Here is a 57,671-nt window from a genome sequence, read left to right as displayed (position 1 = left end):
CTTGCCATGAAGTAGCCGGAGAGGACGAAGAATACATCCACCCCGACGAAACCGCCGCGAAAGAGCGAAACATCGGCGTGGAAGAAAAGTACGGGCAGGATAGCGAGCGCCCGCAGCCCGTCGAGGTCGGGGCGATAGTCGAGATGCCTGCCACTCATTGCACGTTCCGATCCGACCGCCGTGGTCATGGTCTTATCATCCGTCCCGGCGCCCGCGCGCTTCCTGCACAGAGCGACGAAAACAAACCGGCTCTGAACGAGCCCATCGTCATTTGGAGCCGCCCCATAGCCGCCCGCGCGCTTTGCTGTCGATCCCTGCTTACAAAAAACAGCATGACATCCTGATCTGTCCGAGGCGCATCCGTGTCCTATGTTGTGCGAGCATGACGGATGCCGATGGACATTCCTGCAGAGGGAAGAGCGGCAAAATGAGACTTTATCGTGGTGCCCTGGAACGGCCCGCGACTTCATGTGTGAGGCGAAGATGGATACGGAAGAGCTGAAGGCACTGAGAGAAACCCATCGCCGCTGGCTTACAAAGCTCGAGATCCTCGACAAACCCTGGCTGGTTCTGGGATCCGCGCCCCATCCGACGCTGCCTCCTGATATCGTCGCACATTGCGCCCGCATGGACGTAAACAATGCCGGCAAAACCGCCAACATGCTCGGGCTCCCTGCGGCAGATGTCACCTTTCGCAAGCGCAAGAAGTCCTGGGAAGAACATCCCGACGTCCGCACGCGCGGACTTTTGTGGCTGCACACGCGCCCGCTCTGGGTCATGCGACTGAAACTGCTGATGAAACCTAGCGTTCGCTATCAAAGCCTGATGCGGGCGACGAAGGAGGAGCGCGAGGCGATCGTTGAGCACATGTGCGGCGGCCTGCCTGGTGATATCGGCGAAACCGGCCATGTCACGAACGGCGTCGCCGCGCTCTGTTACGCGCTCTTCGTGGGCGTTCCCTCGGTAACGCTGGCCGGATTCTCGCTCACGGTCATGGGCCACTCCTATAACGAGAAGGGCAGTACCCGGCGGCAGATCGCCGAAGACACCTATGTGCTGTCGAAACTTCGGAACCGCCCCGATGTCTTCACGACGGAACAGGGCCTGTCGAACTCCATCGGCATCCGGCACGTCTGCGACTTTCAGGACATCCTCGGAATACCAAGTGCTGACCGTTCGCATTCGCTGATTGGAAAGCGTTGATGTCGGAAAGTGCCGTAGGGTTGCGGCTTATGCAAGCCGCTGATATCCAATCCAAACAGCCGAGACTAACCATGCCGCCCGGTAACATCCTAAATGGGGACCGACGGCATGCATGGGAATACGCCGCAGGATCGCCGGCATCGGCCGGACGACACGTCCTGCAGCATGATGGAAACGCACCTGAGGAATGAGAGAGATATGACCGAAATTGCCAATGTCTTCATCGGTTTCGATACCAAGGAAGTTGCCGCATATCACGTTCTTTGCCAGAGCATTCTGGAAAAGAGCTCCATACCTGTCGCGTTCACGCCGATCGTGCTGAGCAATGTCAGCAACATCTTCACCCGCGAGCGCAATGCGCTGCAATCGACCGAGTTCTCGTTCTCGCGTTTTCTCGTGCCTTACCTCAGCAACTTCGAAGGCTGGTCGCTCTTTGCCGATTGCGACATGCTGATGCGCACCGACATTGCCAAGCTTTGGGAACTGAAGGATGACCGTTACGCAGCTATGTGCGTCAAGCACAACTATGTGCCGAAGGTGGAAACAAAGTTCCTTGGTCAGGTGCAGACGAAATACGAGAAGAAGAACTGGTCGAGCGTCATCCTGTTCAACAACGCCAAGTGCCGCAAACTGGATCTCGACTACGTCAATACGGCGACGGGCCTCGAGCTTCACCAGTTCAAGTGGCTGGAATCCGAGGAGCTGATCGGCGAACTGCCGCCGGCCTGGAACTGGCTGGTCAACGAGTACGAGCACAGCGAAGATGCCTCTCTGGTCCACTTCACCGATGGCGGCCCCTACTTCGAGGAATACAAGAACGACGACTACTCGGAAGAGTGGTTCGCCACGCGCGAGCGCATGCTCCACGTTCAGCAGCGTTGATCTTGCCCCATACGGCAGGCAGCCCTCCGCGGCCTGCCGTATCGATGCAGCGGCCACCTGCCGCAATGCATGTGATTTCAGCACCCCACTTAAAGATGCACCGCGATTGCTGTAGGGAGTGGCGCATGAACCGCTCGACGGACGCAAGGTCGTGGCGCTGCAGGGTCCGCAAGGGGTCGAAAGATGACGTCGAAAGTTTTGGAAGCCAGCGGTGGCGTGAAGCAGATCATCTGCATCAATTGGGGCACGAAGTATGGCCCGCCCTTCATCAACAGGCTTTATGCCATGGTGGAGCGCAACATCACGCCGCCCTTCACCTTTACCTGTTTTACCGACAACCGTGAAGGCATCCGCCCCGAGGTTACCTGCGAGGATCTTCCCGAACTCGACGTCGTAATGCCAGTCAACTCGCGTGGAATCTGGCCGAAGGCGCGGCTTTGGAGCAAGACGCTCGGAAAGCTCAAGGGCGCCGTGCTGTTCCTCGATCTCGATCTGGTCATCGTGTCGTCTCTCGACGATTTCTTCACGGTCGGGGGACCCGACGATATCGTCATGGCCAAGAACCAGACCACGCCATTCGAGCGGCTGGGACAAACTTCGCTGTTTCGCTATCCTGTCGGCAAGTTGTTGCCGATTCAGGAGAAGTTCCGCGCCAATCCGCAGGAGGTGGCCGATGAATATCGCTACGAGCAGCGTTTCGTCACCAAGAACGCGCCGGGCGGCGTCAAATTCTTCCCGAGACGGTGGGTCCTACATTTTCGCCAGGACTGCCGGCGACCGTTCCCGCTGAATTACGCCCTGCCTCCGAAACTGCCGAAGTCGGCCCGTGTTGTCATCTTTCCGCGCGGCCTTCTTCCCCAGCACGCCTTCGAAGGCAAGTATGGGGAGAAGCAACCGGTGATGAAGCCGGCGGCCTATTTCAAAGCTGTCGTAACGGGCAAGATACGCCGGCACACGCTCTTCAGTGACCTGCGGCACTACATCAAGCCCGCCGTCTGGGTCGGCGACCATTGGCGGGAATAGGCAATCCCTCGACCGCTTGATTGCTCAGATCTGCCGCTTCACGCTGACGACAGGGCGGCGCGAACCTGGTTTCTGCCGGTCTGATAGAGCCTGGGCGACGATCGCCCCGATGCGCTTCGTCTCATTCAGCGACTCATAGGCGTAGGGTGCCAGCTCTCCCGCGAAGGCCTTGGTCAGCTTCAAGGTCTCGCGCAGGTCGCGATGATAGGTCTCGAATTTCGAGAGCCGCTCGCCGGGAACAGGCGTGAGATCGAGCGTATAGACGGGCTTTCCCGTCACCAGCGCCTCGCAGGGCATGGTAATCGAATCTTTCCCGATCAGAAACGCATCCGCAGCGGCCATGAACGCGAGGTAAGGATTCTCGCCCGTCCGGTCCCAGACGGTGACGTTGGCAGACCGTAGCGTCAAAGCCGCCTGCAGCGTCTCATCGCTCGATCTCCGGGAGACGGAAATCACGATCTTCCATCCCGCAGCTTCCAGACCGCGCACGGCCTCTTTGATGACCAGATGGCAACGGTCGTCATAGAGATAGGCGCCGTTGGAGCCGCCAAGAAAGACGGCGGCCACCCGGTCTCCGGGCGCCGCATACTTCGCCCTGCTGCCGACATGTGCCGCCAGTCTTTCGGGTGTGATCTGATGCGGAACACCGACCATTTTGTGCACATGGGCGATGCCATCAAGCTCCGGCACCCAGTCGTGCCGCGAGACGAAGACGAGATCATAGCCATCGACGCGCGGGCGCTGAAGGTGCACAGCGAAAGGCCGGTGGCCAAAGGCGCTCTTGATGGCGAGCACAGGCTCTTCCGCCCGGAAGCCACAGGACACCATGAAGGCAGGCTCGCTCTCGCGCACCGAGAAGAGGGGCGTACGAAACCATTTGCGCCAGCCTCGCGGCCGCGTCACGATTTTGACGACGGGATCGGGATCGATTTCTTTGGCGATGCCGAGACACTGCGTCAGCGTGCCCGCCTTCTCCTCCGTGACGGCCCAAGCCTTCAGCACGGAGTGCGAGCTTGGGGGGCTCTCACGATGCTTGGTCATGCGTCCGCTCCGACCGGATCGCGGACGACCCGAGATCGATCTTGTTCTGTTCGATGAAGGCAACCATGCTGCGGTCCTCGACCACGTTATGCTCGATATAGTGCGCCGTCTCCGCGACCTTGCGGATGTACTTCTCCGTTGTGTCGTCGAACGACCAGCCCCGCGCCACCTTCTCGGAAAGCTCCTCTTCCGACTTCAGGTAGTAGTGGTTGAGCTGCAGGTACTCGGCCGAGTAGAACGCCTCCGCCTTTCGGTCCCGCACGGAGGAGACCATACCGGCATCGTTGGATGTCCGGTCGCCGAACTCCTTCGTCCGGAAGCGATGCACGCTGACGCCGGTTACGCGCGTGGGATCTACGATACACTTGAAATTGCTGGCATTCGCATCCTGCCGCTCCGGGTGGGCCACCCGTGCGGTATAGCTGAGGCAGACCGGCCCCTTCGGCCGAGCCCGATGCCCGCCATGCCCGAACATGTGCCAAGGCAGGGAAATATTCGGAAATCCCTTGGCATGCCGCAGTGCGTCTTCCAGCGTGCTATCCCGCCGCGGAAGAAGGAATTCATCGACATCGATGAAGGCCATCCAGTCGTAGCGCCCGCCGAAGTTGAGCAAGGCATGTGCGAAGGCAATGGCCTGACCGTTCAGTACCACCGACGTACCCTCGTCGCGCATGCGCATGATCCAGGGAACGATCGTCAGGACCTTCGCAGACAACAGCGAGCGCAGGATGTCCATCGTCCCGTCCGTCGAGCCATCGTCGTAGATATGAAAGTGCCGAACGCCGATCGCCCTGTGAAAGCGGACCCACTCCTCGATATACGGTGCTTCATTCTTGACGCAGGCCATGATGGCGATGCCGTGCCGATCGGCTTGTGACACCGGCGGCACGATGACGAGTTCGCGCGTGAAACTCCGTTTGCTCTTCCATCCGAACATATTGTAAGAACCCGATAACAACAGGACCGGGCCGAGCCCGTTCACAGGGCCTTACTATCATCCTGGGCCGTGATTCAACAGCGTCCGTTCCGATGAACACGGTTTCACCGGATATCATCTGAAAGTGGCCTATCTTATGGATTTTCCCGGGGATAACGAAATACCGCCGGCGGCCGCAACGACATCGGGCCTGACATCCGAACAGGCGTGGCAAGCGTTCTTCTCCCGGTTTCCGCACGTCATCCTTGTCGCCAACAGCGAACAGGTCGATGTCGCCGCGCTCCAGAAAGCCTATCCGGCAGACTCCCTCTTCGTTTTCTTCAACAAGGCCTACAAAGTTCTCCGGCAACCGTTCGCCGGCCCTTGCATGCTCGTGTCACGCGCACAGCCGCGTGGCGCGAACATCGTTTACCGCGGAGAGGTCGAGCAGGTTCTCGGGCTCTTTGCGCCTTCGACGTTCTGCGGCATCGCCAATATTCGCCTCGCCGATACCGAGACGCCGAACACGCAAGCCGATTACGGTGGGGCTGCGACCGGTCATCTGGATCTGACGGAACTTTGCCGGGAGATCTATCCCTCCGACAAGCTCCCGACCTCCGGCTTCGCGCTGGCCTATTGGCTTCTGGAACAGCGCGTGCCGGTCAAGGTCGTGCTTGCGGGCTTCTCCGCCAAAAGAAGCGAGGCATGGCGCGTCGTGGCGGTGCACGACTGGACGTTCGAGCAGGTGTGCCTGAAGGTCTTCGCGCAGGCCGGCAAGCTCTCGCTTCATGAGGCAAACCTCAACAATTCCTATGCGAAGCTCGCCGCGCGTTTTCCGGAAATCCCGCCAGGCGATATTTCCTTCACGGTTGCCGATGTTCTCTCGCAACGCCTCGGAAATACCGATGCGCAGGTGGACAAGCTCATCTCCCTGACCGGCATTTTGAAGTCGGCCGACCTTTTCCTGCGTAATCTCCGCCCCAAGTTCCTGAAGAAGCGGTAGGGCACCTGCCCATGGAAAGCAGCATGAAAGCGCTTCGATGACGAACGTAAGCAAGTGGCTCACCCAGACGCGTCAGCGCCTGCACAGGTCGCTGAAGTACCGGCTGAGCCGCCCTCTGCCGCCGGCCTGCACCCATGTCTTCAAGGGTCCCGTCGTCGTCGTCGGGTCCGCGCCGGTCATCCACAAGCCGGATGGGTGGAACGGGGATTTCAGTGTCATCACGATCAACGGGTCACAATCCGCCATTCGCCCTTGGGGGGTCGATGTGCCCGATGTCACCTTCATGATGTTCAATCAGGTCGAGGGCACCAACACCAATGCCGTGGAGGTTCGCCGCGTGCTGTCCGGGCAGCGAACCCGCAGCCTCTACGTCCTCCTCTGGCGCAAGAACGCGCGGCAGCGGCTGGTAAACGGCCTGAAGGCTTTCAACTACGGCTACGACGACCTCGTCATCGTCGATCGCTATGAGCGCATGGCGCTGCTCGAGCGCATGACCGGGCGCAAGAACACCGAGGTGCGGACTGAGGACAAATGCTCGAACGGACTCAACGCCGTTCTTTTCGCCCTTTACCACGGCGCGCCGCAGGTCATCATCACCGGCATCAACCCGAATTCCACCGGGCACTCCTATAACCAGACCGGTCTTGCCCGCGCGCATGTGCAGATGGACAAGACCATCATCGAGCAGCTGCTCGCGCAAGGACGGCCGCTCTTTACTGCCGATCCGCAGGTGTCGCGCGACCTGAACATCCCGTTGTGGACGGGGGAAACCAGGGCGCTCGCTGTTTCGAAAACCTGATCGGAAAGGGTACGACGATACCTCGCCATACTTGATTGACTTACTCATCTTTATCCTTTAGCAACGTCGCATCGACCATAAACAGCCAATGGGTCGGGGCGTGGCAGGGAGTGCATGCGGGAGGAAGACGGCTCGAGCAACCGTTTTTCGAAGGAATCCATAGCCATGCGCCTCCTCAGATCAGCCGTATTGACTGCGGCCTTTGTCGCATCCGCCTGGACGGTCCTTTCCGTCGGCACGGCCGGCGCCACCGATTATCCCCTTGTCGTCAAAGATCTTTCCGGCCGCGAAATCACGATTCCGTCCGAGCCGAAGCGTATCGTCGTGCAGGACGGCCGCGATCTCTTCGCGCTGGCGCTGCTCGATCGGGCCGACCCATTCGCGCGCGTCGTCGCCTGGAACAATATCCTCGCCCGCTCCGACCCGGCATCCTGGGCAGTCTTCCAGAAGCAATGGCCGGAAAGCTCGGCAAAGCTGATCGACATGAAATTCGGCGACGAGGGTCAGGTCAATCTTGAGCAGGTCGCCGCGACAAGGCCTGATTTGCTTGTGTTTCAGACGCGGGTGCGGCAGGCGCTCGACGATGCGGATCTCTTCAACCGACTGGCCAAGCTCGGCATTCCGATCATCCTGATCGATACTGAACTGGAACCGACCGTCAACGGCCCGAAGACCGTCGATCTTCTCGGCAAGGTGCTGAACCGCGAGTCGGAAGCCAAGGAATTTACCGATTTCTACGCCGAGCGCCTTGCGAAGGTGCAGGCCGGCTTTGCGGGCGCCGAAAAGCCGAAGGTCTTCGTGGAAGCCAAGGCCGGGCAGAAGGGCCTCGACTCCTGCTGCTTCACGCATGGCGACGTCTACTGGGGCAAGATTGTCGCAGATGCCGGCGGCATCAACATCGGTACACAACTGGTCAAGGGCCGCACCGGAGACGTGACGACCGAAACGCTGATCGCCGAGAAGCCCGATGTCTTCTTGATGACCGGCTCGCCGTTCTCAAACGAGGGTTCGGTATCGCCCGCTTTCGGCCTGAATGCCGACAAGGCGGCCATCGAGACATCGCTTCGCACACTGTCCGAGCGCAAGGGCTTCTCCTACATCAAGGCCGTCGAAGAGAACCGCATCGTCGGCCTCTATCACCAGCTTTATGCCAGCGCCTGGAACATCTACGCTGTCGAGTATCTCGCCAAGGCCTTCTATCCCGAACGCTTTGCCGATCTCGACCCGGATGCCGACCTTGCAACGATCATCGGACGCTTCACGGGTCTTCCTAAAGGCCTGACGACGGTCTATGGGGCGAAAGCCGCGCCGGCCAAGTAAGCGGCTGCGGAAGACCAACATTGCCGACCGGCCGCCAAGCGGCCCGTCTTTCACATAGACGATCCCTGCGTCGATAGACGCATGAATCGAAACGTGGCAGAGAACGATTTGGCATTACCCCTGACGGAAACCGCAGCGCCGGAGAGCGCCGAGGCCCATTACGGCGCTTCGGTGACGCGACGTGTGCTGATCATCGCCGCGCTTCTGCTCGTGCTCGCCTGCGCCTTCATCGCAGATATCGCCATCGGCTCGGGAACGCTCTCGCTCGCCGACGTTGCGAACGTGCTGTTGTCACCCTCGACAGCGGATGCCAGCAGTCGGTTCGTCGTTTGGGAACTTCGCATGCCGATGACCCTGATGGCGCTGGTGACGGGGATCTCGCTGTCGCTCTCCGGCCTTCTCATGCAGACGATCCTCGACAATCCGCTGGCCGAACCCTTCACGCTCGGCGTGTCCTCCGCCGCGGGTTTCGGTGCGGCGCTGTCGCTCGGCTTCTCCGTTTCGCTCACATCCGCCATGCCATGGATGCCGCCTGAACTACTGACGGCGGCAAACGCCTTCCTGTTCGGGCTTCTGGCAACTGGCCTCGTTCTTGCGCTCACACGTGGCGGCACGAGCGTCCAGGCGATCACGCTTCTCGGCATTGCCCTCCACTTCGTCTTTTCCTCGCTCCTGTCGCTCGTCCAGTACATGGCGAGCGTCGATCAGCTGCAGAGCATCGTCTTCTGGCTGATGGGCTCCCTGCAGCGCGCAACCTGGCTGAAGGTGTCGATCGCGGGCGGGCTCTGTGCCATCGCGCTGCCCATCGTTCTTCTCAATGCCTGGGCGCTGACGACCATCCGCTCCTTTGGTGAAGAGGCCATCGTCTTCGGCGTGCGCGTCAGGGCGCTGCGGATCCTCATGCTGACCATCTCGGCGCTGCTGGCCGGCGCGGTGACCGCCGTCGTCGGCATCATCGGATTCATCGGTCTTGTCGGCCCGCATGTCGCCAGATTGCTGGTGGGTGAGGATCATCGCTTCACAATCGCCGCGACAGTGGCGGTCGGCGGCGTCTTTGCCGTTCTCGCCTCGCTTGCAACCAAGGTGATCGTGCCGGGCGCGGTGCTGCCGCTCAGCATGGTGACGTCGCTGACCGGCCTGCCCTTCTTCATCTTCCTCGTTCTGCGTCAGTCGCGGAGCCCGAACGCATGAGTTTCTCCGTCGAAAACTACAGCGTCACCATCGGCGCCCGCCGCGTCGTGCAAGGCGTGTCCTTCGACGCCAAGCCCGGTCGGATGCTGGCCGTTCTCGGTCCGAACGGCGCCGGCAAATCGACGTTGCTGAAAGGCTTCTGCAGCATGCGGCGCGGCGAAGGCAGCGTTCGGCTCGATCATGCCGACCTCCTCGCCATGCGCCCGCTCGACCGGGCGCGACAGGTTGGCTATGTCGCGCAGGATCTGGCCCAGCTTGATGTCGCCCTGGATGTGTTCGAGTTGCTGCTTCTCGCCCAGAGCGGGGGACGACGCTCGTGGCGAGCCCCGCCGGAGGCGTTTCGCCGTGCGGAAGAGACGCTGGAGACGCTCGGCCTGTCGCGGTTTGCCCGCTGCCGTCCCGGCCAACTCTCGGGCGGGGAGCGGCAGATGATCGGCCTCGCACTTGCGCTGGTGCGCCGGCCGCGCCTGCTGCTTCTCGATGAGCCGACCTCCGCACTCGATCTCTCCAATCAGTTGCAGATCCTCGATGCGGTCGCCGAGCATACGCGGCGACATGAGGTTGTCACGCTTGCCGTGCTGCACGATCTGAACCTGGCAACACGCTATGCCGATAAGGTTATCCTGCTGAAGAACGGCCGTGTACACACATCGGGTACGACGGAGGCGGTCATGAACCCGTCGACGATCTCGAACGTCTATGGCGTCGATTGTCATCCCCTGCCCGTGCCGGGAACACGGTTCACCGCGCTGTATCCGGTTTCGCGAACACCGCGGATGCGGCCGACAGCAGAATAACGCCAATGAGTTTTTCCTCATAGACACGGATGTCATCTGGCGCTTGCTGATCATCACCTGCTATGCAGCCGGCGATCCGTCGCGTGCCCACGCGCGCGCTATGCCGAAGGATGTGGCCGATGCCGAAGGGAAAGACATTCGATGCCGGTTTCCGCGCGGAGCTGACGCAACTCCTGACCTGGCGCCGCGATGTGCGACAGTTCCGCACCGATCCGCTTCCGGCGGGAACGGTCGAGCGCCTTGTTCAAGCGGCCAGTCTCGCACCCTCCGTCGGCCTCAGCCAGCCCTGGCGTTTCGTCTTCGTGAACGACGCCCGTCGGCGGGCGACCGTGCGCGATGTGTTCGAGACCTGCAACGCCGCAGCACTCGCAGGCTACTCCGGTGAAAAGGCCGAACGCTATGCTCGGCTGAAGCTCGCGGGCCTCGACGCTGCACCAAGCCAGTTCGCGGTATTCTGCGACCCGTCCGTATTGCAAGGCCATGGGCTGGGGCGCAGCACCATGCCGGAAACGCTGGATTACTCGGTGGTGCTCGCGGTCCATACGCTATGGCTTGCCGCCCGCGCCGAAGGGCTCGGGCTCGGCTGGCTGTCGATCCTCGATCCGGCCGACGTCGTAGCCGTGCTCGACGTGCCCAAGAGCTGGCATTTCATCGGCTACTTCTGTCTCGGCTATCCCACGGCCGAGGACGACAGGCCCGCGCTGGAGCGCGCGGGCTGGGAGCAACGCTGCGACCCGGAAAGTGTCATCGTCAGGCGTTAGGCTGCCAAAGCCGAACGGATCATCGCAACGCGCACCCCTTCCGGCCACGCGTTGCGATGTTTATCAGGCAGCCCGGCGTGATGCCGGCTGATAGCGCGCCGCGCTGCTCTCTTCACCCAGATCAAACTGTGCGAGAAGCGCGTTCAACGCGGCCGCTTCGCCGGCAAGGCCGTGGCTTGCCGCCGTCTGCTCCTCGACCATCGCGGCGTTCTGCTGTGTGCCCTGGTCCATGGTGTTGACGGCGGTGTTGATCTCCTGAAGTCCGGTCGATTGCTCGCGGCTTGCCGTAACGATCGCGGCGATATGCGCATTGATCTCCTGCACCTGACCGGCGATCGCCTGAAGCGACTGGCCCGTTTCGCCGACCAGCGACACGCCTGCGCGCACCTGTCCGCTCGAGGTGTTGATTAGCGCCTTGATTTCCTTGGCGGCCTTCGCCGAGCGCTGTGCCAGTTCGCGCACTTCCTGCGCCACCACCGCAAAGCCCTTGCCCGCCTCGCCGGCACGCGCCGCCTCGACGCCTGCGTTGAGGGCAAGCAAGTTCGTCTGAAAGGCGATGTCGTCGATCACGCCGATGATGTTGCCGATCTCGTTGGAGGATCTCTCGATCCCCTGCATGGCGCTGACGGCCTTGCCGACGATCTCGCCGGAGGTCTCAGCGCCCGCACGGGCGTGGGCAACGAGCTGGCCGACTTCCTCGGCGCGGCGAGCGCTGTCGCGCACCGTGGTTGTGATCTGTTCCAACGCTGCCGCCGTTTCCTCGACGGAGGCGGCCTGCTGTTCCGTGCGACGGGCGAGATCGTCCGCGGCATGGCGGATCTCGCTCGCACCGGCATCGATGGCGCGCGCATTGCTGCCCACGGCCCGCATCGCGTCGTGCAGCTTTAAGACGGCATGGTTGAAGTCGGCGCGGAGTCGGTCGAGATGGACGACGAAGGGCGTGGAAATGCGATAACCGAGGTCACCGTCCGCAAGCCGCCCGAGCCCTGTGGCAAGCGCCTCCACGGCATGCTGGATGTCCGCCGTCTCCTGAGCCTTGGCCGCCTCACGCTCGCGCTGCTCGCGCGCCGACAGCGAACGCCCGCTTTCGGCTTCGGTTTCCAGGCGCACCCGGTCGATGGCATTGCTGCGGAAGACGGCGACGGCTGCGGCCATGGAGCCGATCTGGTCGCGGCGCTCCTGCCCCGGAATATCGGTCTTCAGATCGCCCGATGCCAGTTTTTCCATAGCGCGGGTCATCTCGGTGACCGGACGGATGACGAGGCGGCTAAGAAGGCTCGCCAGGAAGACGATCATGGCGCTGACCGCGAGAAGCGTCGCGATGGTCGCGGCAATGCGAAAATGGTCGATGGCGGAATAGACTTGGTCGGCATCGACGGCAAAGCCGACGTACCACTCGACGGTGGGAAGGCCGGCGACAGGCACGAAGCTCACGAGCATCGGCTTGCCTTTTGCTTGCGTCTCCATGATGCCGCTGCCGATCGTGGGTGTCGCAGCCGGAAAGGCATCGGCGAGCGTCTTCGTCACCAGCTTGGCATCGGGATGCACGAGGATCTGGCCCGACTTGTTGACGAGGAAGGCGAAACCGCCGACGCCGGCATCGATCGACTGGATCATCGAGACCAGCGTCTTCAGCGAAAAGTCGCTGCCGGCAACGCCGGTCAGGGCACCGTTCTTCATCACGGGCACGGCCGCGCTGATGATCAGATCGCCGGTGGAGGCGTCGAAATAAGGATCCGTGAGAACGTCGCCCTTCGCCTTCACCGCATCCTGATACCAGGGACGCTGGCGCGGATCGTAACCGGCCGGCAGGTTCGTCACCGGCCATGTGGTAAAGGTGCCGGCCTCGTCTCCGATATAGGTGCTCATGAACTCCTTGACGAGAATGTCGTTTTTTAGGACGGCGAGAAGAGCGTTCTTATCAGTGGCATTGGCGGCGGCATTGGCCACCATCGCCGTCAGGGTGACGCGGCCGTTCAGCCAGTTCGCCACACTTTGTGCGGCTTGTTTTCCGGAGAAGGCGATATTTTCTTCGACGGCATGCGTCGTCGTGCTCCGTTGCAGCGTGTCGATGTAGAAGGAGAAGCCGGCAAAGGCGGCGGCAACGACGACCGAAGCGGCCACCAGAATGCGCGTCATCAGATTGGATGTCTTGGGCACGGAATTTTTCCTAGATCGTCGGGCGCAATCGCGAGGGAGGGTTGTCGGCCAGCCGGGCGTCCACCGTGACCTGCGGCGTGCCGACAGGTATGGGAGCGCATCGCGGTGAATATGGAACATGCCGTTTCCGGCGAACGCAGGCACGCGTCATGCGGCCGGACAAGAGGCGCGATTGCTCCTCGTAGATGGAAACTACCGGCGCTAGATTAAGTGGTCGTTAAAGTTCCATTCCATGTTCAAGGGTATCTCAAGCGCCATCACACCTGATGTCGAAGGTACCTAGGCGCCCACGAGGCTTTGCGGCATACGATCCGATATCCGTCCCGCGCGAGCGCAAAGACCGCAGCCATGCCAATCCCGGATCCGGCTCCCGTGACAAAAGCGACAGGCTTCATGTACCGTCTTCTTCTAAGCCCTCGTCTCGATGTAACCGACGGCGACGACGCACAGCTGGCGCTGCGAACGCGCGGAACCAAGGCCAGTGCGCAGGGTTTGGCCGATATCATCATCCCTGAGGAGACATGCATATGACCTTCCGCCTTATCGGCATCCTTGCCGTTGGCCTGTCGCTCGCAGCCTGCACAACGGCCTCGACCACGCTGGAGCCGATCCCCGGCAGCCTGATCTACAACGGCCAGCCGCGCACGAAGCTGACGAAATCGCCCATCGGCTCCACCTTCACGCACCGCTTCCTCGATCCGCGAGGCGACCGTTATCTGGAGACCTACCAGATTCAGGGAGACCGCAGTGTCAAGCTCATAGCCCGGCGCAAGCTCAATATCTTCGTTGGTCTTGGCAACGACCGGGATTACTGAGGCTTAGGAGGTTCCAAGTCGTCGTCCGAGCGTCGGCATCCGACACTCAGGCTGGGGCATGAGCGGTCGGCACAAATTCGAACACTTCCGGCCAGCTTCAAGCAGCCATCCCAGGCTGCGCCCGGGTGATGACCACGGGCACGGATTTGGCAGCCGGCGTGTTACTGCGCGTATCGCGATGCGACAGGGACAACAGTCCGTTCGTCTCGGGATAATAGGCCGCACAGCAACCCTGCGGGAGGTCGTAGGCCACGACCTTGAAGCCGCCCGCCCGTCGTTCGATGCCATCGGCCGCGACGGCTGCGAAATCGACGACCGTTCCTTCCGACACCCCGAGCGCCGCCATGTCCTTCTCGTTCATGAAGACCACCATCCGGTCTCCGGATATGCCGCGATACCGGTCGTTGTTGGAATAGATCGTTGTATTGAACTGGTCGTGGCTACGCAGCGTCATCAGCTGAAGGTGCGGCCTTTGCGGCGCATCCTCGTTCTGGTCCTTGAGGTCCGGATTGAACAGGAAGTTCGCCTTGCCCGTCGGCGTTGCCCAGCGCCGCTCGCTCGCGCCGTTCGGCAGGCGGAAGCCACCGGGCTTGCCGATGCGGATATTGTAGTCGCGGAACTGTTCGGGAAGCACCTGCTCGATCTTGTCGCGGATGCGGTCGTAGTCGGCAACGAGCCCGTCCCAGTCGATGGATGCGCGATCCGCGACGGTGGCCTTGGCAAGGCTCGCGACGATCCAGGGCTCGGAGCGGCAATGCTCGCTCGCCGGCATCAGGCGCCCCGTAGAGCCATGCACCATCGAGAAGCTGTCCTCGACCGTCACCGTCTGGGCCACGCCTTGCTGCAGATCGAGTTCCGTCCGGCCGAGCGCCGGGAGAATGTAGGCCTGTTTGCCATGGATGAGGTGGCTGCGGTTGAGCTTCGTCGCGATATGCACTGTTAGCCCGATCTCGGGCACCTTCTCCGCAATCCGCTCGATATCCGGGATCGCGCGGAAGAAATTGCCGCCCAGCGCCAGAAACGCGTCGACCTCCCCTCGCAGAATAGCCTCGCAGCACTCGGCCGTATCGTGACCATGCTCGCGCGGGCTGACGAAGCCGAAAGCCGCGTCGAGTTGCGCGAGAAATTCCTCTGTCGGCGTCTTGTTGATCCCGACCGTGCGGTCGCCCTGGACGTTCGAATGTCCACGGATCGGGCATGCCCCTGCGCCGAGACGGCCGATATTTCCGCGCAGGAACAACAGATTGAGGATCTGCTGCAACGCATCGCCGCCGTGCCTGTGCTGGGTGATGCCCATGCCCCAGCAGGCGATGACCCGCTCGGCTTTCATATAGATGTCTGCGGCCTGCTCTAGCTGCTCGCGACGCAGCGCCGTGTAACGCTCGATCTCGTCCCAGCCGAGATTGCGGATGAAGTCGGCAAAGGCCGCAAATCCCGCAGTATGCTCTTCCAGAAACGCGGTATCGAGGATTCGCTTGCCCCCCGACGCGAGCGCCGCATCGTCGGCAGCGATCACCGCTTTGCAGATGCCCTGCATGGCCATGATGTCGCCGCCGGTGCGCAGCTGGAAATAGTTCGAGCTGATCGTCTGCCCCCTGCCCGTCAACATCTCGACCGGACTCTGCGGGTCGGTGAACCGCAAAAGCGCCCGCTCCTTTAGCGGGTTGAAGGTGACGATCGGCACGCCGCGCTTGGCCATGTCGTGCAGATAGGTCATCATCCTCGGGCTGTTCGTGCCGGGGTTCTGGCCGATGATGAAGAGCGCGTCGCAGTGCTCCCAGTCCTCCAGCGTCACCGTGCCCTTGCCGATGCCGATGCTCTCCGGCAGCGCGACCGTCGTCGTCGCGTGGCACATATCCGAGCAATCGGGGAAATTGTTCGTGCCGAGAAGCCGTCCGTGAAGCTGCCAAAGGAAAGCCGCCTCGTTCGAGGCTCGCCCGGATGTGTAGAACTCGACGCGCTTCGGATCGAGGTTGCGCAGCGTGCCCCCGATTTCGGCCAGTGCGACCGACCAGTCCACCGGTTGATAGGTGTCCGTTGCAGCGTCATAGCGCATTGGATGCGTCAGGCGGCCATGCGCCTCCAGCTCATGATCGCTCCAGGCCTTCAGGTCCTCGACCCGGTTCGCCGAAAAGAAATCCGGCCCTGTCCGCTTCTTTGTCGCCTCCCAGGCGACGGCCTTGGCACCGTTTTCGCAATATTCGGCAAAATGCGGCTTTTCGGGATCGGGCCATGCGCAACTGGGGCAATCGAAGCCGCCGGGCTTGTTCATCGATAAAAGCGCACGATTGCCCTTCAGGAGAATCTGCTGCTTGCTTAGATGCTGCTCGACCGCATTCAGTGCTCCCCACCCGCCTGCCGGTGGTTGTTGTGGCGCTGCCTTGCGTCCGTCAGCCATCTCTTTCTCCTCTTTGTCCGCTCGGATAAACGCCGCCGAACCCTCTCCGCCTCACGAAGTTCCCGGGGTGCATAACGGCTTGCGCATATGCAACCTGAAGTCTCGGGCCGCATCTTGCATTCCCCCGCACGTTCGGCAACCACCAATATTCGAAAGGCGAGAGATACCCGTCTTTCAAATTTGTTATACGCCGGCCAAACTTGCAGACGTCCACCTTCAAGGCTGTTTACTGTTTTTTACTATTCCATGAGAGTCGGTTAAGTCGCCCGCTGCATGATCCAGCCAAGATAGAAATGGAGCATGACAATGATCGGCCAGGCTTTCGAACCAAAGACAAACTCATTCCAGGGCTTCGACATGAAGGCGGAGATGCCACGGCAAGGCAACAGCCGGCTGGATCGGGAATCAGTCACCGCACTGCAGCGGATCGACATTTTCGATGCTGTCTGGAGCGGTGCCCTATCGACCTCGTTTGCACCGCAGGGTGCCAGCGGCTCAAGCACAGCCTCGCTTCGACTGGTGAACAGCCTGCAACATCGCGGCCTCGGAACCGTTGCCTCGGACAAACTTCTCGCGGCCATGAACATCGAGCAAGCGCGCACGCTGTTTCTCTGCAACCTCTCGCTGGTTCAGGAAAAGCTGCGCGACATGCCGTCAAAAGATTCTCGCGCGCAGTTTGAAATTCCTGTGGATGCGGCGGCTTTGGCGACCCTGGGCGGGGAACTGCGGATCATCGCACAGCACACGCCGGACCTCTTCAAGCGCGTTCAGGTGACCCATTCGGAAGAAGATCTTGCGGCCCTGTCTTCGGTGAGAGCGGCGGTGCAAAATTAGACCACGGTAGCGGCGGGATTGTCCCGCTTCGGGCGGCGTAAAAGTCGGCCACCTATTTCTCTTCTGCAATGAGCGCAGGAGGGCCTGGGGATCTATACCGTGGAATTATATCTGAAGGTTCGACTGGCTTGCTCGGAAGGCATGAGCCGGCGTCAGGCTGCAAAGCATTTCAACATATCGCGCGACAGCGTTTCCAAGATGCTGTCCTATTCGACGCCACCTGGCTATCAGCGACAATCACCGATCCGGCGGCCCAAGCTGGATGCGTTTGTCTCGACGATCGATCACTGGCTGGACGAAGACAGACAAGTGCCGCGCAAGCAGCGCCATACGGCCAAGCGGGTGTTTGACCGGCTTCGAGACGAATGCGGGTTCACTGGCGGCTATACGATCATCAAGGATTACATGCGCGAGCGGGATCAGCGCCGCCAGGAAGTGTTCGTGCCGCTGTCGCATCCGCCCGGCCATGCGCAGGCCGATTTCGGTGAGGCGATGGTGGTCATCGGCGGTGTCGAGCAGAAGGCGCATTTCTTCGTGCTCGACCTTCCGCACAGCGACGGCTGCTACGTGCGGGCCTATCCGGCGGCAGTGGCCGAGGCCTGGGTCGATGGCCATGTCCATGCGTTCGCTTTCTTCGGCGCCGTGCCGCAATCGATCGTCTACGACAACGACCGTTGCCTGGTGGCGAAGATTTTGCCTGACGGCACCCGCAAGCGCGCGACGTTGTTCAGCGGCTTCCTGTCCCACTACCTTATCCGGGATCGCTATGGCCGTCCCGGCAAGGGCAACGACAAGGGGAACGTCGAGGGTCTCGTCGGCTATGCCCGGCGCAACTTCATGGTACCGATCCCGCAGTTTGCGACATGGGAGGCGTTCAACACCTTTCTGGAGGAGCAGTGCCGGAAGCGCCAGCGCGACAGGCTGCGCGGCGAGAGCGAGACGATCGGCGAGCGCTTGCGGCGCGATCTGGCTGCCATGCGCGCCTTGCCAGCCTCGCCATTTGATGCCTGCGACCAGGCAAGTGCCAAGGTGACGGCGCAGTCGCTGGTGCGCTACAAGACCAACGACTATTCCGTCCCGGTCGCCTATGGCCATCAGGATGTGTGGGTGCGCGGCTATGTCAACGAAGTGGTCATTGGTGGCCGTGGCGAGATCATCGCCCGCCATCCTCGGTGCTGGGAACGGGAAGACGTCGTCTTCGATCCTGTCCATTACCTGCCGCTGATCGAGCAGAAGATCAATTCGCTGGATCAGGCAGCGCCCCTCCAGGGCTGGGACTTGCCGCAAGAGTTCGCTACGCTGCGCCGGTTGATGGAAGGCCGCATGGCCAAACACGGCCGGCGTGAGTACGTGCAGGTCCTCCGCCTGCTGGAGAGCTTCGAACTCGCCGATCTGCATGCGGCGGTGAAGCAGGCGATCCAGCTTGGCGCCATTGGCTTTGACGCCGTCAAGCATCTGATCCTGTGCCGGGTGGAACGCCGGCCGCCCAGACTGGACCTGTCCATCTACCCGTATTTGCCGAGGGCGACGGTCGAGACGACATCGGCGAAGGCGTATATGCGTCTCCTGTCGTCGGATGCGGGAGAAGTCGCATGAACACCCAAGCACCCGAGATCCTTCTCACCCATTATCTCAAAACCCTGAAGCTGCCGAGTTTCCAGCGCGAGTACCAGAAGCTGGCCCGGCTGTGCGCCACCGAAGGCGTCGATCATGTCGGATACCTCACCCGGCTTGCCGAGCGGGAGATGATCGAACGGGACCGTCGCAAGGTCGAGCGTCGCATCAAGGCGGCCAGGTTCCCGGTCGTCAAAAGCCTCGACAGTTTCGACTTCGCCGCCATCCCAAAGCTGAACAGGATGCAGGTGCTGGAACTGGCGCGCTGCGAATGGATCGAGCGCAGGGAGAACGTTATCGCTCTCGGCCCCAGCGGCACGGGCAAGACCCATGTGGCGCTCGGCCTCGGCCTGGCCGCCTGCCAGAAGGGCCTGTCCGTTGGGTTCACGACAGCGGCCGCACTGGTCAGCGAGATGATGGAGGCGCGCGACGAGCGGCGTCTCATCCGGTTCCAGAAGCAGATGGCCGCCTACCAGCTGTTGATCATCGATGAACTGGGCTTCGTGCCGCTGTCAAAGACCGGCGCGGAATTGCTGTTCGAGCTGATCTCGCAACGATACGAGCGAGGCGCGACCCTGATCACCAGCAACCTTCCTTTTGACGAATGGACGGAAACCTTGGGGTCCGAGCGCCTGACCGGCGCTTTGCTCGACCGCATCACCCATCACGTCAGCATCCTCGAGATGAACGGCGACAGCTATCGTCTCGCCCAAAGCCGCGCCCGAAAGGCCGGCTGACGCCCTTCGAAAATCGCAACGCGCGCATGAGACCCCCGCTCGGGCCTAAGCCCTCCCGGCGGTCTCATGCGCGCGCCACAAGTGGCCGACTTTTGCGCCGCCGCGTGGCAGGATTTTACTCCGCCGTTGACACTTCGGTTCAGACCGAACAGCTCAGGGCGCTGGAAGCGCTCGGCCTGCGCCTCAATACACGTCGTTCGGCAGGCGCCAGGGCGAACAGCGACAGCCACATGGATACGCGGCTCCATCCGTCGATGATCTCGTTCTCGACCTTCCGCGCACACGCAACGATGTAGTCGGGCCGCGGTCGCAGCCTGCCTGTCAGCGCTGCGACGCTTCCAGCCGGTAGCCGACCCCGCGCGCCGTCTGAAGATGGAGGGCGCTCTGAGCATCGAGCGCGGAAAGTTTCCGTCGGATGCGTCCGACATAGACATCGAGCGTCTTGTCCGCAGGATTGAACGCACGGAAGAAGGCATGCTTGTAGATGGCCGATTTGCTGCAGGTCCTGCCGGCATTGGCGTGGAGGTAACCGAGAATACGGGCTTCGGCGTCCGTCAGCGATTCGACGGCCGTCCCGAGAATGAGATGCCGGATCTGGAGATCGCATTCGACACGATCGACCAGGAAGGCGCCCGTGAGCCCTTCCGGCTGAGCGGCCTTGCGGACGGTGACCAGTCGCGCCACCCGGGCCTGCAACTCTCGAACGGAGAAGGGCTTCATCAGGTAGTCGTCCGCACCGACATCGAAGACGCCCGCACGCGTATCGGGCGTACCCGTCCCCGAAATCATCACGATCGGCACCGTCGAATGCGCCCGGATCGTGCGAAGGATGCCGAGACCATCGCCGTCCGGGAGATGAATGTCGAGCACCACGGCGTCGAACAGCATCAACTCCGGCCCCGTGATCAGGCTGAGGGATTGCGCGTAGGTCGAGACGACCTGCAGCGTGTCGCCGGCAACCGGCCACGTGCTTTTCATTGTCTTCGCAATGAGAACGTCGTCTTCGATGATCAGAATATCCATGTCAGTTCATGCTGCTTTCTCTCTATGCATATCGTCCTGCAATCGGGCGCTCGTTGAGTGTTCGGCGTCTGCCGGTCATGGCCGGAGCAAGATGTCGAGTTTCTCCGCCAGTGCGGAGCGCTTGTAGGGTTTGGCGAGAAGGCTGCCAGCGAGACGCGCCCGCAAGGCATCGTCGAGCGCATCGGCATAGCCCGATGTCAGCAGGAATTTCAGATGCGGATAGAGACGCCCGGCGTCACGGACCAGTTCGAGCCCGCTCACGCCGCCCGGCATGACGATGTCAGTAAAAACCAGATCGAACGCCGCATCCTGCGCAAGGTAGTCTAGCGCCTCGGAACCATTCGAAACACTGACGACCTGATAGCCGAAGCCGATCAGTTGCTGACGAACGGAGCGGGCGACCAGCGGATCGTCTTCCGCCAGCAGGATTCGCTGGCCCTTGACGCCGTCCCGTGCCTTGGGTCCGCTTTCCACGTTCGCCACCGGTTTCGGAACGCATGGAAGCCAAAGGTGAACATCGGTTCCCGCACCCAGGACGGAGTCGATAGAGATCGCGCCACTCGACTGCTTGATGAAGCCGTAGACGACGCTGAGGCCGAGGCCCGTCCCCTTCCCCATTGCCTTCGTCGTGAAGAACGGTTCACAGGACCGCATCAACGTTGCGGCAGCCATGCCGCTGCCCGTATCGGAGACCGTTAGGACGACATAGTCTCCGGGCGGCAGGTCGGTGGCAGGCGGTTTGTCCTCTGCAAGAATGCTGCGGCTTGCCAGATTGAGCGTGATGGAGCCGCCGTGCGGCATGGCGTCCCGCGCATTGATGCAGAGGTTGATGACGGCGTTTTCGAGCTGGGAGCGATCGGCGCGGACGTGACAGGGACCGTTGAAGGCGGGAACCGTGATCGTAATATGTTCACCGATCGTGCGATGAAGGAGCAGGACGACACCTGCGAGCAGGGCCGACAGGTCGATGGTTTCCGGCACGAGAGCTTGACGTCTTGCAAAAGCCAGCAGGCGATTGGTGAGAGCGGCACCTTTCTCGGACGCGAGAACGATCAGTTCCGCCCAGTCGCGCCGCTGCTCGTCTTCTGCAAGACTGCTGAGAAGGGCCTCGCCGTTCCCCATAATGACCATGAGCAGATTGTTGAAATCATGTGCCACGCCCCCGGTCAGCTGACCCAGCGCATCGAGACGCTGCATCTGCCGGACCTTCTCCTCGTTCGCCTTCTGCTCGGTGATATTGATGTGCATGACGACGGCGCCGCGTTCCGCATCGTCGGCCAGCGACGCGACGACAAGACGGAACCAGGGCTTGGAGGGACGAAGATGCAGGCAATATTCGACGTCGAGCAGCCGGCGTTCGCGGCGGAGAACGGCGGCGACGGACGAGCGGACAGCGTCTACATCAAGGGTACCGAACGCCTCCGGCGTGCTCCAGAAATCGGCGTAGACCGTGCCGACCGCCAGTCCCGGCACGGGCGAGAGCTGATCGGCGAACGCCAGCCACACGGCATTGACGGTCCGAATCTCACCCGTCGCGCTCAAAAGCGCGACATGGGCCGGCAGTGCATCGAGAATGGCGGTACGCTCGGCCGCGAAGGCCTGATACGCCATCGCCTGATCGCGGAAATGGGTCTGTGTTTCCGGCAGAAGCAACAGGTTCCCGGAGGCAGGCATGACGGCATCGACCAGGCCGTCCGTCAGCGTCATGATGCGCTGCTGCGTCTCCTGCAACAGTTCGATGAGCAGCGTGAGTTCGTCCGTTCCGCTTTCGGTGAGCGCCTGTCGCGCGCTCACGTCGCTCCACCTTCGACGAAGTCCAGCAACATGGACGTTTCGCTGAGATCGCCGACGATCCGCCGGATCGTACCCGAGTTGTCGACGACGAGCGTCGGCGTCAGGAGAACTTTGTCTGTCAGGGCGCGGAGGGGATCGCCGAAGAGATCGATGACCTCGATTTCATGTCGATCGCCGAGATGCGCTGCGCAGAACGCGCGCAGGTTGGCTGCGGCCCGCTGCGAATGCGGGGCCGTGCCTGCCACATAGAGACGAAAATGCACGGGCGCGGATATCACGGTTCGCCTTGCGATACGGTGTCGATGACGTCCCCCCGGCGCAACTGGCGCAACGTGACCAGACTATCGACCGCGGCAGCGCCGCTTTTCATCATGCCGGAGTTCAGCCGATCGACATCTTCGTGCTTGTCGGCCAACTCCTGCTGCAAGGCGTCGATGCGGCCCTGAAGGGCGGCGGCCTCCGCTGAAAGCTCTATCCGCCGACGCTTCATCTGCGTCTCGCGCTCGGCTTCCTCCTGCTGTGCGGCACGCTCCTTCTCCCAGCGCATGGCGCCCATGAGAACTTCGCCACCCGCGGTGAAGACGTCGGCAAGCGAGATGCCCGAGCCACTAAGGATAAGCTCGCGGACCTGATTGGAATGATTGCTGCCGCGCGATTTGATGATCGACAGCGCGCGGTTGCGTTCGCCGGCATGGACGAGGTAGTTGAGATGGATCCACGTATCGGCCAACGTCGAAATCTGGACAGCAGTGCTCTCGGCGAGCGGATTGTCCCCTTCTAGAAGACTCGTGCAGAGCAGCGTGATCTCCTCCGCCTTCGACCAGTCGATCAACCGCTCGACGACGTTCCGTGCGGTGCCGAGGTTGCCGGACTTCGACAAGGCAGAGATGGGGTCAATGACCAGGCACCGTGCACCATGAGACCGCGCGATATCCCGGATCCGCATCAGGTGAATTTCGGCACTCGCCGTCGTCGATCGTATCGTCTTGAAGAGCAGCATACCGGACGCAACTTGCGGCTCAAGATCGACGCCGACCACCGAGAGATTGCGTAAAATCTCTTCTTCCGGCGAATCCAGCGTCACGAACAGCGTCTTGTCGCCGCGCTCACAGGACGCGACCGCAAAGGCACCGGCAAGGGTGGTCTTGGCCGTGCCGGGCGAGCCGGTCAGCAGGATGCCGGCACCTCGATAGTAGCCGCCGTCGAGCATGGTATCCAGCCGTTTGACGCCGCTCGACAGACGCTCGGTAGACGCCCTGCGCTTGGAATCTTCGGCGTTGCGGCCATAGGCCACCTCGATGCCTCTCGGCCCGATCCCGAAAGGCGTCGCATTTTCCTCGAAGGACGAGCCCCGGAACTTGCCGACGCGGATATTCCTCTGCGATGTCCCTTCCACCATGTCGTGGCGCAGGAAGATAGAGCAATCGACCATGAATTGCAGAAACTCCAGCGCCTCCGACGTACCGCCATTGCGCAAAGGGCTCGCCTTCGCCGTAATCACCGCCGTCAGCCCGCGATCGTTCAGCCATTGATGAAGCCGGTAGGTTTCGTTCCGGGCGGCCTGTCGATGATCGAAAAGATCGAGAACCATGTCGATCGCATCGAAGACGACGCGCTTGGCCCCCATCTCCTTCACCTTCACGTCGAGGGCGGCGAGCATGCCGCCGAGATCGAACGGGCCGGACTGGAGCAGATCGTAGCTCGGCTGGGCATCGATGAAGAACAGGTTGTCGCGTTGCAGGCTTTCGAGGTCCCAGCCGAATGTGCCTGCATTCTGGGCGATCCGCTGCGAGCTTTCCTCAAATGCGACGAAGATGCCGGGCTCTCCGGACAGATTGGCGCCGTTGACCAGCATCTGCAAGGCAAGAACCGTCTTCCCGCAGCCCGGCCCCCCCTCGATCAGGGTCGTCCGTCCTTTGGGCAGGCCGCCTTGCATCACCTCGTCGAGGCCTATGATGCCCGTCGTCGCCTTGCCGGAGGCGCCGTTGAATACATTGGTCATGCCGTTCTCGCTTCTGTTCGATCGCCGCCGGGGTGAACGCCACCGGAACGATAAGAGGTATGCCGCCCTGATGTGCTGAATTGCGGGGTGTTTCCGAGATCAGCGAGACAAGATATTTCATGTATTCTAATTTAGATTAAAGTTCGAAAGAGGCCTATTTTCCGGATTTGGGGATAGGTCATGAAGCGAGTTTCCAGCGCGTGACGATGGATGCCGTCAGCGCCGCATAGTCCTGCGCGCCCCGCCCGGATGGCATATAGTCGAAGATCGGCTGATGGGCTCCGAAGGCTTCGGCCAGCCGGATATCCGACCGGATGGGGTCGAGGATACGGTCGTTGCCGAATTCCTGACGCAGCGACTCGATCATCCGCCGGTGCACGAGAACGTGCGGACTGGCCATGATAGGTAGCAGAGCGACATGCCGGAGACGCGGCTTTGCACCCAGCCGCACGGAGAAGAAGACACGGCTGAACTGCCGCACGCCCTCGATGGACAGCGGGTGCGGCACGAACGGCACGATCGCCGCATTGGCCGCCGTCAGGGCGGTCACCATCAGCGCATCGAGCGAGGGCGGCGTATCGATCACCACCACGTCGTAGTTCTCGCGGATGCGCGGCACGTCGAGCGCGCGCACCAGCAGGTCCGGTGTCACGACCCCGCCGGGATGCGGCGACCTCGTGTCTGCAAGTACCAGATCCGGCCATCCCGTCTTTCCCGCGGTCGCGATGATGGCGCGTTCCAGCGCCTCCGGACCGTTCGAGAAAACCCCGTGCGCTGTTGGCTCGTTTCGCCCTGCAACGGCGCCGAACGCCAGCCCGGCATGACCCTGGCTGTCGAAATCGATCAGCAGGGTGCGCAGGCCACGGCGAACGAGACCGGCTGCCAGATTGACCGCCGTCGTCGTCTTTCCCGTGCCGCCCTTCCTGTTGGCAACGGCAATCACGAAGGGCGAAGCCGCGTCCTCGTTCCCGTCCTTAGCCTCGTCCATGGGCCCGCTCATCTGCCGCGTCCGCACTTTATGACGGTTTTCATCAGGCACGCCCGAGACGTTGCAGCGCCTGCGTGTAGAATGGATCGTCCGGCAGTACCGAAATACGGTTGCCAGTTGCCGCGATCGCCTGCAGGGACGCAGTATGCAGATGCGTCACCTCGCGCATATTCAACTCTCCCTTCGGATTGTTGATAAGCCATTGCACGATGTCTTCGGCTTCCTCCACCGTGCAATGCCTCGATAGAACGGCCTTCGTCTTCAGAAATCGGATTGTCATCAGAGGAGTTCCTTCAGGTTGAGCACGAGCAGAACGCTGCCATCGCCGAGCAGGGCACTGCCGCTGAAGCCGGAGATGCAGGCAAGCGGCCCCTCGAGCGGCTTGAGGATGACGTCGATCGTCTGGGCGAAGCCATCGACGATGATGCCGACGGTCTGCCCGCCGACGCGTACGACGAGAACGGCATATTCCCCGTCCTCGTTCGGCTGGGGAATGCTGTCGCGGGAGAGCAGCTTATTGGCATCGTAGAGCGGCACGATCCGGCCGCGCAGGACGGCAGTTCGCTGCTCCTTGAAGACGTGAATGTCCTTGCCGGCGACGCGCACCGTTTCCATCACGTTTTCCATGGGCACGCCGTATTGCTGGCCGGCGATGTGTACCATCATCACGTTGGACACGCTCATCGACAAAGGCAGCGACAGGAGAATGCGCGTTCCCTTGCCCTTGATGCTGGTCAGCTGCACTTGGCCGCCAACCTTTTCGAGGCTTGACTTGACGACATCCATGCCGACGCCGCGGCCGGACAGGTTGGAGATCTGGTCGGCGGTCGAGAAGCCGGCGGCGAAGACGAGCTGCACCGCTTCGGCATCGGTCAACGTGTCCAGCCGCTGTTCATCGATCAGGCCCTTTTCAAAAGCCTTTCGCTTGATGACCTCGGGATCGATGCCCTTGCCGTCGTCCTCGATCTCGATGAGAACGCGGTCGCCTTCTTGGCTGGCGCGCACCGTCAGACGCCCCTCTTCCGGCTTGTTCTGAGCCTGGCGCACCTCCGGCGTTTCCAGCCCGTGATCGAGGCTGTTGCGAAGGATGTGGATCATCGGATCGGCAAGAGATTCCACGATGTTCTTGTCGGCTTCGGTTTCCTCGCCTTCGACCACCAGCCGCACCAGCTTGCCGAGCTGGCGCGAAACGTCGCGCACCAGCCGCGGAAAACGCTGAAATACGGCGCCGACCGGCAGCATGCGCACCTGCATGATGCCGTCCTGCATTTCCTCGGCGATCCGGTTGATGATCGCATATTGCGATTTGATCTCCCGGCTGAGATCCCGGGAGCCGAAATGATCCTCGGCACGGGCGGCAAGATAGGGCAGCGCGTTCTTGGCGACGACCATCTCGCCGATGAGATCCATAAGGCGATCGACCTTTTCCTGCGGCACTTTGAGAACCCGGACACCGCGGTCGGGGCCAGGCGCATCGCCCGTCCGCCTGGCCGGATCGCCGGCGTCGAGCATCGCGGCGCGCGGAGCCGGCTGTGAAGGGGCATTGGCAGCCGAATTCGATGCCCCTTCGAGAACGGTTTCACGAGGCGCGGTCTCCCTGAGCGCCAGCGGCGGCTCAAGGGTCGGAGCCTCGATAAATTCACGGGCCGTCTCACCGGAAAAGGCGACGCCGTCGAGGAAGGCGATCAGCGGGGCCGCGTCGGCACCGTCGAGCGCAATGCGAGTGGCTTCGTCGAGCGACACAGGGACGCCGGTTTCACCCATGGCACTCAGCAGGTTGGCCATGACGTTTCGAACTGAGCGAATACGTCCGGCAAGCTCGACCGGGCGGCTTGGCTGCTGGAGCATGATGATCTGGGTTTTGACCAGATCATCCGCGACGCGTGCCTGTCTCGGATCGGCGAGCGTCCGCGTTGAGACCTGTTCTTCGACGGGCGCCTGCCGGGATGGGATGGTCGCTTGGGCCTGCGGACCATCCACGCGACGGGCATAGGACTGCCAGTCCGGCAAGGCGTTGCGAGAAAGTGCGTCGATCAAGAATGCGACGGGGCCAACGCCTGCGCCTGCCTCCACCAGCCGTTTCACCCAGCGAAGCGCGGACGCGGCATGGAGTGCGGGATTGATCATGTCGAGCGCGGTGCTCGTGACGGCGAGCAGGCCGTCCAGATCTCCGGTCTCCAGACTGTCCCGCGCCTGTTCCAGATAGATTGGGGCGATCATGCCAACCTCCGCCGCGCCATCCGTCTTTGCCCCACCTTCGCCGGACGGAAGAGCGAGGGCTACCGCCGGGACCGTATAGAACGCCGTCTGATCCCGCACATAGCGGAAATGGTGCTCGACCTCCTCGCGGCTCCCGGAACTGACAAGATCGAATTGCAGGTTGCAACGGTAAACGTCGAGCGACGCGGCATCGGGCCATGGCTCCAGCGTGGTGATGTCAAAGAGGAAGATGCCGGGTGCCGTTCGCACGAGAAGAACCGGATCTTCACCCTTGAAAAAGCATTCCGGCTCCGGCCTGTAGCGAACGACGAAGACGGAGGCTGGTGTCGAAAGGGCCTCGAACGCGGCAAGCCGCTCTGTATCCGGGATACGACCGAGCCAGGACCAGTCGGCTGGGGGCTCCACGGAGGACGGTTCCTCCTCGAACAGGCCGACGGCCTGTGGCTCGCGGGCCGGCAGGAGGTTGCGCAGCCGCATGGCGATATCGGCAGATTGTGCGGAATATTCCGGGCGGATCGCGCCATGATTCTCGACGTCCTCGAAAAGGCGATTGACGAAGTCCATGGCTTCGAGAAGCGCATCCGTCAGCTCCGGAGTCATCTCCATCGTGCGGTCGCGCACACGGTCCAGAAGATCCTCGGCAGCATGAACGACGCTCGTCAGGCTCGGCATGTCGAAAAGCCCGGAATTGCCCTTCAGCGTGTGGACGGCCCGGAAGATCTCGCCGATGATGTCTTCATTGCCGGGATCTTCCTCGAGAGAGAGGAGCTTCTGGCCGATCTGCTCGAGAAAATCGCGACCTTCGATCAGGAATTGTTCGAGAAGAGGACTCATTGGGCTTCTCCCGTCAGAAGGTGGGCGACGCGCGTCAGCGCACCCGGTTTGGTCGGCTTCGTCATGTAGTAGTTGGCCCCGGCAGCCCAGGCGGCATCGCGATCCTTGGCCTCGGCCTCGGTCGATACCATCACGGCGGGCGCCTGATGGACGTCCGCATTCGAACGCAGTTCGCGCAGAAACCGGTAGCCGTCCATCTTCGGCATATTGACGTCCACGACGAACAGGTCGTAGCGCTTGGTCAGCGCCTTTTCGAGCGCTTCGACCCCGTTGATGCTCTCGTCAACCGCGAAACCGGCCTCTGAGAGGATCTGGCGATGGTACATGCGCACCGTCGTCGCATCGTCGATGATCAGGACATGTTTCATGCGGAGGCTTCTCCCGGCAACGGCTTTTGGTAGACGATGGTGCTGCCGAAGCGGCGCACCTTGAACAGGCTGGAAATTCGGCTCATCGATTCCGAGTGACCGAGGCAGATGAAGGCGCCCGGGCTCATCGTTTCATAGAAAGCTTCGGCCGCCGCGCGTCGCGACATGTCATCGAAGTAGATGAGGAGGTTGCGGCAGAAGATGACGTCGACCCTGCTGAACCGCGCGAGATCGGCAGGTTCGTTCAGATTGGTCCGCACGAATTCGACCGAGTTCCTGAGGTCCTGGCAGATCTGCCAGTTCCCGTCCCGGAGCTTGGTGAAATACTTCTTCATCTGGTTCGGCGGCACGCCCTGCACGGATCGCGGCGAATAGATGCCCGTCTGCGCATTGGCGAGGATGGTCGTATCGATATCCGAGCCGAAGATCTCGACGTCGTACCGGTCGATATGTGCCCATTTCTCCATCAGATGGATGGCGATGGAATAAGGTTCCTCGCCCGAGGAGCACGGCATGGACCAGATGCGGATCGGGTCGCCTGCCCGCTTGTAACGAACGACTTCCGCGAGAATGAAGTCCGTCAGACACTCGAACTGATAGGCTTCCCGGAAGAAGTAGGTCTCGTTGACCGTCATCAGATTGGTCAGGACCTGCGTTTCGCTGCCCGAGGGATTGAGCCGAAGCAGGCGGAAATAAGTGTTGAAGTCCTGGCTGTCGGTTGCGGAGATCCGGTCGGTCAGCCGGCGATCGACGAAGTAGCGCTTGCTGTCGTCGAAGTGGATGCCGGTCTTGCGATAGAAATATTCCGAGAAGCGCGCGAAATCATCCGGGGTAATGGCCTTGACCGCACTCATGCAGCGCTCCCGATCCGACGAAGCGCATTTTCAGCGGAGAAGGTCACGAAGGGCTCATCAGGGAACCGGGCAATGGCTGCGCGGAGGGCGGGGACGGAGGCCGTGGACCCGACCTCGTTGAGGAGATCGAGCGCCGTGCCGACCACGTTGACATTGGTGTCCATGGTGATGACGGCGACGAGCCAGTCCTCGACCGCCGGGTGACGCAGGGCTTCCAGCACGTTGACAAGGAAGATGCGGACATCCGGGTCGGGGTCGTCGAGCAGCGCTTCCATCCGCGGAGCGACATCCGTCGGCAACTCCTTCAGAATGTCGATGGCGATGTTGCGCAATGCCGCGTCATCGGACCGAAGAAGCGGCATCAGACCTTCAACGACCGCCTCACCCCCAAGCCGGGCGAGTTCGACCGCGATGACGTCCCGTGTCGAGCGATCGCTGTCGATGACGAGATGCTGGCAGAGAACGTCGATGGCCGGTGTGCCGCCCTGAATACCGAGGCTTCGGACGGCGCCAAGGCGCACGGCGTGGTCCCCGCTCGTGAGACCTTTGACGAGTTCTGCAAACGATAGCTGCCTGTTCGCAACGTCACCGGCCTCGGAAGGCCCACGCGTTTTCGGTTTCATGATCGGCATGGCGATCTATCCTCTCCGGTTCATGATGCTCGGCCGATCCACTGCCGAATCTGTTGCGCGATCTTCCCGCTGGGAAGCACGCATTCGGCGCCGCCGCGCTTGATCAGTTCCGCCGGCATCCCGAAGATAACGGCCGTCTCGTCGCTTTCGGCGATCGTCCGTCCGCCGGCTTTCCTCAGGTCCGTCATCGCCTGAGCACCGTCGTGTCCCATTCCCGTCAACTGGACGGCGATGATCTTTTCAGCCGGAACCAGTTCGGCCGCCGATTGCACCAGGAGTTCCACGGAGGGATGCCAGGTGTGGCCCGGAGACTCTGGCCGGTTGACGATGACGAGCTTGCTGCCGCGCTGTGCGACGACCATGTCGGTGCCGCCGCGCGCTATGTAGATATTCCCAGGTCGCAGTTCCTCCATGCTGACCCCTTCGCGGACCTCCAGCGGACAGAGCCCGTTCAGGCGGGACGCCAGCGACGCGGTGAACGATGGCGGCATGTGCTGGGCGACCAGCACAGGCCATGGCAGATTGGCCGGCAAGAAAGGCAAAACCTCCTCGAGCGTGCGTGGACCGCCTGTGGAAACGCCGATCAGCACAAGGCCGAACGGGCTGCCGCTGGCCGGATAGCTCCGCTTGCGAGGTGTCGCGTCCTTCACGAGAGAGGCCCGCGCGGAAGCCGCCGCCGATGCCGAAGCAGATATCGGCGCCGGGGCCGGTGCCGCCGCCCTGTAGCGATCGCCGCGCCCGGAACGTCCCCGAATGCGTGCCTCGGAGGCGGCCCTCACCTTCTGGACGATACTGCTGGAGATCGCGTCGATTGACAGCGAGATCGTTCCGCCCGGTTTGGCGATGTAGTCCACGGCCCCGAGCGCCAGAGCCTCCAGCGTTGCCAGGGCTCCCCGTTCCGTCAGGGACGACACCATGACGGTCGGCGTTGGCCGCTCCGTCATGATGTGCGCCAGCGCCGTCAGCCCGTCCATTTCGGGCATGTTGATATCGAGCGTCACGACATCGGGCTTGAAGAAGGACAGCTCCGTCAAGGCCTCCCGCCCCGTGCGGGCGATCTGCACCTCGAAACCTTCCGCTTTCAGCAGAGTCGTCAGATGCTTTCGCATCAGCGCGGAATCATCCACGACAAGAACCTTCAGTGGCATCTGCTCGACTACGCCTCCAGATCCGCGAGTTCCGTCTCCGAGAGGAGAGCATCGGGATCCATCAACATGATCATGCGCTTCTGCTTCTCGAGGTTCGCGACGCGTCCGAGGATGCGGTGCTGGTCCGACGAGAGCCGGGGCGAGCGTTCGATTGCGTTCCGCGGAATTTTCAGAACCTCCGTCACGCTATCCACGATGAAGCCGGTCCGCCGGCCGTTCAGCGCGTAGACCATGATGCGCTGGCGGTCGTTCCGCTCGATGTCCTCGAGGTTCAGTCGCCGACGCTGGTCGATGACCGGGAGAACGGCGCCGCGAAGGTTGATGACGCCTTCCACGAAGGACGGTGCCGTGGGAACCCGCGTCAGGCTTTCCGGGATCCGCACGATCTCGTGCACCGCGGCGATCGGCACGCCGAACTCCTCGCTGCCCAGGCGGAAAACGACGACCTGTTCCTCGTCCTCCGCGATATCGTGATCGTCCATGTCGCTGTCGGCGTCGGTCATGTGCGTCTCCATCGCGCTTGCCTTGGCCAACGCGGTTTTCATGGCGGCATTGGCGAACATCCGGTCGGTATCGAGGATCGAAACGAGCCGCTTGCCACCGTCCAGACGGCAGACAGCCGATATCTCCTCGAGCCCACCACGGCTCGCGAGGATGGCCGGGAGCGTTTCGACCTGACCGCGCGGTACCCGCAGGACCTCGTCCACACTGTCGGCAACGACGCCGACGGCCTGGCCTTCGCCGAGCCCGAGAACGATGATGCGCTGGTCCTCGTTCTCCTGTTTTTCAGGAAGACCAAGGAGAACCCGCAGCGACACAAGCGGCAAAAGCCTTTCCCGCAGGGTCATGAGGCCGAGCACGTGCAGAGGCGCGTTGGGGATCGCCACCACCCGTTCCGGCATCTGGACGATTTCCTGAACGGCGGCGATATCCGCCGCATATTCCTGGCCTTCGACGGTGAAGGAGACGAGTTGGATCTCGTCAGCATCGATCTCTTCCTCGTCGTCGCCCGCCGCAGACGAAATATCGCCCGCGATAGCGACGTCGGAGATACGGCCATCCATAGGCGTTCCCACGAATTCCCGGGCGATCAGCTGGGCGAAGTCGAGGATCATGATGATCTCGCCATTCGGCATCTTGACGACACCGGTCAGGAGACGGGCATCGACGGTCGCGCCGATTGCCGCTGCCGGCTCGATATCGGCCTCATCGACAGCGATCACACTTGCGACCCGATCGACCACGAAACCGAGCGGCGTCCCGAGATTGATGACGAGCGCGCGTGTGGCATCCGTGTCTTCGATGTCCGCCAGCCCGAAGATCCGTCGGAGATTGACGATCGGGAGGATACGGCCGCGCAGGTTTGCGAGGCCGAGGAGTGAGGGAGGCGCAAGGGGGACCTGCGCCAGGTTGGGCACGCGGATGATTTCCTGAACCGGCGCCATGGGCGCTGCGAAAATCTCTCCCTCTACCGAGAACGTGACGAACTGATTGCTGTTCGTCTCGATCTCGGGCGTGTCTTCCATGTCCGAAATGACCTGATCGAATGACATCGTGCGATCCGATCAGGCTGCGGTCTGAAGTTCGTCGGCGAGCGAGGCGATTTCCTCTACAGCCCGAACGAGTTCCTCCGCACCCTGCGACTGCTGGCGTGCGGCAGTCGATGCTTCGTCGGCCGCCCGTTCAGACTGCTGGGCCGCTGCCGAAATCTGATCGATTCCCAGTTTGGTCTGTGCGATGGCGGCCGCGATCTCGTTGGCGCTGGCGAGGATTTCACTCGCGCCGTTCTGGACGTCGGCAACTTCGACTTCGATGGACAAGAGGTTCGCCGTCGTGGTCTTGGCTTTTTCGACCTCGCTAAGAGCGGCTTCGACCATCTCGTCCAGATCGCGGCTCACGGCATGGATCTGATCCTGCACCGCCTTGACGAGGTCCTTGATCCGGTCGGCATTCTCGGCGGAATCTCGAGCGAGATTACGGATGTCGGTGGCAACGACGGCAAAGCCCTTGCCGAACTCGCCGGCACGCGCGGCTTCGATCGAGCCGTTGACGGCCAACATGTTCGTCTGGACCGAGACGGTGGCAATCGCTTCGACGATCTTGTCGATGCGGCGGGAGACGACGGCGAGATCCTTCACCTGACCGATGCTGATGCGGATCGAGGTGGCGGAGTTCTGGATGCCGCCGATGAGCGCATCGACCGAGGTCTTGTTACGTTCCAGCAGGTTCTTCATAGCCGTGAGTCGATCGACGCTTTCGGTCGCGCGGCCTTGCGCGATTTCCAGCCCGCGCTCGATCTGGCCCATGGCAGCCGCTGACTCGGCGGTCGCCGAAGCCGAGGCCTGAGAGCCACGGCGGATTTCGTCGAGTGCGGTCTGCACCTGGCTCGAGGAGCGGTTGATTTCCTGGATTGCAGACGACAGTTCCTCGGACGACGAGGCCATTTCCTCGGAGCTTTTGGAGATATCGGTCGAGTTCTTCAGGTCTTCGGCCAGTTCGGTCAAGATCTGCGCAGTCTGCTCGCACTGTGCCAGCGCCTGCGACTGTTCCTGCACGGACTTTGCCGACTCCTCGGCGGCGGCCGACTGTTCTTCGGCTGCGGCCGCGATCTCTTCGGAACCTTTAAGAGCCTGAAGGGCCGCTGCGTTCGACTGGACGGCGCCGGAAGCGATCTCGCGGATGCCGGTGACCACCTGGATCGCGTCGAGCCGGATCTGCTCCAGTTGCTCGGTCACGAGCTTGCTTTTCTCGATTTCGTCGTTGATCGCCTCTGCGGAAGCGTTGATGCCGGTGGTAATGCTCTTCACATCGACCTGGATCTGGCCGACGAGATCGGCGATCTGTTTGGCCGACTTCTCGGATGTCTCGGCGAGCGTGCGAACTTCGTCTGCGACGACCGCGAAGCCCTTGCCGTGCTTGCCGGCACGGGCGGCCTCGATGGCAGCGTTGAGAGCGAGAAGGTTGGTCTGGTCGGCGATGCGGCCGACGGCCTTGACAATATCGCCGATGTTGGCCGCCTGCTTTTCAAGTTCGGCGATCAGCTCGACGGAGGCCTTCTGGCGCGAAGCAGCGACGCCGACGTTCGCGATCAGCGCACCAACTTCGTTGCTCGTCCGCAGGACGGTCGCCTGCGTGCTTTCCATCTTTGTCTGGCCGACTTCGGAGGCGCGCAGCTGGCGGGTAATCGAGTCACCCATCTGGCGGCAGGCGATGAGCGACTCTTGGGCCGCATTGGAAGCCTCCGTGGCGCCCGCTGCGATCTGGTCGGAAGCGCGCTTCAGTTCTTCTGCAGCCGACGCGGCTTCATTGATGCCCGCTGCGATCTCGGCCGTGGCCGCTGCGATGCGCTCTGCAGCCTGCTGCTGCTTGGCGAGGGTGCGGGCGCGCTTGCGCTGATGGTCGGCATCGCGGGAGGTGGACGCGCTGCCGGCACGCGTCGGCACCGGGCCGGCCATCGCGTCGCTGATCTGCTTCTGGTATTTCTTAACGAGGGTCATCAATGTCTCCGCCGGGGGTAAACCTATGAAAGGCAGGCGAAGGTTTTCCATTAGAGCTTGTGCGAGATTGGATTTCTGTCCTTTGACTGATTGAGTGGGCTCTTATATTGCGCTCCGGCAATAGATGTTCACCTGAGCAATACAGCGCAACCCTTTCCCAGGCTCGTGCGCCCTCTAGACGGATGCGGGAACGACCCAGAAAAACGGCGTTCTGACATCAGAAAAGCTCGATGCTGACGACGGCGGCAGCGGCTGACCCGCCATGTCCAAGCACCGCGCTGTGGATATCGCGCTGCTCGCGCATGACATAGGACGAGGAAAGCCTGTCGAGCCTTTCGGTCAGCATCTCGATCTGCTGGATGGTGGACGGTGTTGCCAGACCGTCACGCATTTCGCCGACATGCGTCTCGACCTCCTGAGCCATCGACGTAATCTGCTCGATCTGCTGGCGCACGATATCCTGAAACTGGATGCTGCCCATCATCGCCATGATCGGCTGGGCGATGTCCTCGTTCTCGGCCTTCACACGGCCAAGGACTTCGCGCTGATGCTGCAGAAGCAGGACCAGATTGGTGGTTAGGAGACCCAGCGCGTCCGTGACCTTGCCCATGGCGAGCGTCTCGGTATCCTGCCGCTTCTGCGACTGCTCCCTCAGATCTGCACCGACGGACGATATCAGCCCGGAGACCCGCTCATGGACGTTGTCGGCGAGATGCTGAACCTCGCCTGCGAGCGAACGGATTTCATGGGCGATGACCGCAAAGCCCTTGCCCAGATCGCCGACACGCGCAGCCTCGATCGAGACGTTGAGGGACAACATCGTCGTCTGTCGCGCAATCTGCTGCACGCCGTCGAGGACCTGGAGAACGCTATCGGTTTCTGCCGCCAGCTTGGACTGGAAAGCGACGGCATCCAGTGAGGACTGTTTCTGTTCGTCTCCCAGGTTGACGAGATGCTGCCGACAGCCGGACAGCTGATCCTCGATACGTCCAAGAATGCGCTCCGAACTATCGCTTGAACCAGCACTCTGCAGGAAACCCATGAGCGTGGTGACGCGCTGATCGACGTCGAGGAGGCTTTTCAGGAGGCTTTCCGCGGCATCCTGACTCACGGTCGTGACGGAATGAAGCTGACGCTTCAGGAGATCGACATAAGCAGGATATTCACCGAGTTGTGCGACGATCCGATCCATGTCGTCCGCCAACGGTTCCGCGATGCCGCTTCTTTCTGCGACCACGGTTTGGAAATCGATCACATTGCCGGCGCGATCGTCCTGCTCCAGCGCGAGACGCATCGTCGCCTCCACGCTTTCGGCGCTGCTGTCCTGATCGATTGCGAAAGCAGCATCGGCGCTCCGGTTCGCCCGGGCCGTGCGGCCTCCGACGATCTGCCCTGTACGGAACGCCGCCACGAGAAGGGCTCCGATGGTGAAGACCAGCAGCGGAAGAGGCGTCTGCGGAAACAGCATCCCGCAAGCCGCAAATATCCCTGCAAGCGCTGCGAGAGCCACCGTTCTGCGTTTTGATCGTAAAAGCTTCATTCTGGAGACTTCCGGCTGGCGTGGACGCGGCGACGGGACAATGTGCTGCCTCAGGTAACCATGACCTGGCGAACAACCTGCAGCAGCGCTGCCGGATCGACCGGTTTCACAAGCCAGCCGGTCGCGCCCGCTGCCTTTGCAGCCGCGCGTTTGTCCTGTTGCGAGTCCGTCGTCAGAACGAGCATGGGCGTGAACCGGGTCGTGGGAAGCTTCCGCAGCCGGGAGATGAGCTCGACGCCATGCATGCCCGGCATGTGGTAATCGGTGATGACCAGCGAAGGTGCCAGCCCGCGCGTGACGCTGTCGATCGCCTCCTGACCATGCGCCGCTGTTTTAAAGGCAAGGCCTGCCTTTGTCAGAATGCTGGAAAGGCTTGCAAGCATCGTGGTTGAATCGTCCACAAGCAGAATAGGCTTCATCGTCGTTTCCTCATCGGTCTCGTCTTCGAGCACGGGACCGTGGCTCTGCTGCATGTACAGAGATGCAAGGCGGCACCGTGCCAACCGGCACAACCGCCGGCGAATGGAGTCAGTGATGCGTTTCAATGATTGATGATTGCTTATATTTGCAGGATGCGGAATGGTTTCCTGCACTTGCGATGTATTGTTGCGCATGGGCAAGGGACGGATGCACTTCCCGCGCGCAACCGTCGGTTCGGCAAGGCACAGGCGCACCGCCTTGAGCGAAGAATGCGCTATCGCTTGCCTTCGGGAAGGATCGTACCCGAAGCCGATTGTTCGCGGGGAGAAACCTTCCCGCTATGCTCCCGGGCGCGGCGCGCCTCGGCAGGAGAAAGGCCGAATGCCTTCTTGAAGCTCTGGCCGAAGGCTGCATAAGATCCGAAACCCCAGATGTCAGCAACCGCCTTCAGGGGAATCTCGACCTGTGAAATGACCATCTCATGAGCCCGGCCTAGGCGAAGAAGCCGCTGGTAGTCCGTGATGGTCTGTCCGGTGACGGACTGGAATGCGTATTGGAGCGTGCGTTTGCTGACGGAGCTGAGGTCTGCGAGCACTTGCGGCGCGATATGGCGGTGGGGGTTTCCATGAATGTGGCTCAGCGCCCGCTTGACGTGCCGCGGCGCGACCGTCGGCAGGTCGTCGCTCAACACGGCCAGGTAATTGTTGGGAAAAAGCTGGAGAAAACAATCGACAAGCAAGTTTCTCAGGCTCTCGTTGCGCGAGGCGAGAAGCGTTTTCGTCCTCAGGATCGGCTGGGCCGGCAGAACCTGCAACTGGTCTCGCAGAATATCCAGGCTCTCGAGATCCCCGTCCGGAAAGCTTACGAATTCGAGGCTGCGCTCGACCGGTCTGTCCAGCAGGACGGAGAGGCGCTTCTGAAAGAGGGCGGTGGGAATGCTGACCGACACATATTCGCAATGATCGCCGAGCCACAGCGTCTCCGGCTGCCCTGCCGGTAGCGCAACCATGCTATGGGCCTCCGCCGCGCCACTCGGCAACTGCCGCACGAAGCCGTCGGTGTAACAGAAGAGGAATATCTTTCTCTCGGATTGCGGATGGGCCGTGATCTCGAGCCGGCCCCGGAGGCTGTGACTTTCTATCAGGATGTCATCGATATCCAGTCGATATCCCGACACGGACACTGCGCCTCCCGAAAAGGTGAGCGAGGGAAGCTTCTGGGAATTTCCTTCGGGCGAACTTGGGCCATGGTCCTGTTCGTTGAATATGCCTATGTTCCTATACACTTCCATCTCGAAATGTTGGCGCCGAATGCTTCTGACGCTCGGCTTTTTCCCGCATGATCGGCTTGTCGTCAAAATGACGTTCTGTTCGGCGAACCGGGCTCGTTGTGTCGCGTAAGATGAGCAGACGTGTACGTCACGCGGGCGTAAGACCAGCTCGGCGGTTCTTCGGGCGAGCCGCGCCTCAGATCTGTCACTTCCCTCCGACAACGTATCGGCAACGAGATAACCGGAATGAGATGCCTCCAGTTGCAGAATTAGAATATCGTATATTGTTTACCTATTGTGAAGACATGATTCATAAAAAAATACCAAATTTAGGGATTTATCCGCTCATCCCGCACGGGCGACACGATCCCGGTCTGCTAGACGGCAGAGTATCGCATACGAGGCGCGAGATCATCCGCCGAAAGAGGTCGCCACCGATCGACCGACCCCCCTTGGTTCGTGCAGAGTATTGCGAAAGAACGACCACCAGCCTCGCCCGCCAGAGCGGACGAGGCTCAAGGCGACGGCGACAACCACTATGTGCGGTATCGGGCGGCGGCATTCGAAAAGGAGCGTGGGCCACGGACAACGCTGATCTGTGCGCTCCTGATCGCGCCGGCGGCCCGTCATTCACCGGAAGGGTGATCTCTTCATTGACTAGGCGTGTGGCGCATCATGTTGAGAACTTTACGGCGTCGCTTCCTACCAGAGAACATGCTCGAAATGTCAGCTTCTCTGCATATAAGGTGCAATGCAGCAAGCTCGAGTGCAACGCACACCTTTTAGGGGTTACCACATCGGCGCGTGCGATATTGCGAGATTACCTCGCGTCGGTCCATGCCGCCGGTCGTTACGGCCGACGAGGTGATGGGCTTTGGCTCCTGGGCATGCAAGGCGTGCGGAAAGGATGCGGAGACTGACGAGCTTCGCTCGCCGTCGTTCGGTAGAAACCTCGAACGTCAGCGGGCGCAGGCACCGATGTTCGAGCGGCAGACTCGAGGGCGATAAAGCCGTTCGTAGCCGCCTTCCCGGGCACGGATCGCCTGCTTGCGCTGGTGGTCCAGCAGAGCCTGCGACGAGCTTGCCGGTCGTGGCGAAACTTCGGTCGGGGGTTGCGGTGTCGAGCACCCCCAAAGCAGGGTAGCCGTCCCCAAGAGGATCACCGCCTTCGGTGCGAGAGACCGTCGCCTCATTGCATTTCCTTCCTTATCGTCGTCTCCCCCGTAAGCTGGTGCTTCCGGCACGGCGCGCGACGACAGCCACGATGCTGCCATTAAATGGCGCGGTTTCGACCGCGTTTTATTAAAGCTCTCTTAATCACGCCGCTCTACTTCTAGCGCCTTCCGATGTGAATTGCAGCCGAACGGATTGCTCAGCCACGGTTCATATTGGCACACCTATTTTCCTGCCAGGGCTTGATGCTCACCTACCAAACGAGGAAGTTCAATGAAGAGATTTGGTCTCCTGCTGGCGTCGCTGTTCATCTCGTCCGCGGCCTATGCCGACGACATTTCCCTCGGCGTACCCGGCTATGGCGGTAGCGGGTGCCCGTCGGACAGCGTCTCCGCCACGATCAGTCCGGACGGCAAGGCGCTGAGCCTGCTGTTCGACAACTACATCGTCCAGGCCGGCGGTGATACGGGCAAGAACATGGATCGCAAGACCTGCAACGTGGCCATCCCGGTTCACGTGCCCCAGGGCCGCAGCGTGTCGGTTCTCGCGGTCGATTATCGCGGCTTCAACCAGCTGCCGCGTGGCGCCCGCTCTCAGTTCAACGTCGAATACTTCTTCGCGGGAACGCGCGGACCGACCTTCGTCAAGACTTTCTCCGGCCCAAGTGAACAGGATTACCTGATCTCCAACAAGATCGTGGCGGATTCCATGATCTGGTCGGCCTGCGGCGAAGACGTCAACCTGCGGACCAACTCGAGCATCCGCGTCAACACGACGCGTGGGCAGGAAGCCATGTCGACTGTCGATACGCAGGACGTGAAGGCCGCCATCGTCTATCAGCTGCAGTGGAAGACCTGCCGCTAACATGATCCGGCGCGGATTGCATGAAAGTGCCGCCCGCGCCGATTGCTTCACTGCCTGTCCTGTCGTCCTGCCCGTGAGAACCGTCCATGCGCCACAGCACATCGTTCGCCCTCTGTCTCATGAGCATTGCGGCCACTTCGCCCGGCCGGGCCGATGCCGCAGACGGATGCGCGGATGGGACGTTCTCCAGCGTCACCTCGCCTGACGGCAATGCGACCAGTGTGCTCTTCGACGACTTTTCGGCCACCGCCGGCAGCGGTGCCGGCACATCACGCGCGACCAGCACCTGCCAGCTGAATATCCCCGTGACCCGAGCCGATGGCTTCACCGTCTATGGCGTCGATTATCGCGGCTTCGTCACGACGGAAGACGGGCAGGCCGCGCAGATCGTCACCCTGCAGGACGGCCGTCAGGTTCTGAAGTACCGGGTAGCAGAACCGCTGCAGGACGATGTCGCGACCGGCGGCAAGGTCGGCACGTCGGGCTCCGACACGCTCGGCCTGACGGTCGTCGTGGAAACGACGGCACCGATCGATCCCGACAATCCTGATGCCAGCCTGCTTCTCGACACGGTCGATATCACGCGCCTCGGCTTTACCACGCTGTCATCGGTCACGGCCTCGACGGACCAGCTGGCGCGCCAGCGACAGGCGATTGCTGCAGAACTCATCGGCACGGCACAAGGACTGCTCGGCGAGGGCGAACGCTTCGATGCGGGCAGCGCGATCAGCCTCTTCGGATCGTCCAGCGCGGCGGCAGGCTTCAAGGGCCGCTGGGAAGCCGGAAGCGGCATCACCGTTCTCGGCGGCGCAGCGATCGTCAATCCCGACGACGACGACGTCTCGGTCGATACGCTGGCGTTGCTTGCGGGCGCGGTCCGTTACACGACGCCGCAGGCAACCTGGCGCGCCTTCGGCGAAGTCGGCCTCTGGGGCTCGCCGAACGTCACGACGGATCTGTCGCGCAGCTATCTCAACGTCGACAATATTGTTTCCGCTGGCGGTACGACCGATGGCTCGCTTTTCAGCTCCTACGGACGGATCGGTGCGGTATTCGCACCCGACCAAGCAAACGAGATCGTACTTTCGGCACGCTTCACCAAGGCATGGCTCGATCTCGACGGCTACAGCGAGACGGCAACGGACAGAAACCTCTTCGCGGCCACCGTCCACGGGGGAACGTCGAGCGAGAACATCGTCAGCGCCGAACTTGCCTGGAGCCACCAGACCGAAGGCCGGCTGGACTATACGCTCTCTGGTGCCGTCGGCCGCATCTTCGCCGACGACAAGGCCGTTCGTGCCTCCGTCGATTGGGTCGGCGATGTCTCGGGCCGCGCCCGCGACCAGACGTTCGCCTCCGCAGGCGGCCGCATCGGCGTTCGGCTGGACGACGTCTGGCGCCTGGACACCTCGGTCGCTGCCACCTTCCGCCAGTACGACGATCCCGAATGGAACGTCGGCGCGCAACTGAAGGCTGCGTTCTAGTCGGAACCTGCCCGGCGTTCATGGTCGCCGCGCGATCCGCCCGACAACGGTATGTGCCTGCTGCTTGCGGCCTTCAATTTTTGCGCGAAAGAGTTTGTCGCGGTTTCCGAGCGTTCAATTCCCGCCTTCAGGCACCAAAAGGGACGCTCTCTCGGGTTGAGCGCTTCCATTCGAAGAAAGCAACCAGTCGAACCCCTACTTCTTCTATCGTATTATTTACGCATTCTTATACTATTTTCGTCATTTAGAATACTCGATGCCAGCGGCAGGCTCAGTTCTCCCTTTGGCTGGTGTTGTTCTCCCGTGCGTTGCTCAGTCGTCTGTCTCACACCGTCCTCGGCAAGACATAAAATCAGCGAGCCCATGATGTCCTTCTTCAACAACCTCCAGATTCTTACAAAGATCGCCGCAACCCTCGGCATGCTGATCCTGATCAGCATGGGGGTCAGCTACTCCAGCTATGCGTCCCTCTCCAAGCTTGAGCAGACGGCGGCAATGACGGACCACACGTATAAGGTCATCAACGCCCTGAACGGCATCACCGCGAGCATGGTCGATCAGGAGACCGGCATACGCGGATATCTCGTGTCGGCCGATGAGGCATTCCTGGCGCCACAGAAGGCCGGTGTTGCTGCCTATGACGCGGCTCTAAAAAACGTCCGAACCTTGACATCGGACAACCCTGCGCAACGGAAGCGCCTGGACACGCTGGAAGCCTTCGTCGCAGACTGGCATGAGAAAGTCTCCAAGCCGGAACTTGCCCTCATGGCGAACGCCGCAACACGCGACCAGGCCCGGGCCATCGTCACGAGTGGCGTTGGCAAAGCCGCGATGGATGGCATCCGTGCAACCGTTAGCGAGATGATCAAGGTCGAAACCGGTCTGCTGGAGGTTCGCGCCGAGGCGGCCGCGGCTGCAGCCGCGTCCGGCCGCTTCAACAATATCGCCGGCGGTGCTGGCACGCTGCTGGTCTCCGTTCTCGCTTTGATCGTTCTGAACGTCGGTCTCGTTCGACCCGTGCGCGGCATGAACGATGCCATGCGCTATCTTGCGGCGGGACGAACCGACATCACGATTCCGGGCAGCGGACGCGCCGACGAAGTCGGCGAGATGTCCGGCGCCGTCGAGGTTTTCCGTCAGGCGGCCATCGTCAACCGTCAGCTGGAGCAGGACGCCGAAGCCGTCCGACGGCAGGCCGAAGCCGACCGCATTCGCCTGACGGCAGAAGCCGAGGCCGCTGCCCAGCAGCGTCTGAACGAGGCCACGTCGGGCCTCGCCAGCGGCCTGAAGCGCTTGGCTGCAGGCGACCTCACCTTCCAACTGAACGAGCCGTTTTCGCCCGATTTCGAGGCCCTGCGCCACGACCTTAACAATGCCGTGAGCCAGCTGGGTGAGACGCTTCGTTCCGTGGCGCAGGCTGCCGGTTCGATCGATGGCGGCTCGCAGGAGATCAGCCGCGGTGCCGACGACCTGTCCAAGCGCACGGAACAACAGGCCGCGTCGCTCGAAGAGACCGCAGCCGCCCTCGACCAGATCACGGCCAACGTCTCAAATTCCTCCAAGCGGGCCGACGAAGCACGCGCGGTCGCCGTGCAGGCCAATTCCAGCGCCAGCCAATCGGGCAAGGTGGTCGCCCAGGCGGTCGAAGCCATGGGCAAGATCGAAGCGTCCTCGAACGAAGTCTCCAACATCATCGGCGTCATCGATGAGATTGCCTTCCAGACCAACCTGTTGGCGCTCAACGCCGGTGTCGAGGCGGCGCGTGCCGGCGATGCGGGCAAGGGCTTTGCCGTTGTTGCCCAGGAGGTGCGGGAATTGGCGCAGCGCTCCGCCAAAGCGGCAAAGGAAATCAAGGAGCTCATTCGCAATTCATCCGTCGAAGTCCAGAACGGCGTTCAGCTGGTCAGCGAAACCGGCCTGGCCCTGCAGACGATCGAAGGCTACATCATCACGATCAATCAGCACATGGACTCGATCGCCACGTCCGCCCGGGAGCAGTCCGTCGGACTGAGCGAAGTCAACATCGCCGTCAACCAGATGGACCAGGTGACGCAGCAGAACGCTGCCATGGTCGAGGAAACCAGTGCCGCCGGCGTCACCCTGGCAAGTGAAAGCAGCAATCTCCGCCACCTCATCGGGCAGTTTGTTCTCGGTAACACCGGCGCACAATCGTCGGCACTGCGTCACGCGGCGGCGACCATGAAGGCGGCAAACACGCCGCGCTACGCCAACGCACAGCCGGCTGCGCGTCCCCGCAAGGCTGCCGGGGCATCGGCCGGAAACACAGCAGTCAACGATGGATGGAGGGAATTCTGATGCTACATGCGGCGAACTCGGCAATGCTGGAAATCATAGCCTTCCGGCTCCACGATCAGGAGTTCTGCGTCCGGACCGTCACCATCCGCGAGATTCGCGGATGGGCACCCGTGACGCCCATTCCCCAGGCTCCCTCGGAAGTCCTGGGTGTCATGAACCTTCGTGGCACGGTCATTCCCGTGATCAACCTCGCGCTCAAGCTCGGTATGTCCGGTGCCGAACCGACCGAGCGCAGTGCCATCGTCGTTACGGAAGTGCACGGCATGGTGATGGGGCTTCTCGTGGACCAGGTCTCGGATATCCTCATGGTCTCCGCGGACCTGCTTCAGCCGGTTCCCGACATCACGTCGTCCGGTGCGACGGCCTTCTCCGATGGCATCATCGTCCAGCCAAGCGGCATGATCTGCTTCCTGAACCTCGATCGTATGTTCAACAGAAGTGAAGCGGAATTGTTGCTCGCAGCGTAAGCGGCTTCACCAAAATATCGACCGACCATCTCACGGCCGGTCGATATCTTTTGGTTTCAGCCAACACAGTTCGATGATGGCCAGGCACCCGGCTGAAACACGGCTCCAACTGTCGAAAGTCTGCAACACCCGCAGCGTAAAGCCGAACTTCCGGAACGCTGTTGCCCGGTGGCCTAGCTGTGCCTTTTTTTTAGTGTTATCAGCATCTTGGTATAGTCGGCCATTCTAAAGTCCGTCTCGGCTATTCGAAAACTGACTACCATCGCGTAAATCACTGAATTCATTGCAGCCTCGGAATCCCTCGCTTGCCATTCCAGATCGCCTCGAAAACGCCGGCAGCTGAAAGTTCCGTTATCGATGCCCGCAATCTCGTCAAGCGGTTCGACGGGATGACGGCGGTCGACAGGATGTCGCTGCGGCTGGCGCGCGGCGAGATGGTTGGGCTGATCGGGCCGAACGGGGCTGGCAAGACGACACTCTTCAACCTCATTGCGGGCACGCTGAAACCGACATCGGGCGAGATCCGGATCGGCGGGCGCGACGCATCGCAGGATCGGCCGGAACAGCGGATCGGCCTCGGTATCGGGCGGACGTTCCAGATCCCGAGACCTTTCCTCGAAATGACCGTGCTCGAAAACGTGCTCGCGGGCGCGCAGCGCCAGGACGGGGAGCGGCTGCTCGCCAATTTTCTGCGCGTCGCCCATGTGCGACGACAGGAGAAGGCGGCGGTCGAGAAGGCACGCGCGCTTCTCGCCTTCGTCACCCTGTCGGATCTCGAACACCAGCCGGCACGGGTTCTCTCCGGCGGACAGCGCAAGCTCTTGGAACTGGCGCGCATCCTGATGGCGGATCCGACCGCTATCCTGCTCGACGAGCCCGCGGCCGGCGTCAACCCGGCCCTGCTGGAGACCATCATCGAGCGCGTGCGGCGGCTGAACGCGGAGGGCACGTCCATCCTCCTGATCGAGCACAATATGGACATGGTCTCCCGTCTCTGCTCGCGGGTCGTCGCCATGGCGCTGGGCAGGCCGCTTGCCGAGGGTAGCCCGGCAGAGGTCGCGCGCGATCCCGCTGTCATCGAGGCCTATCTCGGAGCCATGGCATGAGCGCCGTCTCGGCTCCGCCGATGGGTCCGGCACTCGATATTCACGCGCTCGTCGCTGGATACGCGCCGCATCCTTGCAGATCGTCGCAATCGGCGTCGGCCTTTGCGCCATCCTTCTTCTTCGGCCCCGCGGCATTCTGGGCGAGCGCAGCGCGCTCGGCCGCCGCGAAAAACGCGGGCGCAGGCCCGGGAGACGTCCTGATGACCGAGCGCCCTGACCGCATTCGCCTCACACCCGATCTGGAGATCAGCCGCCTCGTCTGCGGCCTCTGGCAGGTCGCCGACATCGAAAAGAACGGCACGACGATCGATCCGGACATGGGTGCAGACGCCTTGCAGGCCTATGCTCGAAACGGTTTCGACACGTTCGATATGGCCGATCACTATGGTTCGGCCGAGGTGATCACCGGCCGTCTCCTGTCGCGTTACCCGAATGCACCGCGACCGGTCGCCTTCACGAAGTGGTGTCCCGAGCCCGGCCCGATGACGCGCGATATCGTGCGGCGCGGCGTCGAGGAACGTCTGACCCGGCTCGGGGTCGAGCGGATCGACCTTTTGCAGTTTCATTGGTGGACCTTCCAGCACCCCGCCTGGCTGGATGCCCTCAACGAGATGCAGCGGCTGAAGCAAGAAGGCCTCATCGGCGCGCTGGGCCTGACGAATTTCGACGCGGGGCATCTGGCGCTGGCGCTGTCCGACGGCATCGAGATCACGACCAATCAGGTCTCGTTCTCGCTGGTCGACCGCCGTGCCGCAGGCGCCTTGTCGGATCTCTGCCAGAAGCGCGGCGTCAAGCTGTTGGCCTATGGCTCGCTCTGCGGGGGCTTTCTCTCCGAAAAATGGCTGGGTGCGCCGGAACCGGAAACGATACCCGACTGGAGCCGCTCGAAATACAAGCGCTTCATCGACACGGCCGGCGGCTGGGCCGCGTTTCAGGGCATCCTCGAAGCCGCATCGCGGATCGCCCGGCGACATCATGTCTCTCTGTCGAACGTCGCCAGCCGCTGGGTTCTAGAACATCCAGCCGTTGCCGCCACGATCATCGGCGCGCGGCTTGGAGAAAACGAGCATCGCGGCGACAATCTGAACGTTTTCGGCTTCTCGCTCGACGCGCAGGACCATGCGGATCTTAACGAGGCTTTCGCCGCCACCCAGCCCATCCCCGGCGATTGCGGCGATGAATATCGCAAGCCGCCGTTCCTTACCGCCTCCGGCGATCTCAGCCATCATCTGAGTGCCATTCCCTCGATCTACACCGCCGAGCCGGTTCCGGGCCGGCCGGGACGCAGCCGTGTCTCCTCCGGCAGCATCTGGGAGCCGATCGCCGGCTACAGCCGCGCCGTCCGCGTGGGCAACCGCATCCACGTCTCCGGCACGACGGCCACGCATGCAGCCGACCGCTGCGTCGCGCCGGGGGATGCGGGAGCGCAGGCAACCTACATCCTCGACAAGATCGCCGCATCGATCGCCGCGCTCGGCGGATCGATGGAAGATGTGGTGCGGACCCGCGTCTATCTGCGCGACGCCAGCCAATGGGAGCCGGTTTCCCGCGCCCACGGCCGCGTCTTCGGCACCGTCCTGCCCGCCAACACGATGATGGAGGCGGGCAATCTGATCGGCGATTACGCGGTCGAGATTGAGGCGGAAGCCATCTGCGACGGAGCCGCAGGCGGTAGCATCAGTCTGTAGCCTCAGGCGCGCTTTCGACCGGGCAGCTTCGGCAGCAGGACAGTGAGCAGGCCAAGCAGCGGCAGGTAGGAGCAGAGCCGGTAGACGAACTCGATGCCGTAGCGATCGGCAAACAGGCCGAGGACGGCTGCGCCGATGCCTCCGAACCCGAAGGCGAAGCCGAAGAACATGCCGGCGATCAGCCCTACACGGCCCGGCACCAGTTCTTGCGCGAAGACCACGATGGCGGAAAACGCGGAGGAGAAGATGAAGCCGATGACGATGACAAGCGCCGAGGTCCAGAAGAGATTGGCGTAAGGCAGCATCAGCGCGAAGGGGATGACGCCGAGGATCGAGAACCAGATGACGACGCGGGCGCCAAACCGGTCGCCGATCGGTCCGCCGAAGAACACGCCGGCCGCGGACGCTCCGAGAAACAGGAACAACATGACCTGCGCATCCTGCACGCCGACGCCGAACTTCTCGATGGCAAAGAATGTGAAGTAGCTTGAAAGACTGGCGAGATAGGCGTTCTTCGTTGCCGTCAGCACGGTGAGGACGGCCAGGGTCCACAGCACCTGATTGCGCGGCAGCGGCAGGGCGCGGTCGAGCGTTGGACGGCCAGCCGTCGCGCGGCGATGGCGTAGATACCATGTGCTGACGAAGGATAGCACGATGAAGCCGACGACGGCGATGATCGAGAACCAGCCAAGCGTCTCCTGCCCGCGCGGGATGACGACGAACGCCGCGAGCAGCGGCCCAATGGCCGTGCCGGCATTGCCGCCGACCTGAAAGAAAGATTGCGCAAGACCGTGCCGCCCACCCGAGGCGAGGCGAGCCACGCGCGAGGCTTCCGGGTGGAAGACGGCGGAACCAACGCCGATGAGGCAGGCACCGATGACCAGCACCTCGAAACTATGGGCGAAGGCCAGCGTAAACAGCCCAGCGCAGGTGGCAAGCATCGCCGCCGGCAGGGAGAACGGCATCGGCCAACGGTCCGTCACCACGCCCACCAACGGCTGCAACAGCGATGCCGTCACCTGAAACGCGAAGGTCAGAAGGCCGATCTGGACGAAATCGAGCGCATAGTTCGCCTTGATCAGCGGGTAGAGGGAGGTCAGCAGCGACTGCATGATATCGTTGAGCATGTGGCAGAAGCTGGCTGCCGCTATGATCGAAAAGGCCATGGTGTCTGCCCGGACCCCACTTGGTGTGGTTACGCTCGCCATGATGGGTCTCCTCCCGGTTTGGGCCGTCCGTTTCGGCGCATAACGCGCCGTTCGCTTTTCCTACAGACCTTGACGCTGGCCTACCTTTGCGCTCTGGTCCACTTCTTTCGTGAGTGGGCCAAATGCGGTTTGTGGATTTTCCGACGATCGGTGTCGATCTCGATGAGCATCGGCAGAGCCTGAAGCGGATCGATGCGGCGCAGGAGCCGCTCTATGCGATCGGCCGGAACTACAAGGCCGGCATGCGCAGCCCCCTGCACTCGCACCGCAAGACGCAGCTCTGGCACGCGCGCCGCGGTGTGGTCGTGGTCGGCACCAGCGACCGGCGCTGGATGATCCCGCCCGGCCATGGCCTGATCATTCCCGCCGGCCTAGAGCATGCATCGGAAACCATAAGCCCGGTCGAAATGCTGTCGATCTACGTCGATACGCAACTGGCCTTCGTCGAGCGGCCGAAGGTGGTCAACGTCACCACACTCGCAGCAAACCTGATGGACGAACTGGTGCGCGATACGCCGCCCTTTCCAAAGCCGCGACGGCGGGAGCTGATCATGGATCTGCTGCTAGACGAGATGCAGCAACTGCCTGAAGTCCCGCTCGGCCTGCCCTTTCCGAACGACCCGCGGCTTGCCGCTGCCTGCCGGGCCTTTCTGGAGGCGCCGCGCGCGGTTGCGAGCATTGATGACTGGGCCGCAACGCTTGCCATGAGCCGCCGCAGTTTTACGCGCTTCTTTCGCACCCAGACCGGCGTCAGCTTCGTAACGTGGCGCCAGCAGGCCTGCCTTTTCGCCTCGCTGCCGCGGCTCGCCGCCGGGCACTCGATCACCAGCGTCGCGCTCGATGCCGGCTATGAGAACATCGCGGCCTTCACCACCATGTTCCGCCGGATGATGGGCAGCCCGCCGCGGCAATATCTCCTCTCGCGCTGATCGAGCAATTTGCACAATCCGGCTGGCACTCTGCTTGGTTCAGCAAGGAATATGACAATCATCTGCCGTTTCAGTGAGCATCTGCGGTTGCTACCATCGACCTCTGAAACGAGGAAACACCCATGTCTGCCCTGCCTTCCGAAAAGGCCCTGATCCCCTTCGTCAGCGTCGAGAACATGATGCGCCTCGTCCATCATCTGGGCATCGAACGCGTCCTACGCGAACTGACCGACACGATTGAGGACGACTTCCGGCGCTGGGAGGTCTTCGACAAAACGTCACGGATCGCCTCGCATTCTCGGGATGGCGTGATCGAGCTGATGCCGACCTCCGACGGCGAGATCTATGGCTTCAAATATGTGAACGGTCACCCGAAGAACATGGCCGCCGGCCTCCAGACGGTGACCGCCTTCGGGCTGCTGGCCGATGTTGCCACAGGCTATCCCCTCCTGCTGACGGAAATGACGCTGCTGACAGCGCTGCGCACGGCCGCAACCTCCGCCATGGCCGCACGGCATCTCGCCCCGAAGGGCACGCGGGTGATGGCCATGATCGGCAACGGCGCGCAGGCCGAGTTTCAGGCGCTGGCGATGAAGGCCGTTCTCGGCATCACGGAGATCCGGCTTTACGATATCGATATCAGGGCGACCGAGAAGACCATCCGCAACCTCACCGGTTCGGGCCTCGCATTGCACGCGTGCGAAAGCGCCGAACAGGCGATCGAGGGTGCCGGCATCATCACCACCTGCACGGCGGACAAACAGTATGCGACGATCCTCACCGACAACATGATCGGCAGCGGAGTCCATATCAACGCGATCGGCGGGGACTGCCCGGGAAAGACCGAGCTGCACCGGGATATCCTGCTGCGTGCCGACACTTTCGTTGAATATCCGCCGCAGACCCGTGTCGAAGGCGAGATTCAGCAGATGGCGCCGGATTACCCGGTGACGGAGCTCTGGAAGGTCGTGCGAGGCGAAGCGCCCGGCCGGCGCGATGCGCGGCAGATCACGCTGTTCGACAGCGTCGGCTTCGCAGTGGAGGATTTCTCTGCACTTCGCTATGTGCGTTCCGCCTTGGTCGGGACGGATTTCTTCCAGCAGATCGACATCATCGCCGATCCCGACGACCCACGCGACCTCTTCGGCATGCTCCAGCGCGCGGCGGCCTGAGCCGCCCGCGCGCGACGAGATCAAAAGAAGAAGTCGCCCTTGTCGAAATGGGCGAGCTTCACCCCCTTGAGCAGGATGCTGTCGCCACCGGTGGCATCGATCATCACATCGCTACCCATCTGCCGGGCATGGTTTTTCATCAGGTCGGTGAAGCTGGTGATCGCCTTCACACCGGTCAGGTCGAGAATGTCATGCGCCTTGCCGCTGGCGGCGAAATCGGTGATGACATCGCGCCCGTCGCCGCTGGCAAAGACGAACTGGTCGATGCCGGCACCGCCCGTCAGAATATCCGCGCCGCCATGGCCCAGATCATATCGTTGCCGACCTTGCCGTCGATCCGGTTGTCGGCACCATTGCCGTGGATCTGGTTCGCCAGCGCATTGCCGGTCGCGTTCACCGCCGCCGTCCCACCCAGCGTCAGGAACTCGAAATTATCGGCCAGCGCGTAGCTGACGCTGGAGATGACGAGATCGTTTCCGGCATTCTTGGCTTCGACCAACAACGTACGGGCGTTGTCGATGACATACGTGTCGTGGCCGGCACCACCCGCGACCTTGCCCATGACGGTGCCACCGCGGCCATCGAAATAGTCGCTGCCGCCGCCCAGAAGCACATCGCCTTTGATCGTGCCGCCGTTCGTCAGCGACTGCTGGCCATCGCCGCCCTTGAACGCAAGACCGGACGCCGAGGACAACACGCCGCTATTGTTGAAGCTGGCGTGATCCGCCTTGGTGAAATCGACAGCGCTGCCCTTGGAGGCGGAAATCGTGCCGCTGTTGGCGCCTCGCGCGGCGTCACCCACGACGGCGATGCCGATGGCACCGCTTATCGTGCCCAGATTGTTGACGATCGCACCATTGGCGGTAACGCTGACGGCCGTGCCACCGACCGCAATCATCTTGCTGTTCGTCACCGTGCCGTTCGCGCCGGAAAGCGCGATGCCATCGACGCTCGCCTGCAGAGCACCGGAGTTCGTGATGACGGCGTTCTTGCCCTTCGCCACGATCGCACTGGCACCGCTGCCGACCGTGCCATTATTGGTGATGATCTCCGCGACGCCGGTTGCCACGATGCCATTGCCGCGCGCGCCGATCGACCCGTTATTGGTCACGGTCGAGCCCAATCCATCAATGACAATGCCAGCGGCCGTGGCAGACGAGATGTCCTTGTTGTTCGTCATGGCCATGCGGTCGCCGGAAAGCTTCACGGCATCCGTCTGTCCAGCCATCCGGCCGTTGTTGACGACCATGGCCGCGGCACCCACCACCGAGACAGCACTGCCGGCTGCCGACGAAATGGTGCCCTCGTTGGCGACATTCGCTTTGCTGCCGACCACGCTGACGCCGGCCTGTTTGCCTAAAATACCACCGCGATTGACGATATCCATGCCGACGGCCGTCGCCGATATGCCGAAGGCGCCCGCGACGATCGATCCGGTCTCCGAGACGACGACGGACCCTTTCAGGTCGCCGGCATTGGCCGCGCCGAACGTGACGCCGGACACACCGGCCGAAATCGTACCATCAACCACGACGGCGCGCGCCTTTGCAAGACCGGACGCAACGATGCCACTGTTGGTGACCGAAAGGATCACGTCTTTGACGAGCACCAGCGTGGTGTCGGCTTCGGTGAAGCTGACACTGGTCTTCGTGTTGTTCGTAAGGAACGTCATGGCCATAGGCGGCACGCTATCACTGCTGTGGGTTGATTGCCTCTTACACGATAAGGATGCGGAAATCGACCGGCGATACACCCGGAGGGCCTCCGATGCCGTCGGTTCTGCGATAAATGCGCAACATGCTTAACGCGCGAAGGCTCCTCTCTTAGCCAAACGCTGACGTCGAGGGGAACTTACGACTCGCGGACGGCTTTACGCGGCATGAGAGTTCGCACTGGAAACCAATCTGTCATCGTGGTCGTCCTCATGTCGGTCATCTGCATCCTGTTCGTCTATGCCGCTTCGACGCGTGTCGAGGACGCGTCGGGCCGGGTCGATCCGAAGGCGAGCATGCTGGCACCCGGCAAAAGCTGAAAGAGGCAGAGATAACATGGCGTTGAACCGAACGGCCCTGAGCATCGCCATCCTTCTCGTGATCATGATCGCGATCGGCTGGCTGATCATGAGCCCATCGCAGAACGACCCGGCGGGAAGGACAGCCGGAACGCCACCCGCACAGAGCCCGATGGCACCGAACAATCCCGGGCCGACCACGGGCGCGCAGTAGCGCATCGTCAGTCCCACGGGCGACATTTCTCAAGCCGAGCGGCTCAAAAGGCAGTGTTCGTAACCCATGATGCAGACCCAGTGAACCGTCGTCATTCTTCCATAAATCGCGACAGTGATTCGCTGCAGAGGATGATCACGCAGGTGCTTTTGCAGACGTCAGACGGCATAAAACGTCTCGTCTAAACCACGTAAACATCATAAATCGTCCCCTGCAGCGCGCAAATAGGAAAGTGTTAGCGAATATTAACTGTACGTTAACCATGCGAGCGAGAAATGAGGTGGAAGAACCCTGATTCCATCACTGGATGCACGTCGCCCATGTTTCATACAGCTCTCGCAATTGCAGGAAGAACCGTCACGCAGGGCGCGTTTCTGGCTTTGGGCGCCTCGGCACTTTCCGGTTGCATGCAGACGGGGGGCCTGAAAATGACCTCGGCGCCAACCGAAGTTGCAGCCGAAAAGGCGCTGGCGTTTCCGCCGCCCGGCGGCCCCGCGATCGTCAGCGTGATCGAGCGCAACTTCTCCAACGCCGTCCGGCAGGACATCATCCTGAGCACCGATGCCCGCAGTCGCGGCCAGAACTACATTCAGGTGCGCTATTTCGGCCCCGCGTCCACGCCGTTCGCCGGCGCGTCTCGCCTGTCGACCGGGCTGATGACGACGGCGCAGGCTGTGGGCGAGATGCGGTCGGAGTTCCCGACCATCCGCATGAGCATTTCCCCGAGCTTCGTTCAGAACAATTACGGCGCTTTCGCTTATGCTTACGGGACCAATCCGGGCTCCGGCGATGCATGCCTTTACGGTTGGCAACAAATCAAGGCGCCGGATAATGACGTACGCACGTTCCACTATCTTGGCAGAATCCAGACCCGCGTCCGTTTCTGCCAGACCGGTGCGTCTCGCGACGAGCTTCTATCGATGATGTACCATTATACGCTGACGGGCGCCTTCGACAGCGTCGGCTGGAACCCCTATGGCAACGTTCCGCCTCTCGACCCCACGGTCGGGCAGCTCGGCCGGCCGATCTATGCCGCAGGTGCCGGCGCCCGGCTTCAGCCACCAGCGCCGGCACCGGTCGCAACACCTGCCGCTCCGGTTCGCCCGGCGATTCGGAGCCTCGAGAGCCAGAACACGCGACCCGCGGCGTCGCGCATCGAAACCGTCAGGCCGATCGTTCCCGCCGTCGCCATCCCCGCGCCGAACATGGTCACGCGCTCGCCTCTGGCAAGGACGGGCCAGCCCACCGCGGATGATATCGAACCACAGACGCTGCCGGGGACCGCGCGCCTGCCGGATCCGACCACGACACCCGCGACGTCGCCTGCAACCGGATCGCAAACGCCGCAGGCACCGAGACCAACGAGCCAGTTGCAGCAGCAGGGCCTGACCCGCCTGTCGAGCGCTTCCCCGCTGCAGGCCCAGCCTATCATTCCGGCCGTTCCCTGCACGATCTCGCCCACCAGTTCCTGTGCGGGAGAAATGTAAACCATGAGCCATATCCAGCGATATTCGGAACAAGGAAACTAGGATCATGGTCAAGGCGCTCATCGTCATTGCATGGATCTGCATGTCGATCGTCATCGTGGCGATCACGACGCTGCCGGTCAGCCTCCAGACGCATCTGGTTGCCGCCTTCCTCTGCATGGCACTGCTTGCCGTGTTGAAGGTGCTGAAGGCGGAAGGCAACTGGCGCCTGATCGGGCTTGGTTTCGGCACGGCCATCGTTCTGCGCTATGTTTACTGGCGTACCACCAGCACGCTGCCGCCGGTCAACCAGCTCGAGAACTTCATTCCGGGCTTCCTGCTGTATCTCGCCGAAATGTACAGTGTGTCGATGCTGGCGCTCAGCCTTTTCATCGTTTCCATGCCGCTTCCGCCGAACCGGCCCCGCCCCGGCTCGGCCGACTACGCGCCATCGGTCGACGTCTTCATCCCGACCTATAACGAAGACGCGGATATGCTGGCCAACACGCTCGCCGCCGCCAAGAACATGGACTATCCGCCCGAGAAGCTGACGGTCTGGCTTCTTGACGATGGCGGCACCCTGCAGAAGCGGAACGCGGCCAGCATCCCGGATGCGCAGGCCGCCCAGAACCGACACGATGAGCTCCAGGAGCTCTGCCGAAACCTCGACGCCAACTATCTCACGCGTGACCGCAACGAGCACGCCAAGGCCGGCAACCTGAACAACGGCATGCGCCAGTCGCATGGCGATCTGATCACCGTCTTCGACGCCGACCATGCCCGGCCCGCGACTTCCTGCGCGAAACGGTCGGATATTTCGAAGAGGATCCGCGCCTCTTCCTCGTGCAGACGCCGCACTTCTTCCTTAATCCCGACCCGATCGAGCGCAACCTGAAAACCTTCAACAAGATGCCGAGCGAGAACGAAATGTTCTACGGCATCATCCAGCGCGGTCTCGACAAGTGGAACGCCGCGTTCTTCTGCGGTTCCGCCGCCGTGCTAAACCGGCGCGCACTGGAAGACACCAACGGCTTCAGCGGCGTCAGCATCACCGAGGACTGCGAAACGGCCCTCGCGCTCCACGCGCGCGGCTGGAACAGCGTCTATGTGGACAAACCGCTGATCGCCGGGCTCCAGCCCGCGACCTTCGCAAGTTTCATCGGCCAGCGCAGCCGCTGGGCGCAGGGCATGATGCAGATCCTCATGTTCCGCATGCCGCTCTTCAAGCGCGGTCTGAGCATGCCGCAGCGGCTTTGCTATATGTCCTCGACGCTCTTCTGGCTCTTCCCGTTTCCCCGCACGGTCTTCCTGTTCGCGCCGCTCTTCTACATCTTTTTCGATCTGGAGATCTTCGTCGGGTCCGGCGGCGAGTTCCTCGCCTATACGACCACCTACATGCTCGTGAACCTGCTCATGCAGAACTATCTCTACGGCCGCTTCCGCTGGCCCTGGATTTCAGAACTCTATGAATATGTGCAGACGGTCCACCTTCTGCCGGCCGTCATCTCCGTCATTTTCAATCCGTCGAAGCCCACGTTCAAGGTCACGGCGAAGGACGAGTCGATCAGCGACAACAGGCTTTCGGAGATCAGCCGGCCTTTCTTCGTCATCTTCGGCGTGCTGCTCATCGCCACCGTCATGTCGTTCTACAAGATCTATGCCGAGCCTTACAAATCCGACGTGACGCTGGTCGTCGCCGGCTGGAACCTGCTCAACCTCGTCTTCGCCGGCTGCGCGCTGGGCGTGGTGTCGGAACGGCGCGAAAAGTCGTCGTCCCGGCGTGTCAACGTCAAACGGCGGTGCGAATTCCGCGTGGGCGACCAGTGGTTCCCAGGCGTCATCGAAAACGTCTCGGTCAACGGTCTTCTCGTCCACGTCTACGATCGCTCCATGCAGCCGCTGACGGTGGGGGCTATGGAGGAGATCCGCGTCGAGACGTTCAGCCCGGGCGCGCCGTCCTCCATGCCGGTCAAGATCGTGCGTAGCGGCCGGGGCGAGGGCTTCGTGCTCGTCGGCTGCACGTTCGCGCCGCGCGAACCGCAGGAACGGCGGCTGCTTGCTGATATCATCTTTGCGAACTCCGCACAGTGGACGGAATTCCAGATGGGTCGGCGGCGCAATCCCGGCCTTATCCGTGGCACGATCAGCTTCTTCGTCATCGCGCTCTACCAGACCAATCGCGGCCTCTTCTACTTCTTCCGCAGCCTTGGTGGCGCGAAGGAAGCAGCGGCCCCCGTCAAGAAGGAGGCAGCGAGACCATGAAGCCCTTCGTCATCGCCTGCACGCTCGCCCTCCTTGCGCCGTCGCAGCTCCTCGCTCAGACCACCCCTTTCGACATGTCCCGAGAGCGGCCGGCAACCCCGGCTCAGCCGGCACCGTCGTCCTCTCCGGGCCAGCCGGAGGCGCAATCACAGCCGCCAGCAGCGGCACCCGAGGCACGCCCACAGCAACCAGCAACGCAGCCGGCGCCCTTCCAGGTCTCGCCCGGCGCGCCCGTGCGCCCGGCACCCCAGCCAACACAGCCAGCGCCGGCCAAACCAACGGCTCCCCCGCAGGCCGAAGCAAGACCGCGTATCCAGACAGCTTCCGAAACGGACGCAGGCCGCCGCTACATCCTGCCGTTCGGCAAGCTGAGCCTCTCCGGGGAGGCCGACCGGCGGACATGGACGATCTACGTGACACCTGAACAGGCGAGCGCCGCCACGGCCATCACCATCGGCTACCAGAACTCCATCGTCGTCGCGCCGGAAGCCTCCACCTTCTCCGTGGAGCTCAACGGCAGCGTCATCGGACAGGTGCCGGTCGCCTCGGCCGATGCGGTCAGCGATCTCGTGCTGCCGCTTCCGGCCGGCGCGCTGCAGGCGGGTGCGAACGTCGTGCGCCTTGCCACGCAGCAGCGGCACCGCACCGATTGCAGCATCCAGTCGACCTATGATCTCTGGACCAATATCGACCCGAGCCGGACATATCTGACCTTCAACGCACCGGTCGGCAATCGCTTCTCCAGCATCGACGATATCCCGGCCGTCGGCCTCGACGCCACGGGTGCGACGACGATCGACATCGTCGCGCCGGCCCTGACGAACCCGAGCCGGTCGAACATGCTGCTGCGTCTCGCACAGGCTCTGGCCCTGCGCGTGCAGATGCCGAACCAGACGGTTGTCTTCCATGCGACCATGCCCACGGCACCGGTCGCCGGCACCCTGACTGTGCTGGTCGGCACGCAGCTTGAGATCGAGGGCCTGATCCCGGCGCTGCCGGCAGGCTCTGCTGTCGGTCCGACCGTGACGTTTGCGCCTGCCGCGACGCCCGGCTTGAGCACCCTCGTCGTCACCGGGCCAACGGCGGAAGCTCTCCGTCAGGCGGTAGAAACCCTGGCGAGCCCGCTTGACGCAGCGCCGGGCACCTCGCGCACCACCTTCTCCACCAAGGCGTGGAATACACCGGATGCGCCTATCCTCGTCGGAGAGACGCGCATTCCGCTCTCGC

General features: G+C 62.1%; 49 protein-coding genes and 2 pseudogenes (1 of these 51 running past the window's edge). 27 read left to right on the top strand and 24 right to left on the bottom strand.

Going from position 1 to position 57,671, the window contains the following annotated elements:
* A protein-coding gene (locus tag GA0004734_RS17635; protein WP_245292534.1) for an acyltransferase family protein crosses the window boundary here: on the bottom strand, window positions 1–158 show its 5' portion. The gene continues 1,873 nt to the left of window position 1, outside the view; the window shows 158 of its 2,031 coding nt (coding positions 1–158); its start codon is at window positions 156–158; the stop codon falls past the left edge of the window.
* 325 nt (window positions 159–483) lie between these two features.
* Between GA0004734_RS17635 and GA0004734_RS17630 the strand changes: the two genes are divergently transcribed.
* From GA0004734_RS17630 to GA0004734_RS17620, 3 genes are all read left to right on the top strand, one after another.
* Window positions 484–1,203 carry a hypothetical protein gene (locus GA0004734_RS17630; protein WP_245292533.1) on the top strand — a complete coding sequence of 240 codons (720 nt, stop codon included), beginning with the start codon at window positions 484–486 and terminating at the stop codon, window positions 1,201–1,203.
* Window positions 1,204–1,401: 198 nt separating this feature from the next.
* Window positions 1,402–2,085, top strand: a complete 684-nt coding sequence (locus tag GA0004734_RS17625) for a glycosyltransferase (RefSeq protein ID WP_092938116.1) — start codon at window positions 1,402–1,404, stop codon at window positions 2,083–2,085.
* Between the two features lie 183 nt (window positions 2,086–2,268).
* Complete coding sequence (locus tag GA0004734_RS17620; protein WP_092936485.1) at window positions 2,269–3,108, top strand: glycosyl transferase; 840 nt, start codon at window positions 2,269–2,271, stop codon at window positions 3,106–3,108.
* A gap of 24 nt (window positions 3,109–3,132) precedes the next feature.
* Here GA0004734_RS17620 and GA0004734_RS17615 read toward each other — a convergent pair whose 3' ends face one another.
* Together GA0004734_RS17615 and GA0004734_RS17610 are read right to left on the bottom strand one after the other, a co-directional pair.
* A complete protein-coding gene (locus GA0004734_RS17615) occupies window positions 3,133–4,149 on the bottom strand; it encodes a mitochondrial fission ELM1 family protein (RefSeq protein ID WP_092936483.1) in 1,017 nt (338 codons plus the stop codon).
* Window positions 4,133–5,086 (bottom strand): glycosyltransferase family 92 protein, encoded by a 954-nt coding sequence (locus GA0004734_RS17610; protein WP_092938114.1) that lies wholly within the window; start codon window positions 5,084–5,086, stop codon window positions 4,133–4,135. Before GA0004734_RS17610 ends, GA0004734_RS17615 begins: the two co-directional genes overlap by 17 nt.
* A 136-nt stretch (window positions 5,087–5,222) precedes the next feature.
* On the opposite strand from GA0004734_RS17610, the gene GA0004734_RS17605 reads away from it, so the two are divergent.
* The 6 genes from GA0004734_RS17605 (at window position 5,223) to bluB (ending at window position 10,936) form a co-directional block, all read left to right on the top strand.
* A complete protein-coding gene (locus GA0004734_RS17605) occupies window positions 5,223–6,068 on the top strand; it encodes a 3-deoxy-manno-octulosonate cytidylyltransferase (protein WP_092936481.1) in 846 nt (281 codons plus the stop codon).
* Between the two features lie 37 nt (window positions 6,069–6,105).
* Window positions 6,106–6,867, top strand: coding sequence for a membrane-anchored protein (locus GA0004734_RS17600; protein ID WP_092936479.1), 762 nt, complete (start codon window positions 6,106–6,108; stop codon window positions 6,865–6,867).
* Between the two features lie 165 nt (window positions 6,868–7,032).
* Window positions 7,033–8,187 carry an ABC transporter substrate-binding protein gene (locus GA0004734_RS17595; protein WP_175386540.1) on the top strand — a complete coding sequence of 385 codons (1,155 nt, stop codon included), beginning with the start codon at window positions 7,033–7,035 and terminating at the stop codon, window positions 8,185–8,187.
* A 93-nt stretch (window positions 8,188–8,280) separates the two neighbouring features.
* Entirely contained in the window at window positions 8,281–9,378 is a 1,098-nt protein-coding gene (locus GA0004734_RS17590; protein WP_245292531.1) for a FecCD family ABC transporter permease, read from the top strand.
* Window positions 9,375–10,175 (top strand): ABC transporter ATP-binding protein, encoded by an 801-nt coding sequence (locus GA0004734_RS17585; RefSeq protein ID WP_092936473.1) that lies wholly within the window; start codon window positions 9,375–9,377, stop codon window positions 10,173–10,175. Before GA0004734_RS17590 ends, GA0004734_RS17585 begins: the two co-directional genes overlap by 4 nt.
* A 119-nt stretch (window positions 10,176–10,294) precedes the next feature.
* Window positions 10,295–10,936, top strand: a complete 642-nt coding sequence (bluB, locus tag GA0004734_RS17580) for a 5,6-dimethylbenzimidazole synthase (RefSeq protein WP_092936471.1) — start codon at window positions 10,295–10,297, stop codon at window positions 10,934–10,936.
* 63 nt (window positions 10,937–10,999) lie between these two features.
* Here the strand turns inward: bluB and GA0004734_RS17575 are convergent, their stop codons facing one another.
* Window positions 11,000–13,075 (bottom strand): methyl-accepting chemotaxis protein McpU, encoded by a 2,076-nt coding sequence (locus GA0004734_RS17575; RefSeq protein ID WP_245292591.1) that lies wholly within the window; start codon window positions 13,073–13,075, stop codon window positions 11,000–11,002.
* Window positions 13,076–13,623: 548 nt separating this feature from the next.
* On the opposite strand from GA0004734_RS17575, the gene GA0004734_RS17570 reads away from it, so the two are divergent.
* Entirely contained in the window at window positions 13,624–13,911 is a 288-nt protein-coding gene (locus GA0004734_RS17570; protein WP_092936465.1) for a hypothetical protein, read from the top strand.
* Between the two features lie 97 nt (window positions 13,912–14,008).
* Here GA0004734_RS17570 and GA0004734_RS17565 read toward each other — a convergent pair whose 3' ends face one another.
* On the bottom strand, window positions 14,009–16,309 hold the full coding sequence (locus tag GA0004734_RS17565) for an FdhF/YdeP family oxidoreductase (RefSeq protein WP_092936463.1): 2,301 nt from the start codon (window positions 16,307–16,309) through the stop codon (window positions 14,009–14,011).
* A gap of 300 nt (window positions 16,310–16,609) precedes the next feature.
* On the opposite strand from GA0004734_RS17565, the gene GA0004734_RS17560 reads away from it, so the two are divergent.
* The 3 genes from GA0004734_RS17560 (at window position 16,610) to istB (ending at window position 19,494) form a co-directional block, all read left to right on the top strand.
* Window positions 16,610–17,143 carry a hypothetical protein gene (locus tag GA0004734_RS17560; protein ID WP_139056299.1) on the top strand — a complete coding sequence of 178 codons (534 nt, stop codon included), beginning with the start codon at window positions 16,610–16,612 and terminating at the stop codon, window positions 17,141–17,143.
* A gap of 99 nt (window positions 17,144–17,242) precedes the next feature.
* Window positions 17,243–18,739 (top strand): IS21 family transposase, encoded by a 1,497-nt coding sequence (istA, locus tag GA0004734_RS17555; RefSeq protein ID WP_139056207.1) that lies wholly within the window; start codon window positions 17,243–17,245, stop codon window positions 18,737–18,739.
* Window positions 18,736–19,494 carry an IS21-like element helper ATPase IstB gene (istB, locus tag GA0004734_RS17550; RefSeq protein WP_092930036.1) on the top strand — a complete coding sequence of 253 codons (759 nt, stop codon included), beginning with the start codon at window positions 18,736–18,738 and terminating at the stop codon, window positions 19,492–19,494. Before istA ends, istB begins: the two co-directional genes overlap by 4 nt.
* 321 nt (window positions 19,495–19,815) lie before the next feature.
* Here istB and GA0004734_RS17545 read toward each other — a convergent pair whose 3' ends face one another.
* From GA0004734_RS17545 to GA0004734_RS17470, 16 genes are all read right to left on the bottom strand, one after another.
* Window positions 19,816–20,517 carry a response regulator transcription factor gene (locus tag GA0004734_RS17545; protein ID WP_092936459.1) on the bottom strand — a complete coding sequence of 234 codons (702 nt, stop codon included), beginning with the start codon at window positions 20,515–20,517 and terminating at the stop codon, window positions 19,816–19,818.
* Between the two features lie 75 nt (window positions 20,518–20,592).
* A complete protein-coding gene (locus GA0004734_RS17540) occupies window positions 20,593–22,311 on the bottom strand; it encodes an ATP-binding protein (protein ID WP_092936457.1) in 1,719 nt (572 codons plus the stop codon).
* Complete coding sequence (locus tag GA0004734_RS17535) at window positions 22,308–22,574, bottom strand: circadian clock KaiB family protein (protein ID WP_175386538.1); 267 nt, start codon at window positions 22,572–22,574, stop codon at window positions 22,308–22,310. Before GA0004734_RS17535 ends, GA0004734_RS17540 begins: the two co-directional genes overlap by 4 nt.
* A gap of 11 nt (window positions 22,575–22,585) precedes the next feature.
* A complete protein-coding gene (kaiC, locus tag GA0004734_RS17530) occupies window positions 22,586–24,313 on the bottom strand; it encodes a circadian clock protein KaiC (RefSeq protein ID WP_092936453.1) in 1,728 nt (575 codons plus the stop codon).
* A gap of 178 nt (window positions 24,314–24,491) precedes the next feature.
* Complete coding sequence (locus tag GA0004734_RS17525; RefSeq protein WP_210173759.1) at window positions 24,492–25,313, bottom strand: ParA family protein; 822 nt, start codon at window positions 25,311–25,313, stop codon at window positions 24,492–24,494.
* A 31-nt stretch (window positions 25,314–25,344) separates the two neighbouring features.
* Entirely contained in the window at window positions 25,345–25,581 is a 237-nt protein-coding gene (locus GA0004734_RS17520; protein ID WP_092936451.1) for a hypothetical protein, read from the bottom strand.
* Window positions 25,581–28,355 carry a chemotaxis protein CheA gene (locus GA0004734_RS17515; RefSeq protein WP_092936449.1) on the bottom strand — a complete coding sequence of 925 codons (2,775 nt, stop codon included), beginning with the start codon at window positions 28,353–28,355 and terminating at the stop codon, window positions 25,581–25,583. The genes GA0004734_RS17520 and GA0004734_RS17515 overlap by 1 nt, the downstream gene beginning before the upstream one ends.
* Complete coding sequence (locus GA0004734_RS17510) at window positions 28,352–28,723, bottom strand: response regulator (RefSeq protein WP_092936447.1); 372 nt, start codon at window positions 28,721–28,723, stop codon at window positions 28,352–28,354. Before GA0004734_RS17510 ends, GA0004734_RS17515 begins: the two co-directional genes overlap by 4 nt.
* Window positions 28,720–29,577, bottom strand: coding sequence for a CheR family methyltransferase (locus GA0004734_RS17505; RefSeq protein WP_092936444.1), 858 nt, complete (start codon window positions 29,575–29,577; stop codon window positions 28,720–28,722). Before GA0004734_RS17505 ends, GA0004734_RS17510 begins: the two co-directional genes overlap by 4 nt.
* Complete coding sequence (locus GA0004734_RS17500; protein WP_210173758.1) at window positions 29,574–30,209, bottom strand: HEAT repeat domain-containing protein; 636 nt, start codon at window positions 30,207–30,209, stop codon at window positions 29,574–29,576. The genes GA0004734_RS17505 and GA0004734_RS17500 overlap by 4 nt, the downstream gene beginning before the upstream one ends.
* Before the next feature lie 20 nt (window positions 30,210–30,229).
* Complete coding sequence (cheB, locus tag GA0004734_RS17495; RefSeq protein WP_092936442.1) at window positions 30,230–31,357, bottom strand: chemotaxis-specific protein-glutamate methyltransferase CheB; 1,128 nt, start codon at window positions 31,355–31,357, stop codon at window positions 30,230–30,232.
* A gap of 8 nt (window positions 31,358–31,365) precedes the next feature.
* The gene (locus GA0004734_RS17490) at window positions 31,366–32,910 is read right to left on the bottom strand and encodes a chemotaxis protein CheW (RefSeq protein WP_092936440.1); all 1,545 of its coding nucleotides are present in this window, start codon (window positions 32,908–32,910) and stop codon (window positions 31,366–31,368) included.
* A gap of 12 nt (window positions 32,911–32,922) precedes the next feature.
* A complete protein-coding gene (locus GA0004734_RS17485) occupies window positions 32,923–34,854 on the bottom strand; it encodes a methyl-accepting chemotaxis protein (RefSeq protein WP_092936438.1) in 1,932 nt (643 codons plus the stop codon).
* 217 nt (window positions 34,855–35,071) lie between these two features.
* Window positions 35,072–36,322 (bottom strand): methyl-accepting chemotaxis protein, encoded by a 1,251-nt coding sequence (locus GA0004734_RS17480; RefSeq protein ID WP_175386536.1) that lies wholly within the window; start codon window positions 36,320–36,322, stop codon window positions 35,072–35,074.
* A gap of 122 nt (window positions 36,323–36,444) precedes the next feature.
* The gene (locus GA0004734_RS17475; protein WP_092938108.1) at window positions 36,445–36,813 is read right to left on the bottom strand and encodes a response regulator; all 369 of its coding nucleotides are present in this window, start codon (window positions 36,811–36,813) and stop codon (window positions 36,445–36,447) included.
* A 275-nt stretch (window positions 36,814–37,088) separates the two neighbouring features.
* Entirely contained in the window at window positions 37,089–38,306 is a 1,218-nt protein-coding gene (locus tag GA0004734_RS17470) for an AraC family transcriptional regulator (protein ID WP_139056298.1), read from the bottom strand.
* A gap of 1,224 nt (window positions 38,307–39,530) precedes the next feature.
* Between GA0004734_RS17470 and GA0004734_RS17465 the strand changes: the two genes are divergently transcribed.
* From GA0004734_RS17465 to GA0004734_RS17435, 7 genes and pseudogenes are all read left to right on the top strand, one after another.
* On the top strand, window positions 39,531–40,121 hold the full coding sequence (locus GA0004734_RS17465) for a DUF4360 domain-containing protein (RefSeq protein ID WP_092936432.1): 591 nt from the start codon (window positions 39,531–39,533) through the stop codon (window positions 40,119–40,121).
* Between the two features lie 86 nt (window positions 40,122–40,207).
* The gene (locus GA0004734_RS17460; RefSeq protein ID WP_092936430.1) at window positions 40,208–41,605 is read left to right on the top strand and encodes a DUF4360 domain-containing protein; all 1,398 of its coding nucleotides are present in this window, start codon (window positions 40,208–40,210) and stop codon (window positions 41,603–41,605) included.
* A gap of 366 nt (window positions 41,606–41,971) precedes the next feature.
* Window positions 41,972–43,921: a methyl-accepting chemotaxis protein gene (locus GA0004734_RS17455; RefSeq protein ID WP_092938106.1), complete on the top strand. Its 1,950-nt coding sequence runs from the start codon at window positions 41,972–41,974 to the stop codon at window positions 43,919–43,921.
* A 23-nt stretch (window positions 43,922–43,944) separates the two neighbouring features.
* On the top strand, window positions 43,945–44,388 hold the full coding sequence (locus tag GA0004734_RS17450) for a chemotaxis protein CheW (protein WP_245292530.1): 444 nt from the start codon (window positions 43,945–43,947) through the stop codon (window positions 44,386–44,388).
* Window positions 44,389–44,693: 305 nt separating this feature from the next.
* On the top strand, window positions 44,694–45,494 hold the full coding sequence (locus GA0004734_RS17445; RefSeq protein WP_245292529.1) for an ABC transporter ATP-binding protein: 801 nt from the start codon (window positions 44,694–44,696) through the stop codon (window positions 45,492–45,494).
* Window positions 45,495–45,555: 61 nt separating this feature from the next.
* Window positions 45,556–45,711, top strand: a pseudogene (locus GA0004734_RS26455) (branched-chain amino acid ABC transporter permease); the annotation flags it as partial.
* The gene (locus tag GA0004734_RS17435) at window positions 45,695–47,182 is read left to right on the top strand and encodes an aldo/keto reductase (RefSeq protein ID WP_092936424.1); all 1,488 of its coding nucleotides are present in this window, start codon (window positions 45,695–45,697) and stop codon (window positions 47,180–47,182) included. The pseudogene GA0004734_RS26455 and the gene GA0004734_RS17435, both read left to right, overlap by 17 nt.
* Before the next feature lie 2 nt (window positions 47,183–47,184).
* On the opposite strand, the gene GA0004734_RS17430 is transcribed toward GA0004734_RS17435, so the two are convergent.
* Window positions 47,185–48,390, bottom strand: a complete 1,206-nt coding sequence (locus GA0004734_RS17430) for an MFS transporter (protein WP_175386531.1) — start codon at window positions 48,388–48,390, stop codon at window positions 47,185–47,187.
* Window positions 48,391–48,512: 122 nt separating this feature from the next.
* Between GA0004734_RS17430 and GA0004734_RS17425 the strand changes: the two genes are divergently transcribed.
* Both GA0004734_RS17425 and GA0004734_RS17420 read left to right on the top strand, forming a co-directional pair.
* Window positions 48,513–49,319, top strand: coding sequence for an AraC family transcriptional regulator (locus GA0004734_RS17425; protein ID WP_092936420.1), 807 nt, complete (start codon window positions 48,513–48,515; stop codon window positions 49,317–49,319).
* Window positions 49,320–49,441: 122 nt separating this feature from the next.
* Entirely contained in the window at window positions 49,442–50,491 is a 1,050-nt protein-coding gene (locus GA0004734_RS17420; protein WP_092936418.1) for an ornithine cyclodeaminase, read from the top strand.
* Between the two features lie 20 nt (window positions 50,492–50,511).
* Here GA0004734_RS17420 and GA0004734_RS26090 read toward each other — a convergent pair whose 3' ends face one another.
* Together GA0004734_RS26090 and GA0004734_RS17415 are read right to left on the bottom strand one after the other, a co-directional pair.
* Entirely contained in the window at window positions 50,512–50,661 is a 150-nt protein-coding gene (locus tag GA0004734_RS26090) for a hypothetical protein (RefSeq protein ID WP_175386529.1), read from the bottom strand.
* Between the two features lie 110 nt (window positions 50,662–50,771).
* On the bottom strand, window positions 50,772–52,163 hold the full coding sequence (locus GA0004734_RS17415; protein ID WP_139056297.1) for a hypothetical protein: 1,392 nt from the start codon (window positions 52,161–52,163) through the stop codon (window positions 50,772–50,774).
* Between the two features lie 207 nt (window positions 52,164–52,370).
* Here GA0004734_RS17415 and GA0004734_RS26085 point away from each other — a divergent pair, with 207 nt between their 5' ends.
* The 5 genes and pseudogenes from GA0004734_RS26085 to GA0004734_RS17400 all read left to right on the top strand — a co-directional run.
* Window positions 52,371–52,523, top strand: a complete 153-nt coding sequence (locus GA0004734_RS26085; RefSeq protein WP_175386527.1) for a hypothetical protein — start codon at window positions 52,371–52,373, stop codon at window positions 52,521–52,523.
* A gap of 16 nt (window positions 52,524–52,539) precedes the next feature.
* The gene (locus GA0004734_RS26080) at window positions 52,540–52,716 is read left to right on the top strand and encodes a hypothetical protein (RefSeq protein WP_175386525.1); all 177 of its coding nucleotides are present in this window, start codon (window positions 52,540–52,542) and stop codon (window positions 52,714–52,716) included.
* A gap of 320 nt (window positions 52,717–53,036) precedes the next feature.
* Window positions 53,037–54,203: a cellulose biosynthesis protein BcsN gene (bcsN, locus tag GA0004734_RS17410; RefSeq protein ID WP_175386523.1), complete on the top strand. Its 1,167-nt coding sequence runs from the start codon at window positions 53,037–53,039 to the stop codon at window positions 54,201–54,203.
* Window positions 54,204–54,249: 46 nt separating this feature from the next.
* Window positions 54,250–56,444 (top strand): annotated as a pseudogene (gene bcsA / locus GA0004734_RS17405) (UDP-forming cellulose synthase catalytic subunit).
* Window positions 56,441–57,671: cellulose biosynthesis cyclic di-GMP-binding regulatory protein BcsB (locus tag GA0004734_RS17400; protein WP_139056296.1), on the top strand; the 1,231-nt coding region annotated here is incomplete at its 3' end. The pseudogene bcsA and the gene GA0004734_RS17400, both read left to right, overlap by 4 nt.

Origin of the sequence: Rhizobium sp. 9140, from assembly GCF_900067135.1 — a bacterium.
Lineage (GTDB): Bacteria > Pseudomonadota > Alphaproteobacteria > Rhizobiales > Rhizobiaceae > Ferranicluibacter.
This window is presented reverse-complemented; position numbering and strand designations above follow the sequence as displayed.

Coding starts and splice junctions, on each gene's coding strand:
- GA0004734_RS17485 (WP_092936438.1), bottom strand. CDS start 34,854: ATGACCCTCGTTAAGAAATACCAGAAGCAGATCAGCGACGCGATGGCC.
- GA0004734_RS17450 (WP_245292530.1), top strand. CDS start 43,945: ATGCTGGAAATCATAGCCTTCCGGCTCCACGATCAGGAGTTCTGCGTC.
- istB (WP_092930036.1), top strand. CDS start 18,736: ATGAACACCCAAGCACCCGAGATCCTTCTCACCCATTATCTCAAAACC.
- GA0004734_RS26085 (WP_175386527.1), top strand. CDS start 52,371: ATGAGAGTTCGCACTGGAAACCAATCTGTCATCGTGGTCGTCCTCATG.
- GA0004734_RS17575 (WP_245292591.1), bottom strand. CDS start 13,075: ATGACGCGCATTCTGGTGGCCGCTTCGGTCGTCGTTGCCGCCGCCTTT.
- GA0004734_RS17435 (WP_092936424.1), top strand. CDS start 45,695: ATGACCGAGCGCCCTGACCGCATTCGCCTCACACCCGATCTGGAGATC.
- GA0004734_RS17620 (WP_092936485.1), top strand. CDS start 2,269: ATGACGTCGAAAGTTTTGGAAGCCAGCGGTGGCGTGAAGCAGATCATC.
- GA0004734_RS17475 (WP_092938108.1), bottom strand. CDS start 36,813: ATGAAGCCTATTCTGCTTGTGGACGATTCAACCACGATGCTTGCAAGC.
- GA0004734_RS17595 (WP_175386540.1), top strand. CDS start 7,033: ATGCGCCTCCTCAGATCAGCCGTATTGACTGCGGCCTTTGTCGCATCC.
- GA0004734_RS17600 (WP_092936479.1), top strand. CDS start 6,106: ATGACGAACGTAAGCAAGTGGCTCACCCAGACGCGTCAGCGCCTGCAC.
- GA0004734_RS17500 (WP_210173758.1), bottom strand. CDS start 30,209: ATGCCGATCATGAAACCGAAAACGCGTGGGCCTTCCGAGGCCGGTGAC.
- GA0004734_RS17585 (WP_092936473.1), top strand. CDS start 9,375: ATGAGTTTCTCCGTCGAAAACTACAGCGTCACCATCGGCGCCCGCCGC.
- GA0004734_RS17615 (WP_092936483.1), bottom strand. CDS start 4,149: ATGACCAAGCATCGTGAGAGCCCCCCAAGCTCGCACTCCGTGCTGAAG.
- GA0004734_RS17570 (WP_092936465.1), top strand. CDS start 13,624: ATGACCTTCCGCCTTATCGGCATCCTTGCCGTTGGCCTGTCGCTCGCA.
- GA0004734_RS17415 (WP_139056297.1), bottom strand. CDS start 52,163: ATGACGTTCCTTACGAACAACACGAAGACCAGTGTCAGCTTCACCGAA.
- GA0004734_RS17465 (WP_092936432.1), top strand. CDS start 39,531: ATGAAGAGATTTGGTCTCCTGCTGGCGTCGCTGTTCATCTCGTCCGCG.
- GA0004734_RS17490 (WP_092936440.1), bottom strand. CDS start 32,910: ATGTCATTCGATCAGGTCATTTCGGACATGGAAGACACGCCCGAGATC.
- GA0004734_RS17510 (WP_092936447.1), bottom strand. CDS start 28,723: ATGAAACATGTCCTGATCATCGACGATGCGACGACGGTGCGCATGTAC.
- GA0004734_RS17525 (WP_210173759.1), bottom strand. CDS start 25,313: ATGAGCGGGCCCATGGACGAGGCTAAGGACGGGAACGAGGACGCGGCT.
- GA0004734_RS17625 (WP_092938116.1), top strand. CDS start 1,402: ATGACCGAAATTGCCAATGTCTTCATCGGTTTCGATACCAAGGAAGTT.
- GA0004734_RS17430 (WP_175386531.1), bottom strand. CDS start 48,390: ATGGCGAGCGTAACCACACCAAGTGGGGTCCGGGCAGACACCATGGCC.
- bluB (WP_092936471.1), top strand. CDS start 10,295: ATGCCGAAGGGAAAGACATTCGATGCCGGTTTCCGCGCGGAGCTGACG.
- cheB (WP_092936442.1), bottom strand. CDS start 31,357: ATGCCACTGAAGGTTCTTGTCGTGGATGATTCCGCGCTGATGCGAAAG.
- GA0004734_RS17610 (WP_092938114.1), bottom strand. CDS start 5,086: ATGTTCGGATGGAAGAGCAAACGGAGTTTCACGCGCGAACTCGTCATC.
- GA0004734_RS17560 (WP_139056299.1), top strand. CDS start 16,610: ATGACAATGATCGGCCAGGCTTTCGAACCAAAGACAAACTCATTCCAG.
- GA0004734_RS17505 (WP_092936444.1), bottom strand. CDS start 29,577: ATGAGTGCGGTCAAGGCCATTACCCCGGATGATTTCGCGCGCTTCTCG.
- GA0004734_RS17425 (WP_092936420.1), top strand. CDS start 48,513: ATGCGGTTTGTGGATTTTCCGACGATCGGTGTCGATCTCGATGAGCAT.
- bcsN (WP_175386523.1), top strand. CDS start 53,037: ATGTTTCATACAGCTCTCGCAATTGCAGGAAGAACCGTCACGCAGGGC.
- GA0004734_RS17455 (WP_092938106.1), top strand. CDS start 41,972: ATGTCCTTCTTCAACAACCTCCAGATTCTTACAAAGATCGCCGCAACC.
- GA0004734_RS17520 (WP_092936451.1), bottom strand. CDS start 25,581: ATGACAATCCGATTTCTGAAGACGAAGGCCGTTCTATCGAGGCATTGC.
- GA0004734_RS17545 (WP_092936459.1), bottom strand. CDS start 20,517: ATGGATATTCTGATCATCGAAGACGACGTTCTCATTGCGAAGACAATG.
- GA0004734_RS17605 (WP_092936481.1), top strand. CDS start 5,223: ATGGATTTTCCCGGGGATAACGAAATACCGCCGGCGGCCGCAACGACA.
- GA0004734_RS17460 (WP_092936430.1), top strand. CDS start 40,208: ATGCGCCACAGCACATCGTTCGCCCTCTGTCTCATGAGCATTGCGGCC.
- GA0004734_RS17480 (WP_175386536.1), bottom strand. CDS start 36,322: ATGCTGTTTCCGCAGACGCCTCTTCCGCTGCTGGTCTTCACCATCGGA.
- GA0004734_RS26080 (WP_175386525.1), top strand. CDS start 52,540: ATGGCGTTGAACCGAACGGCCCTGAGCATCGCCATCCTTCTCGTGATC.
- kaiC (WP_092936453.1), bottom strand. CDS start 24,313: ATGACCAATGTATTCAACGGCGCCTCCGGCAAGGCGACGACGGGCATC.
- GA0004734_RS17565 (WP_092936463.1), bottom strand. CDS start 16,309: ATGGCTGACGGACGCAAGGCAGCGCCACAACAACCACCGGCAGGCGGG.
- GA0004734_RS17515 (WP_092936449.1), bottom strand. CDS start 28,355: ATGAGTCCTCTTCTCGAACAATTCCTGATCGAAGGTCGCGATTTTCTC.
- GA0004734_RS17630 (WP_245292533.1), top strand. CDS start 484: ATGGATACGGAAGAGCTGAAGGCACTGAGAGAAACCCATCGCCGCTGG.
- GA0004734_RS17420 (WP_092936418.1), top strand. CDS start 49,442: ATGTCTGCCCTGCCTTCCGAAAAGGCCCTGATCCCCTTCGTCAGCGTC.